The organism is Streptomyces sp. 3N207 (assembly GCF_052246355.1).
Taxonomy (GTDB): Bacteria; Actinomycetota; Actinomycetes; order Streptomycetales; family Streptomycetaceae; genus Streptomyces.
In genome coordinates this window covers 166,847-222,029 of sequence record NZ_JBQQBV010000006.1, presented here as the reverse complement: position 1 = coordinate 222,029, position 55,183 = coordinate 166,847, and the positions used below count along the sequence as shown (strand labels likewise).

49 protein-coding genes, 3 tRNA genes and 1 pseudogene (2 of these 53 cut by a window edge) are annotated in these 55,183 nt (G+C 71.2%); 31 read left to right on the top strand and 22 right to left on the bottom strand.

Annotated elements, in window-relative coordinates; genetic code table 11:
• From ACTWP9_RS12460 to ACTWP9_RS12450, 3 genes are all read left to right on the top strand, one after another.
• Positions 1-1,037, top strand: the 3' portion of a protein-coding gene (locus ACTWP9_RS12460; RefSeq protein WP_443246135.1) for a hydroxymethylglutaryl-CoA lyase. The gene continues 133 nt to the left of window position 1, outside the view; only the last 1,037 of its 1,170 coding nucleotides appear in the window; the start codon falls outside the window, past its left edge; its stop codon occupies positions 1,035-1,037.
• Positions 1,038-1,039: 2 nt separating this feature from the next.
• On the top strand, positions 1,040-2,212 hold the full coding sequence (locus tag ACTWP9_RS12455; protein ID WP_443246134.1) for an acyl-CoA dehydrogenase family protein: 1,173 nt from the start codon (positions 1,040-1,042) through the stop codon (positions 2,210-2,212).
• Between the two features lie 75 nt (positions 2,213-2,287).
• Positions 2,288-3,247 (top strand): DUF4429 domain-containing protein, encoded by a 960-nt coding sequence (locus ACTWP9_RS12450; RefSeq protein WP_443246133.1) that lies wholly within the window; start codon positions 2,288-2,290, stop codon positions 3,245-3,247.
• Between the two features lie 247 nt (positions 3,248-3,494).
• On the opposite strand, the gene ACTWP9_RS12445 is transcribed toward ACTWP9_RS12450, so the two are convergent.
• Positions 3,495-5,144, bottom strand: coding sequence for a beta-N-acetylhexosaminidase (locus ACTWP9_RS12445; RefSeq protein ID WP_443246132.1), 1,650 nt, complete (start codon positions 5,142-5,144; stop codon positions 3,495-3,497).
• Positions 5,145-5,377: 233 nt separating this feature from the next.
• On the opposite strand from ACTWP9_RS12445, the gene ACTWP9_RS12440 reads away from it, so the two are divergent.
• Both ACTWP9_RS12440 and glmS read left to right on the top strand, forming a co-directional pair.
• On the top strand, positions 5,378-5,656 hold the full coding sequence (locus tag ACTWP9_RS12440; protein WP_443246131.1) for a hypothetical protein: 279 nt from the start codon (positions 5,378-5,380) through the stop codon (positions 5,654-5,656).
• Positions 5,657-5,883: 227 nt separating this feature from the next.
• Complete coding sequence (gene glmS, locus ACTWP9_RS12435) at positions 5,884-7,710, top strand: glutamine--fructose-6-phosphate transaminase (isomerizing) (RefSeq protein WP_443246130.1); 1,827 nt, start codon at positions 5,884-5,886, stop codon at positions 7,708-7,710.
• 315 nt (positions 7,711-8,025) lie between these two features.
• On the opposite strand, the gene ACTWP9_RS12430 is transcribed toward glmS, so the two are convergent.
• Positions 8,026-8,547: a universal stress protein gene (locus tag ACTWP9_RS12430; protein ID WP_443246129.1), complete on the bottom strand. Its 522-nt coding sequence runs from the start codon at positions 8,545-8,547 to the stop codon at positions 8,026-8,028.
• A gap of 978 nt (positions 8,548-9,525) precedes the next feature.
• On the opposite strand from ACTWP9_RS12430, the gene ACTWP9_RS12425 reads away from it, so the two are divergent.
• From ACTWP9_RS12425 to ACTWP9_RS12415, 3 genes are all read left to right on the top strand, one after another.
• Positions 9,526-10,968, top strand: a complete 1,443-nt coding sequence (locus tag ACTWP9_RS12425) for a helix-turn-helix domain-containing protein (RefSeq protein WP_443246128.1) — start codon at positions 9,526-9,528, stop codon at positions 10,966-10,968.
• Between the two features lie 28 nt (positions 10,969-10,996).
• Positions 10,997-11,602: an oligoribonuclease gene (gene orn / locus ACTWP9_RS12420; protein ID WP_443246127.1), complete on the top strand. Its 606-nt coding sequence runs from the start codon at positions 10,997-10,999 to the stop codon at positions 11,600-11,602.
• Between the two features lie 110 nt (positions 11,603-11,712).
• A tRNA-His gene (locus ACTWP9_RS12415) sits at positions 11,713-11,785 on the top strand.
• Between the two features lie 246 nt (positions 11,786-12,031).
• Here ACTWP9_RS12415 and ACTWP9_RS12410 read toward each other — a convergent pair.
• Positions 12,032-12,253, bottom strand: coding sequence for a hypothetical protein (locus tag ACTWP9_RS12410; RefSeq protein ID WP_443246126.1), 222 nt, complete (start codon positions 12,251-12,253; stop codon positions 12,032-12,034).
• 135 nt (positions 12,254-12,388) lie between these two features.
• On the opposite strand from ACTWP9_RS12410, the gene ACTWP9_RS12405 reads away from it, so the two are divergent.
• The gene (locus ACTWP9_RS12405; protein ID WP_443246125.1) at positions 12,389-12,871 is read left to right on the top strand and encodes a DUF6233 domain-containing protein; all 483 of its coding nucleotides are present in this window, start codon (positions 12,389-12,391) and stop codon (positions 12,869-12,871) included.
• Positions 12,872-12,934: 63 nt separating this feature from the next.
• Here the strand turns inward: ACTWP9_RS12405 and ACTWP9_RS12400 are convergent, their stop codons facing one another.
• From ACTWP9_RS12400 to ACTWP9_RS12390, 3 genes are all read right to left on the bottom strand, one after another.
• On the bottom strand, positions 12,935-13,606 hold the full coding sequence (locus ACTWP9_RS12400) for a M23 family metallopeptidase (protein ID WP_443246124.1): 672 nt from the start codon (positions 13,604-13,606) through the stop codon (positions 12,935-12,937).
• Positions 13,607-13,678: 72 nt separating this feature from the next.
• Positions 13,679-14,776: a LacI family DNA-binding transcriptional regulator gene (locus ACTWP9_RS12395; RefSeq protein WP_443246123.1), complete on the bottom strand. Its 1,098-nt coding sequence runs from the start codon at positions 14,774-14,776 to the stop codon at positions 13,679-13,681.
• A gap of 219 nt (positions 14,777-14,995) precedes the next feature.
• Positions 14,996-16,033: a chitinase gene (locus ACTWP9_RS12390; protein WP_443246122.1), complete on the bottom strand. Its 1,038-nt coding sequence runs from the start codon at positions 16,031-16,033 to the stop codon at positions 14,996-14,998.
• 335 nt (positions 16,034-16,368) lie between these two features.
• Here ACTWP9_RS12390 and ACTWP9_RS12385 point away from each other — a divergent pair, with 335 nt between their 5' ends.
• Entirely contained in the window at positions 16,369-16,599 is a 231-nt protein-coding gene (locus ACTWP9_RS12385) for a chaplin (protein ID WP_443246121.1), read from the top strand.
• 110 nt (positions 16,600-16,709) lie between these two features.
• Here the strand turns inward: ACTWP9_RS12385 and ACTWP9_RS12380 are convergent, their stop codons facing one another.
• From ACTWP9_RS12380 to ACTWP9_RS12370, 3 genes are all read right to left on the bottom strand, one after another.
• Entirely contained in the window at positions 16,710-17,159 is a 450-nt protein-coding gene (locus ACTWP9_RS12380) for a nuclear transport factor 2 family protein (RefSeq protein WP_443246120.1), read from the bottom strand.
• Positions 17,160-17,329: 170 nt separating this feature from the next.
• On the bottom strand, positions 17,330-18,763 hold the full coding sequence (locus ACTWP9_RS12375) for a sensor histidine kinase (protein WP_443246119.1): 1,434 nt from the start codon (positions 18,761-18,763) through the stop codon (positions 17,330-17,332).
• Between the two features lie 30 nt (positions 18,764-18,793).
• On the bottom strand, positions 18,794-19,516 hold the full coding sequence (locus tag ACTWP9_RS12370; RefSeq protein ID WP_443246118.1) for a response regulator transcription factor: 723 nt from the start codon (positions 19,514-19,516) through the stop codon (positions 18,794-18,796).
• 44 nt (positions 19,517-19,560) lie between these two features.
• Between ACTWP9_RS12370 and ACTWP9_RS12365 the strand changes: the two genes are divergently transcribed.
• Positions 19,561-20,100, top strand: coding sequence for a hypothetical protein (locus ACTWP9_RS12365; RefSeq protein WP_443246117.1), 540 nt, complete (start codon positions 19,561-19,563; stop codon positions 20,098-20,100).
• 35 nt (positions 20,101-20,135) lie between these two features.
• Here ACTWP9_RS12365 and ACTWP9_RS12360 read toward each other — a convergent pair whose 3' ends face one another.
• On the bottom strand, positions 20,136-21,017 hold the full coding sequence (locus ACTWP9_RS12360; RefSeq protein ID WP_443246116.1) for a spermidine synthase: 882 nt from the start codon (positions 21,015-21,017) through the stop codon (positions 20,136-20,138).
• A gap of 85 nt (positions 21,018-21,102) precedes the next feature.
• Here ACTWP9_RS12360 and ACTWP9_RS12355 point away from each other — a divergent pair, with 85 nt between their 5' ends.
• Complete coding sequence (locus ACTWP9_RS12355; protein WP_443246115.1) at positions 21,103-21,690, top strand: hypothetical protein; 588 nt, start codon at positions 21,103-21,105, stop codon at positions 21,688-21,690.
• Positions 21,691-21,795: 105 nt separating this feature from the next.
• On the opposite strand, the gene ACTWP9_RS12350 is transcribed toward ACTWP9_RS12355, so the two are convergent.
• Positions 21,796-22,215 carry a hypothetical protein gene (locus tag ACTWP9_RS12350; RefSeq protein WP_443246114.1) on the bottom strand — a complete coding sequence of 140 codons (420 nt, stop codon included), beginning with the start codon at positions 22,213-22,215 and terminating at the stop codon, positions 21,796-21,798.
• 140 nt (positions 22,216-22,355) lie between these two features.
• Between ACTWP9_RS12350 and ACTWP9_RS12345 the strand changes: the two genes are divergently transcribed.
• Positions 22,356-23,822 (top strand): tetratricopeptide repeat protein, encoded by a 1,467-nt coding sequence (locus tag ACTWP9_RS12345; RefSeq protein ID WP_443246113.1) that lies wholly within the window; start codon positions 22,356-22,358, stop codon positions 23,820-23,822.
• 36 nt (positions 23,823-23,858) lie between these two features.
• Here ACTWP9_RS12345 and ACTWP9_RS12340 read toward each other — a convergent pair whose 3' ends face one another.
• A complete protein-coding gene (locus ACTWP9_RS12340) occupies positions 23,859-24,452 on the bottom strand; it encodes a histidine phosphatase family protein (RefSeq protein WP_443246112.1) in 594 nt (197 codons plus the stop codon).
• Between the two features lie 159 nt (positions 24,453-24,611).
• Between ACTWP9_RS12340 and ACTWP9_RS12335 the strand changes: the two genes are divergently transcribed.
• The 5 genes from ACTWP9_RS12335 to ACTWP9_RS12315 all read left to right on the top strand — a co-directional run bounded on the left by ACTWP9_RS12335 (position 24,612) and on the right by ACTWP9_RS12315 (position 29,375).
• Entirely contained in the window at positions 24,612-25,814 is a 1,203-nt protein-coding gene (locus ACTWP9_RS12335) for a nuclease-related domain-containing protein (protein ID WP_443246111.1), read from the top strand.
• Positions 25,814-27,349 carry a hypothetical protein gene (locus tag ACTWP9_RS12330; RefSeq protein ID WP_443246110.1) on the top strand — a complete coding sequence of 512 codons (1,536 nt, stop codon included), beginning with the start codon at positions 25,814-25,816 and terminating at the stop codon, positions 27,347-27,349. The genes ACTWP9_RS12335 and ACTWP9_RS12330 overlap by 1 nt, the downstream gene beginning before the upstream one ends.
• A complete protein-coding gene (locus ACTWP9_RS12325) occupies positions 27,346-28,734 on the top strand; it encodes an AAA family ATPase (protein ID WP_443246109.1) in 1,389 nt (462 codons plus the stop codon). The genes ACTWP9_RS12330 and ACTWP9_RS12325 overlap by 4 nt, the downstream gene beginning before the upstream one ends.
• Positions 28,735-28,811: 77 nt before the next feature.
• Positions 28,812-29,219: a hypothetical protein gene (locus ACTWP9_RS12320; protein WP_443246108.1), complete on the top strand. Its 408-nt coding sequence runs from the start codon at positions 28,812-28,814 to the stop codon at positions 29,217-29,219.
• An 82-nt stretch (positions 29,220-29,301) separates the two neighbouring features.
• Positions 29,302-29,375 (top strand) — tRNA-Lys (locus ACTWP9_RS12315).
• A 57-nt stretch (positions 29,376-29,432) separates the two neighbouring features.
• Here ACTWP9_RS12315 and ACTWP9_RS12310 read toward each other — a convergent pair.
• Positions 29,433-30,098, bottom strand: a complete 666-nt coding sequence (locus ACTWP9_RS12310; protein WP_443246107.1) for a class I SAM-dependent methyltransferase — start codon at positions 30,096-30,098, stop codon at positions 29,433-29,435.
• On the bottom strand, positions 30,095-32,311 hold the full coding sequence (locus tag ACTWP9_RS12305) for an MMPL family transporter (protein WP_443246106.1): 2,217 nt from the start codon (positions 32,309-32,311) through the stop codon (positions 30,095-30,097). The genes ACTWP9_RS12310 and ACTWP9_RS12305 overlap by 4 nt, the downstream gene beginning before the upstream one ends.
• 111 nt (positions 32,312-32,422) lie before the next feature.
• On the opposite strand from ACTWP9_RS12305, the gene ACTWP9_RS12300 reads away from it, so the two are divergent.
• Complete coding sequence (locus tag ACTWP9_RS12300) at positions 32,423-33,052, top strand: MerR family transcriptional regulator (protein ID WP_443246105.1); 630 nt, start codon at positions 32,423-32,425, stop codon at positions 33,050-33,052.
• A 173-nt stretch (positions 33,053-33,225) separates the two neighbouring features.
• Here the strand turns inward: ACTWP9_RS12300 and ACTWP9_RS12295 are convergent, their stop codons facing one another.
• On the bottom strand, positions 33,226-34,584 hold the full coding sequence (locus tag ACTWP9_RS12295) for a M6 family metalloprotease domain-containing protein (RefSeq protein ID WP_443246104.1): 1,359 nt from the start codon (positions 34,582-34,584) through the stop codon (positions 33,226-33,228).
• Between the two features lie 350 nt (positions 34,585-34,934).
• Between ACTWP9_RS12295 and ACTWP9_RS12290 the strand changes: the two genes are divergently transcribed.
• Positions 34,935-36,737 carry a putative bifunctional diguanylate cyclase/phosphodiesterase gene (locus tag ACTWP9_RS12290; RefSeq protein WP_443246103.1) on the top strand — a complete coding sequence of 601 codons (1,803 nt, stop codon included), beginning with the start codon at positions 34,935-34,937 and terminating at the stop codon, positions 36,735-36,737.
• Positions 36,738-36,851: 114 nt separating this feature from the next.
• On the opposite strand, the gene ACTWP9_RS12285 is transcribed toward ACTWP9_RS12290, so the two are convergent.
• Together ACTWP9_RS12285 and ACTWP9_RS12280 are read right to left on the bottom strand one after the other, a co-directional pair.
• On the bottom strand, positions 36,852-37,979 hold the full coding sequence (locus tag ACTWP9_RS12285) for an LLM class flavin-dependent oxidoreductase (RefSeq protein WP_443246102.1): 1,128 nt from the start codon (positions 37,977-37,979) through the stop codon (positions 36,852-36,854).
• Positions 37,980-38,106: 127 nt separating this feature from the next.
• Positions 38,107-38,505 (bottom strand): winged helix-turn-helix transcriptional regulator, encoded by a 399-nt coding sequence (locus tag ACTWP9_RS12280; protein WP_443246101.1) that lies wholly within the window; start codon positions 38,503-38,505, stop codon positions 38,107-38,109.
• A 143-nt stretch (positions 38,506-38,648) separates the two neighbouring features.
• Here ACTWP9_RS12280 and ACTWP9_RS12275 point away from each other — a divergent pair, with 143 nt between their 5' ends.
• On the top strand, positions 38,649-39,830 hold the full coding sequence (locus ACTWP9_RS12275) for an MFS transporter (protein ID WP_443246100.1): 1,182 nt from the start codon (positions 38,649-38,651) through the stop codon (positions 39,828-39,830).
• A 27-nt stretch (positions 39,831-39,857) separates the two neighbouring features.
• Here the strand turns inward: ACTWP9_RS12275 and ACTWP9_RS12270 are convergent, their stop codons facing one another.
• Both ACTWP9_RS12270 and ACTWP9_RS12265 read right to left on the bottom strand, forming a co-directional pair.
• A complete protein-coding gene (locus tag ACTWP9_RS12270) occupies positions 39,858-40,595 on the bottom strand; it encodes a maleate cis-trans isomerase family protein (RefSeq protein ID WP_443246099.1) in 738 nt (245 codons plus the stop codon).
• A gap of 190 nt (positions 40,596-40,785) precedes the next feature.
• A complete protein-coding gene (locus ACTWP9_RS12265) occupies positions 40,786-41,745 on the bottom strand; it encodes a maleate cis-trans isomerase family protein (RefSeq protein ID WP_443246098.1) in 960 nt (319 codons plus the stop codon).
• A gap of 237 nt (positions 41,746-41,982) precedes the next feature.
• Between ACTWP9_RS12265 and ACTWP9_RS12260 the strand changes: the two genes are divergently transcribed.
• Complete coding sequence (locus ACTWP9_RS12260; RefSeq protein WP_443246097.1) at positions 41,983-42,981, top strand: D-2-hydroxyacid dehydrogenase; 999 nt, start codon at positions 41,983-41,985, stop codon at positions 42,979-42,981.
• A 622-nt stretch (positions 42,982-43,603) separates the two neighbouring features.
• Positions 43,604-45,016: an amidase gene (locus ACTWP9_RS12255; RefSeq protein WP_443246096.1), complete on the top strand. Its 1,413-nt coding sequence runs from the start codon at positions 43,604-43,606 to the stop codon at positions 45,014-45,016.
• Between the two features lie 63 nt (positions 45,017-45,079).
• Here ACTWP9_RS12255 and ACTWP9_RS12250 read toward each other — a convergent pair whose 3' ends face one another.
• Positions 45,080-45,601: a DUF3830 family protein gene (locus ACTWP9_RS12250; protein WP_443246095.1), complete on the bottom strand. Its 522-nt coding sequence runs from the start codon at positions 45,599-45,601 to the stop codon at positions 45,080-45,082.
• 124 nt (positions 45,602-45,725) lie between these two features.
• On the opposite strand from ACTWP9_RS12250, the gene ehuB reads away from it, so the two are divergent.
• From ehuB to ACTWP9_RS12225, 5 genes and pseudogenes are all read left to right on the top strand, one after another.
• Positions 45,726-46,652, top strand: coding sequence for an ectoine/hydroxyectoine ABC transporter substrate-binding protein EhuB (gene ehuB, locus ACTWP9_RS12245; protein ID WP_443246094.1), 927 nt, complete (start codon positions 45,726-45,728; stop codon positions 46,650-46,652).
• Complete coding sequence (gene ehuC / locus ACTWP9_RS12240; RefSeq protein WP_443246093.1) at positions 46,649-47,395, top strand: ectoine/hydroxyectoine ABC transporter permease subunit EhuC; 747 nt, start codon at positions 46,649-46,651, stop codon at positions 47,393-47,395. The genes ehuB and ehuC overlap by 4 nt, the downstream gene beginning before the upstream one ends.
• Positions 47,395-48,045, top strand: coding sequence for an ectoine/hydroxyectoine ABC transporter permease subunit EhuD (gene ehuD, locus ACTWP9_RS12235; protein ID WP_443246092.1), 651 nt, complete (start codon positions 47,395-47,397; stop codon positions 48,043-48,045). Before ehuC ends, ehuD begins: the two co-directional genes overlap by 1 nt.
• A complete protein-coding gene (gene ehuA, locus ACTWP9_RS12230; protein WP_443246091.1) occupies positions 48,035-48,859 on the top strand; it encodes an ectoine/hydroxyectoine ABC transporter ATP-binding protein EhuA in 825 nt (274 codons plus the stop codon). Before ehuD ends, ehuA begins: the two co-directional genes overlap by 11 nt.
• A 282-nt stretch (positions 48,860-49,141) precedes the next feature.
• Positions 49,142-49,931, top strand: a pseudogene (locus tag ACTWP9_RS12225) (IclR family transcriptional regulator).
• A gap of 110 nt (positions 49,932-50,041) precedes the next feature.
• Here ACTWP9_RS12225 and ACTWP9_RS12220 read toward each other — a convergent pair.
• Positions 50,042-50,115 (bottom strand) — tRNA-Lys (locus tag ACTWP9_RS12220).
• Between the two features lie 291 nt (positions 50,116-50,406).
• The gene (locus ACTWP9_RS12215; protein ID WP_443246241.1) at positions 50,407-51,417 is read right to left on the bottom strand and encodes a DUF3533 domain-containing protein; all 1,011 of its coding nucleotides are present in this window, start codon (positions 51,415-51,417) and stop codon (positions 50,407-50,409) included.
• A gap of 62 nt (positions 51,418-51,479) precedes the next feature.
• Here ACTWP9_RS12215 and ACTWP9_RS12210 point away from each other — a divergent pair, with 62 nt between their 5' ends.
• The 3 genes from ACTWP9_RS12210 to ACTWP9_RS12200 form a co-directional block, all read left to right on the top strand.
• Positions 51,480-52,697, top strand: a complete 1,218-nt coding sequence (locus ACTWP9_RS12210) for a winged helix DNA-binding domain-containing protein (protein ID WP_443246090.1) — start codon at positions 51,480-51,482, stop codon at positions 52,695-52,697.
• Between the two features lie 86 nt (positions 52,698-52,783).
• Positions 52,784-53,545, top strand: a complete 762-nt coding sequence (locus ACTWP9_RS12205) for a FadR/GntR family transcriptional regulator (protein ID WP_443246089.1) — start codon at positions 52,784-52,786, stop codon at positions 53,543-53,545.
• 179 nt (positions 53,546-53,724) lie between these two features.
• Positions 53,725-55,183, top strand: the 5' portion of a protein-coding gene (locus tag ACTWP9_RS12200; protein ID WP_443246088.1) for a glycosyltransferase family 2 protein. Its footprint extends 560 nt past the window's final position; only the first 1,459 of its 2,019 coding nucleotides appear in the window; it begins with the start codon at positions 53,725-53,727; its stop codon lies beyond the right edge, outside the window.

Genomic DNA, 55,183 nt, shown 5'->3' with positions numbered 1-55,183 from the left:
GGGACGGACTGCAGAACGAGTCGGCGATCGTCCCGGTCGAGGTGAAGGCGGAATTCATCGAACGGCTGGCGGCGGCGGGGCTGAGCACCGTGGAGGCCACCAGCTTCGTGCACCCCAAGTGGGTCCCCCAACTCGCCGACGCGGAGGAGCTGTTTCTGCGGCTGAGCGGTCTGGCGGAGGTGCGGCTGCCGGTGCTGGTGCCCAACGCGCGCGGGCTGGAGCGGGCGCTGACGCTGGGGGCGCGTGAGGTGGCTGTGTTCGCCAGCGCCACCGAGTCGTTCGCCAAGGCCAATCTGAACCGCACGGTCGACGGTGCACTGGAGATGTTCGAGCCCGTGGTGACCCGCGCCAAGCACGAGGGCCTTCGGGTGCGCGGCTATCTGTCGATGTGCTTCGGCGACCCATGGGAGGGCCCCGTCCCCGTCGAGCAGGTGGTCCGGGTGTGCCAGGCACTGGCCGGCATGGGCTGCGACGAGCTGAGCCTGGGCGACACCATCGGCGTCGCCACCCCCGGCCATGTCCACGCCCTCCTCACGGCGCTAGGCACCGCGGGGCTGCCCACGACGGCCGAAACCGGCGCTTCCAGCACTCCCCGTACTCCTGACGCTCCCGGTACTTCCAGCACTCCCGACGCTCCCAGCGCTCCCCGCCCTCCCGGCACTCCTGGCACTCCCAACGTTCCCAGCGCTCCCCGCCCTCCCGGCTCCACGCCACCGGCCCGCCCCGTACTCGCCGTGCACTTCCACGACACCTACGGCCAGGCCCTCGCCAACACCCTCGCGGCGCTTCAGCACGGGGTGGCCACGGTGGACGCCTCGGCCGGCGGGCTGGGCGGCTGCCCGTACGCCAAGAGCGCCACCGGAAACCTCGCCACCGAAGACCTCGTCTGGATGCTGCACGGCCTCGGCATCGAAACGGGAGTCGACCTGGCCCGGCTCAGCGCCACCAGCCACTGGATGGCCGAGCAACTGGGCCGACCAAGCCCGTCCCGTACGGTCCGCGCCCTCACCGGCACGGCCTCCCCCAAGGAGCAGTGACCATGGCACTCGACCACCGCCTCTCCCCCGAGCACGAGGAACTGCGCCGCACCGTCGAGGAGTTCGCCCACGATGTGGTCGCACCCAAGATCGGCGAGTTCTACGAACAGCATGAGTTCCCGTACGAAATCGTCCGGCAGATGGGCTCCATGGGCCTGTTCGGCCTGCCCTTCCCCGAGGAGTACGGCGGAATGGGCGGCGACTACCTGGCGCTGTGCATCGCCCTGGAGGAGCTGGCCCGGGTGGACTCCTCCGTCGCCATCACGCTGGAAGCGGGGGTGTCGCTGGGCGCGATGCCGCTGTACCTCTTCGGTACGAAGGAGCAGAAGCGCGAGTGGCTGCCGCGGCTGTGCACCGGCGAGATCCTGGGCGCCTTCGGGCTGACCGAGCCGGAGTGCGGTTCGGACGCGGGCGGCACCCGCACCACTGCCGTGCTGGACGAGGACACCGGCGAGTGGGTGATCAACGGCACCAAGTCCTTCATCACCAACTCCGGTACGGAGATAACGGGGCTGGTCACCGTCACCGCCGTCACCGGGCGGAAGGACGATGGCGCGCCGCGCATCTCCACCATCATCGTCCCGTCCGGCACCCCCGGGTTCACCGTCGCACCGGCGTATTCCAAGGTCGGCTGGAACGCCTCGGACACCCATGAGCTGTCCTTCGCCGATGTCCGCGTCCCGAAGGCCAACCTGCTGGGCGAACCGGGCCGCGGCTTCGCCCAGTTCCTGCGGATTCTGGACGAGGGCCGGATCGCGATCTCCGCGCTGGCCACCGGCCTCGCCCAGGGCTGTGTGGACGAGTCGGTGCGCTACGCCAACACCCGTACCGCCTTCGGCAAGCCCATCGGCGCCAACCAGGCGATCCAGTTCAAGATCGCGGACATGGAGATGCGCGCCCACACCGCGCGGCTGGCCTGGCGGGATGCGGCCACCCGGCTGCTGGCGGGCGAGCCGTTCAAGAAGCAGGCGGCGCTGGCCAAGCTGTACTCCAGCGAGATCGCCGTCACCAACGCCCGTGAAGCCACTCAGATCCACGGTGGCTACGGCTTCATGAACGAGTATCCGGTGGCGCGTATGTGGCGGGACGCGAAGATCCTGGAGATCGGCGAGGGCACCAGCGAGGTGCAGCGCATGCTGGTGGCCCGGGAGTTGGGGGTGGGCGACGGGGCGTGAGGCCGCTGCCCCGGGAGCCGGACGGGGCGGGCCGGGCGGGGTGACCCCCGCACCCCGAGGCTAAATAATCGGGGTATGGCGGAAATCCTCCAGCGGGCCGGGGCATGGACCTTCGACGGGGAGACCGTCAGGATCGTGCCCGGCACCGAGCGTCAGGTACACCAACTGCGCAAGGTCCTGGGAGAGGTGGCCGTGCCGCTGCGCGCGGTGGCGGGGATCGCCTACGAGCCCGGCGGGCGCAAGGGCGGCAGACTCCGCCTGCGGCTGCGCGACGGCGCCGACCCGCTCTCCCAGGTGGCCGGCGGACGGCTGCCGGACGCCGCGGACCCGTATCAGCTGGCGGTGGAGAGGGACCGCACGGGCGTGGCCGAGTACTTCGTCGAGGAGGTACGCAACGCCCTGCTGCTGGAGGAGGTCCCCGACACCCCGTGCGACCGCTATCTGCTGCCGGGGCCTCCCGTACCGCTGACCGCCACCGGCACGGACGGCACCGTCGCCTTCGACGGTGAACACATCCAGCTGGAGTGGAACTGGATGGCCGAGCAGAGCAAGTCCTCGGCCGGACCGCGCCGACTGCTGCTGCAGGAGCTGGAGGGCGTGGAGTGGATCCCGGCGCTCGGCTGGGAGAACGGCAGCCTCCGCTTCCGCCCCAGGGGCACCTACCCGGCCCTCAAGCCCCAGCACGATCCCAACTGCCTGCTGCTGTGGGGCGTACGGCAGACGAGGGAGACGGGCGGCGCGGTGCTGCTGGCCGCCGCGGTGGTCGCCCGGCTCCCGCACCCGCTGGCGGGGCCCCCGGCGGACACGACGGCCGGGACACCAGAGACAGCCGGGACACCAGGGACCGAGGCCGGGGCCCAGGCCGGGGCCGGGTCGAGGGCCCCGGAGTTGAGCGCTCCCGCCCCCTCCCCAGCCACGGCGGACCACGACGGCCTGCTGCGCCGGCTGCGCGAGCTGGGTGAGCTGCACAGCACAGGCGTGCTCACGGACGACGAGTTCGCCCTCGCCAAGAAGGCCATCCTCGACCGCTTCTAGCACGCTGCCTCTACCGGCGGCAGCCGGCACCTACCCACAGCAGCCACCCGCCACCGGCAGCAACCGCACCCACCCACAGCAGCCAGCCCCCACCGGCAGCAAGCTGCACCCACCCACAGCAACCGGCACCCACACGCAGCAACCGCACCCACCCGCAGCAGCCACCCGCCACCGGCAGCAAGCTGCACCCACCCACACCAGCCAGCACCCACCCGCACCAGCCAGCACCCACCAGCAACCGGAAACCTCACCGGGGCCAGGGCACCTGTGGCGACCGGTAGTAGTTCACACCCATCAGCTCCCAGCGCGGCCCCTGCTGGGCCAGCCGCTTCCGGTAGCCGTCCCAGTTGTGGGTGGCGGCGGGCGACCAGCCCAGTTCGGCCACACCGGGCAGCCGCGGGAAGGCCAGGTACTCGAGCTGTGCGCTGGTCGCGATGGTCTCCGACCACAGCGGCGCCTCCACCCCGAGCACGGCCCGCTCGGGCACCCCCTCCAGATAGCCGCCCGGGTCCCAGTCGTAGGAGCGCCGGGTGGACACGTAGCCGGCCCAGGAGAGACCCAGCGGGGTGTCCTTGTCGTACTTCATGTCGAGGTAGGCACGGTCGGCCGGGGAGAGCACCAGCTTGGTGCCCCGCCGCGCGGCCTCGGCCACCCGGGCCCGCTCCTCGGCGCCGGTCCGGTCGTAGCCCCAGTACTGGGCGACGGTGCCGCGGTCCGGCGCGGCCGTGATCTGGTGCCAGCCGATGGCCTTCTTCCCGTACTTGGCGACGACGGGCTGCACGCGCCGCATGAAGGTGACGTAGTCCTCATGGCTGGTGGCGTGTGCCTCGTCCCCGCCGATGTGGAGATAGGGACCGGGCGTCAGGGCCGCCAGTTCGCGGAGCACGTCGTCGACGAAGTCGTACGTACGCTCCAGCGGCACACACAGCGAGCTGAAGCCGACCTCGATACCGGTGTAGCGGGGCGGTGCGACGCCGTCGCAGTTGAGCTCCGCGTAGGAGGCCAGTGCCGCGTTGGTGTGTCCGGGCATGTCGATCTCGGGGACGACGGTCAGGTGCCGCGCCGAGGCGTAGCGCACGATTTCGCGGTAGTCGGCCTTGGTGTAGTAGCCGCCGGGGCCGCCGCCGACCTCGCTGCCACCGCCGTATGCGGCCAGCCGGGGCCAGGAGTCGACGGCGATGCGCCAGCCCTGGTCGTCGGAGAGGTGCAGATGGAGAGTGTTGACCTTGTAGAGGGCGAGCTGGTCGATGTAGCGCTTGACCGCTCCGACGGGGAAGAAGTGGCGGGCGACGTCCAGCATGGCGCCCCGGTAGGCGTAGCGCGGCGTGTCGGTGATGGTGCCGCCCGCGATGGGCCAGGGCCCGGGTTGCACGCTGCGGGCCTCGACGGCGGCGGGCAGCAGCTGCCGGAGGGTCTGCACCCCGTGGAAGAGCCCGGCGGGCTCCCGTGCGCTGAGCTTGACGGCGCGCTCCCCCACATCGAGCCGGTAGCCCTCGGCACCCAGCGTCCGGTGCCCGCCGAGCCGCAGCTGGATGCCGTCGCGTCCGGGGCTGGTGGTGACGGGCAGCCGGTAGCCGGTGGCCGGCCGCAGCAGCTCGGCGAGATGTTCGGCCACCTGCCGTACGTCTTTCGAGGCCCCGCGCCGGTGGTTGCTCCGCCGGTCCTGGCCCTGCCCGCCGTACACCCGGATCACCGTCCGCGGGTTGATCGCGTACGGCCTGCCTTTCTCCCGTACCGAGGCGGGCGCGGGTATCACCTGGTCGAGCGGCCGGGGCGAGCGGGCGGTGGCCGCGTCCTTCGCACCGGTGCCGGCGGCGGTCGCCGGCGTGGCGGGCGAGGCGGTGGCGGCGAGAAGTGAGGCGCAGAGGACCAGTAACGGTCCGATTCGTCGTCCCATCAGCGATCCCTCCGGGATCCGCAGAGGATCCCTTCGAACGATTGTTCACCGGGATGGCGCACTCTCAACGAAAGCCGTGTTCAGGACACTTCGCCATAATGACCGCCCCGACCAGCGCCGTGAAGACATCGGAGAGCACCTTTTCCCGCCCCTTCCGCGCCGTTTTCGCCACGCGGTGCCCGCTATCGGGCAGATTTCTTGCGATCGAGGCGTTGAGACCGCAGTATCGACGGGTGCTCGACGCCCAGACGCCGGTCCACGAGGACCTCATCGACCACCTGGTCCGTACGACGCCGCTCCAGCGCGGCGAAGCGGCCCGGGTGGTGCTGGATGTCCTGTCGTACTTCGACGAGACGACCTCCGAATTCGTCCGCCGTCGGCACCGCGAGCTCCAGGCCAAGGGCCTGACGAACTCCGAGATCTTCGAACGTATCGAGGCCGAACTGCCACATCGCGCCGTGGCACCGCCCCAGCTGTCCCTCAGACAGCTCCGCCGCATCGTGTACGGCTGATCACGAAGCGGCACGGCCCATCAGCGACAGCGCCAGCGGCCGACGCCAGAGGGAAACGCCAAAGAAAACGGCAGAGGCAAACGGCAGAGGCAAACGGGCGAGACAGCAGCAGAAACAGCGGCAGCCAGCAGCAGAGCAGCAGAAACAGCAGCAAGAACAGCAGCTGGAAGCAGCAGAAACAGCAGAAAGAAACAGCAGAGCACGACGGAGAGGCAGGCATCAGCTGTATGTGCGGAATTGTCGGTTATATCGGTAAGCGCGACACCGCCCCGCTCCTGCTGGAGGGTCTCCAGCGGCTGGAGTACCGCGGCTACGACTCGGCGGGCATCGCCATCCAGGCCGGTACGGGCGGCAAGCCGGGCGGGCTGAAGACCGCCAAGACCAAGGGCCGGGTCCGCGATCTGGAGGAGCGCATCCCGAAGCGTTTCACCGGCACCGCCGGCATCGCCCACACCCGCTGGGCCACCCACGGCGTACCCAACGACGTCAACGCGCACCCGCACCTCGACGCGGCCGAGAAGGTCGCCGTCGTCCACAACGGCATCATCGACAACGCCGCCGAGCTGCGCGCCAAGCTGACCGCGGACGGCATCACCTTCGCCTCCGACACCGACACCGAGGTACTGGCCCATCTGATCGCCGGTGCCCAGGCCGAGCGCCTGGAGACCCGCGTCCAGGAGGCGCTGCGGCATGTCGAGGGCACCTACGGCATCGCCGTGCTGCACGCCGACTTCCCCGACCGCATCGTGGTGGCCCGCAACGGCTCGCCCGTCGTGCTGGGCATCGGCGAGAACGAGATGTTCGTCGCCTCGGACGTCGCCGCCCTGGTCTCGCACACCCGCCAGGTCGTCACCCTGGACGACGGCGAGATGGCCACCATCAAGGCCGGCGACTACCGCACCTACACCACCGAGGGCTCCCGCACCTCCTCCTCGCCCGAGACGGTGGAGTACGCCGCCGAGTCCTACGACCTGGGCGGTCACGACACCTATATGCACAAGGAGATCGCCGAGCAGGCGGACGCGGTGGACCGGGTGCTGGCCGGACGCATCGACGACCGGTTCGCCACCGTTCACCTCGGCGGCCTCAACCTGGACCCGCGCGAGGCACGCGCCGTGCGCCGGGTGAAGATCCTCGGCTGCGGCACCTCGTACCACGCGGGCCTCATCGGCGCCCAGATGATCGAGGAGCTGGCCCGTATCCCCGCCGACGCCGAGCCCGCCAGCGAGTTCCGCTACCGCAACGCGGTCGTCGACCCGGACACGCTCTACATCGCCGTCTCGCAGTCCGGCGAGACCTACGATGCGCTCGCCGCTGTCCAGGAGCTCAAGCGCAAGGGCGCCCGGGTGCTGGGCGTGATCAACGTCGTCGGGTCGGCCATCGCCCGCGAGGCGGACGGCGGGGTCTATGTGCACGCCGGGCCCGAGGTCTGTGTCGTCTCCACCAAGTGCTTCACCAACACGGTGGTCGCCTTCGGTCTGCTGGCCCTGCACCTGGGCCGGATCCGCGACCTGTCGGTCAAGGACGGCAAGCGCATCATCGAGGGGCTGCGCCGGCTGCCGGGCCAGATCGCCGAGATCCTCAAGCAGGAGCCGGAGATCGAGAAGCTGGCGAAGCTGTACGCGGAATCGCGTTCGATGCTCTTCATCGGCCGGGTACGCGGCTACCCCGTCGCGCTGGAGGCGTCCCTGAAGCTGAAGGAGGTCTCCTACATCCACGCCGAGGCGTACCCGGCCTCCGAGCTCAAGCACGGGCCGCTGGCACTGATCGAGCCCGCGATGCCGACGGTCGCGATCGTGCCGGAGGACGATCTGCTGGAGAAGAACCGGGCCGCGATGGAGGAGATCAAGGCCCGCAGCGGCCGCATCCTGGCCGTGGCGCACCAGGAGCAGGAGAAGGCCGACCACACCATCGTCGTGCCGAAGAACGAGGACGAGCTGGACCCGATCCTGATGGGCATCCCGCTCCAGCTGCTGGCCTACCACACGGCGCTCGCCCTGGGCCGGGACATCGACAAGCCCCGCAACCTGGCCAAGTCGGTCACCGTGGAGTAAGAGAGGCTTCAGCGCCGTGAGGCGCGCGAATGGGCGGAATCCCGCGCGGGCCACCAACCGCGCGGGATTCCGCCTCCCCTGTGCCGGCGTCGCCCATTACGCCGGCGGGTGGGCTGCCGTCGGGACCGTCACCTCCCGTTCAGCAGCACGCCCTCGGGTCACGGCCACCCGTGTGTTGTCTGTATGCCCCTCACAAGCGCACAACCCACCTCTACGGGTGGGTAGATTTGTCGATGCACGGCAATCCGCCACCGCCGAACTCACGGCACAGGCAAGGGAGTCGGCGTCCCGTACCGGGACATCGGGAGCGGCGGGTCAGGGTACGACGATGACCGGGCGATGGGCGCGCCGGGCGAGCCGGCCGGCCACGGAACCGAAGATCCGCCCCACCAGCCCGTGCGTCGAGCCGACCACGATGGCGTCGGCCGCGTACTCGCTGCCGACCTCCTCCAGCTCGTGGCAGATGTCGCCGCCCCGCTCCACCAGGATCCAGGGCACCTCCGCCAGATGATCGGCGCAGGCGAGTTCGAGCCCGAGCACCTCGGTGCGGTGATCGGGGACATCGACGAAGACGGGCGGCTCGCACCCCGCCCATACGGTGGTGGGCAGCCGGTTGGCGACGTGGACAATGATCAGTCCGGAGCCGGAGCGGTGGGCCATACCGATGGCGTATGCCAGCGCACGCTCACTGGAGACCGAGCCGTCGAAGCCCACGACGACGCCGTGCTGGAAGGCCGGGTCGCAGGAGTGGCGCGTCTCGTCCGCCGCTTCGGGGATCGCCGTCGAGTCGGCGACCTGCCTGCGGTCTGCTGGGTCAGGGATCTCGTGTCCTGCCATGAGTTGTCTCGGCGAAGTGAGTCCTCTGTGCAGAGGGACGACGGACGGCTTGCGCTCTCTCGGATCTGCTCGGTCGACCTCGCGGTCGAAGACTGCTGGTGCCTGTACGGCCTGCTCGATGAAGACCGGGAATCGTCTTCCCAAGTCCCTTACCCACAGGGTACGGCCGCACTCACCTCTTGCCCAGGTAAAGAATGACGACCGACCGAGGCAGTTGACCCCGGAGCATGCCTCAGCCCGGGCCGCAGCGCAATGCCGCGTTACGCCCCTTACGCGCCTCCTTGACAGGCGTAAGGGGCTGCCATGGCCGGAAGAAGCGCCGAACAGCCCGGTCAGCCGACTCGTGCACCCCTCGTGCCGCGCTGGTCACGCATCGTGGGAGCGCTTCCCGTCCACCAGGGGCCGACCGGTGCGGTTTCGAGGGAAGCGGCGGAGTCGACCTGACCCGATCGTTGCGTTGGCGCGAGACGACCCTTCAGGGCGCACACCGGGACACACCGGCGCGCACAGCCTCACAAAAAGTCACGCACCGTCGCGAGCCGCGTACGCCGGGCGTACATCATGCGTCACACGTACCTCACACACCTCTTACGTCACCGGCGTGCGCCTCATGAGTGACTGAATCGCACGTCCGACCCCCCTCGAATTTCAGCCAACTTGCTACCTCCTTGCAGTCCTTGCAGCCCGCTTCCCCAACCCCCCTGCCACCAGGGGCGAAAGGAGCGCCGCGCGGGTGTGCACCCTACGTTGATGGGGCAGAGAGGGCATGCGTACTTCCCTGAAGCGCCGTTGAGTGAAACGCTTCGTGATCGAATGCTTCACGCCAAGTTGCCATGTCGACATAGCGCCGGATGCCGAACTTGCACCGCCCACCTCATCCGACGCAGTAGATTCGATCTTGGCTTTCGCTGCGGGGGAGAGCGGGGGAGATGTGCATGGACCGAGAGGAACACAACGATTGAGGGGGGCTTAGTTCCAATGAGCCAGGACTCCACGAACGGCCCAGTCGAGACCCGTAAGCTGGCCGCGCGCCGCCGGCGCGAGATCGTGGCGGTGTTGCTCTTCAGCGGTGGTCCCATCTTCGAGAGTTCCATCCCGCTCTCCGTCTTCGGAATCGACCGCCAAGACGCCGGAGTTCCGCGCTACAGGCTGTTGGTCTGCGCGGGCGAGGACGGGCCGCTGCGCACCACCGGCGGGCTCCAGTTGAGCGCGCCGTTCGGGCTGGAGGCGATCTCCCGCGCGGGCACCGTCGTCGTGCCTGCCTGGCGCTCCATCACCCAGCCACCACCACAGGCCGCACTGGATGCGCTGCGCCGCGCACACGAGGAGGGAGCCCGTGTCATAGGGCTGTGCACCGGCGCCTTCGTCCTCGCGGCAGCCGGGCTGCTCGACGGCCGCCCGGCCACCACCCACTGGATGTACGCGCCGACGCTCGCCAAGCGCTACCCGGCCGTCCACGTCGATCCGCGCGAACTGTTCGTGGACGACGGCGACATCCTCACCTCGGCCGGTACGGCTGCGGGCATAGACCTGTGCCTGCACGTCGTACGCACCGACCACGGTGCCGAGGCGGCCGGAGCGCTTGCCCGCCGCCTGGTCGTGCCGCCGCGCCGCGGCAACGGCCAGGAGACCGGGGGGCACCCACGCCACCTGGACCGCTCCTTACCAGAGGAGATCGGCGCCGATCCGCTCGCCGAGGTCGTCGCCTGGGCGCTGGAACACCTCCACGAGCAGTTCGACGTGGAGACGCTCGCCGCGCGCGCGTACATGAGCCGTCGCACCTTCGACCGGCGCTTCCGGTCTCTCACTGGGAGCGCTCCACTGCAGTGGCTCATCACCCAGCGCGTGCTCCAGGCGCAGCGCCTGCTGGAGACGTCGGACTACTCCGTGGACGAGGTGGCGGGCCGCTGCGGCTTCCGCTCGCCCGTCGCGCTGCGCGGCCACTTCCGCCGCCAGCTCGGCGCTTCCCCGGCCGCCTACCGGGCCGCGTACCGTGCGCGCCGGCCGGACGGGGAGCACGGCCACGAGGGGTCCGGCGGGGCGGGCGCCCCCGGGGCAGCCCCCGGCCCCGGCGGCGGCGGCCCGGGACCGGACAGCCCGCTGCGGCTGCCGCACCAGTCCCAGCCGGGGCACCCGGGGCACCCGGGGCACTCAGGACCGACCGGACAAACCGGGCACCCGGGGCAGGCCGGGCACCCGGGGCACTCCGGAGGCGGCCATGAGCCCGGGGTGCCCGGAGGGCCTTCGGCGTACGGCACCAGGCAGGAGACCCGCCACGAGACCCGACACGAGACCCGACACGAGCTGAGGGAGCACAGAAACGCCCAGCAGAACCGCTCCGAGCGCCTTGAACAGGGCAAACCGGAGTCGGACGCGTTCGCGCCGCGGGTGCCGGGGCAGCGCGGCCGGGGAGCGGGCTGAGCGGGCCGCGTCACGTAGTGTGAAGAACATGAACGATCGCATGGTGTGGATCGACTGCGAGATGACCGGCCTCTCGCTGTCCGATGACGCGCTCATCGAGGTGGCCGCGCTGGTGACCGACTCGGAGCTGAACGTACTCGGCGACGGCGTGGACATCGTGATCCGCCCGCCCGCACACGCCCTGGAGGCGATGCCGGAGGTGGTGCGCCAGATGCACACCACCTCCGGCCTGCTGGAGGAACTGGACGCGGGCACGACACTGGCCGATGCCGAGGCCCGTGTCCTGGCGTACGTACGCGAGTGGGTCCCGGAGGCCGGCAAGGCGCCACTGTGCGGCAACTCCATCAGCACCGACCGCGGTTTCCTCGCCCGGGACATGTCCGCGCTCGACAGTCATCTGCACTACCGCATCGTGGACGTCTCCTCGGTCAAGGAGCTGGCGCGCCGCTGGTACCCGCGCGCCTACTTCAACAGCCCGGAGAAGAGCGGCAACCACCGGGCGCTGGCCGACATCCGCGAGTCCATCGCCGAGCTGCGCTACTACCGCGAGGCGGTGTTCGTGCCGCAGCCCGGGCCCGACTCGGAGACGGCGAAGAAGATCGCAGCCCGGCACGTGCTGCCCCCGGCCGACTGACCCGGGGCGGCGGGGCCCGGCCCCCGTAAACCGGGGCGCGAGCACGGCTCCGGACCCTGTACACTCGTAGCGGCCGGTCAGGGAAGATCTTCTCTCCCCCGCCGGACATGGTGGTCGTAGCTCAGTTGGTAGAGCACCTGGTTGTGGTCCAGGATGTCGCGGGTTCAAGTCCCGTCGATCACCCTTCACTCAGAGGCCCTGTGGTCGGCGGAGACGCCGACCACAGGGCCTCTTCAGTGTGGTAAGGGCCGCTGGTCCTCCGGGCCGGAATTCGCGTACGGCGCGGGGGCGTTCACGCTCGTCGCAGCAAACCCGGACGGGAAGTCCGGGCATGAAAAGCACCGCGTTCCCGGCCTCCCAGCCGGGAGACGGGAACGCAGTGCTGACGGGCAGGCAGAGCTGGACGTCTGCCACGGGGAAGCGCTCGGCTCAGTCCAGCACCTGCGGGCCGAAGACGAAGAAGACCGAGTCGGCGATGTTGGTGTCGTCGTCGGAGACGTAGACCTTCTTGTCCTCCTTGTGGACCGATTCGTGCACCCAGTTGTACTGGTGGCCCTTCGGCCAGGCGGCGGCCGAGCCCGCGGCGGCGCCGGCAAGGCCCAGGACGGCGAAGCCGACAGCGACGGAACGCGCGAGCATACGCATGCGCATGTGAACCTCCAAGGGTTGGTTGGACGAGCACCACGATGACGGGCGAAGTGTCACTTTTTGGTACAACACGACAACGCCGCCGTGAATGAACCCGGACGGCGCACCTGCTCTCCAATTCGAACTAATATTCGGTACGTGAGTGAGTGGCGCGACCGTGCGGGACCGTGGGCGCGGGCCCGGATGCCGGACGGACAGGAGTTGGACGTGATCGTCACCGGCCGCTCCCGTACGCCCGACGGCCACTGGTGGTACGAGTGCGAGGCGATCCTGCCGAGCCGCTACGAACACCCCGACGGGCGCGCCGAACCCAAGAGCGCCCCGACCGCGATCAGCGTCGCGGCCGAGAACATCACCCCCATCCCCGGCGAGAGCTACCACGCTGTGCCGACAGTCGGCGCCGTGGCCGGCCGGCAGTGGGTGGCCGTCCGGGTGCGGGGGGTCGGCGAGGCGGGCCCGTGGTGGTGCGTACACCGCAGGGACTGCTGGCAGGCCCGCGACGGCTGGCTCACCCGGCGTATCACCGCCCGGGAAGCGGTGGAGCTGCTGGCGCGGACCGAGGAGGCACGGGTGTGCGACGTCTGCCGCCCGGACCGGGTGCTGGGCCGGCCCGGCCGCTGACGGGCGGGGGCGGACGCTGCCGTCGGCCGTGCGGGCGCGGGTGACGGGAGGCGCGGGCCCGCGTCATACGAGGCGTACGCCGTGCCGGGCGAGGTAGCGGACCGGGTCGATGTCCGTGCCGTAGCCGCGCTGGGCCCGCACCTCGAAGTGGAGGTGCGGGCCGGTCGAGCGGCCGGTGTTTCCGGAGCGGCCGAGCCAGGTGCCGGGGCGCACCGTGCTGCCGACCCGGACGAAGACCCGGGACAGATGGGCGAAGAGGGTGTACTTGCCGTCGGTCATCCGTACCGTCACGGCGTTGCCGTAGGCACCGGCCCACCCCGCGTGGACGACGGTCCCCGGACCGACGGACCGCACCGGAGTGCCCTCGCGGACGGCGAGATCGATCCCGGTGTGGTAGCCCGCCGCCCAGCTGCCCGGGACGCCGTACGGCTGCGAGACGCGGACCCGCGAGAGAGCCAGCGGTCGCACCCACGCCCTTCTGGCCCCGCCCCCCGCCTCCCCCGCGCTCTCCCCCGCCGACCCGCCCGGCCAGGGGGAGGAGAGGGAAGGGCTGGGCGTTCCGGGGACGGGTGTGACGGTCTTGGGGATCGAGGGCTCCGGCAGGGAATCGGCCTGGGCGGGGGTCGGGGTGGGGAGGGCGAGGAGGGCGGCGGTCAGCGTGATGCCGGCCAGGGGACGGGCACGGCGCTGTGCTGTGCCCGTCCGCGGTTTGCTGCTGGTCACGGTAGATGTCATGTCTGCGATACAACGGCCGATGGCAGGTCCTCCGCGCCCGGCGCGCGGTTCAAGGGATGCAGTGATCCCCCGTCAGGACGAATCGCGGGAGACCAGCTCGGTGGGCAGTATGCGGTGCCGGCTGTCGTCCTCTCCCCGCACCGGGCGGGAGCCCGAGCCTGCGGGCGGGGCCGCGCCCGGTGTCCACTTGCCCAGCAGTTCCAGCAGCACCCGGGCCATCTCCCGTCCCATGGCGGTGATCGGCTGCCGGACCGTGGTCAGCGGCGGGTCCATATGGCGGGCCACGACCGAGTCGTCGAACCCGACGAGCGCGATGTCGTCCGGTACCGAGCGGCCCGCCTCGCGCAGCACGCGCCGGGCGCCGGCGGCCATCACGTCCGAGGCACAGAAGACGGCGTCGAGCCCCGGCGTACGGTCCAACAGCTGCCGCATCGCACGGTTCCCGCCCTCCTCGGTGAAGTCGCCGCACGCCAGCAGGGCCTCGTCCAAGGGCCGGTCCGCCTCGCGCAGCGCCTCGCGATAGCCCTCGACGCGGCAGCGGGCTGCGTACACATCCTCGGGGCCGGTGACCGTCGCGATCGTCTCGCGACCGCGTGCCAGCAGATGGCCGACGGCGGAGCGCGCGCCGCCGGTGTTGTCGCAGTCGACGTACGGCACCGGTTCGGCGGCGCGGCGCCTGCCGCCCAGCACGGCGGGGATGTCGGACCTGGCCAGCAGGTCCGGCAGGGTGTGGTCGGCGTGTACGGAGACCAGCAGCACTCCGTCGATACGGTGCGCTGCCGCGTACTGCGCGAAGCGGTCCCGGTCCTCCTGGCCGTGCAGCAGCGTCAGGAGCAACTGCATGTCGGCGTCGGCAAGCTCGGCACCGATGCCCTGCACGATGGCGGGGAAGTACGGCTCGGTGAAGAACCGGGACTCCGGTTCGGGCACCACCAGCGCGACGGTGTCCGCGCTGCCCGCGGCCAGCGCGCGGGCCACCCGGTTGGGGACGTATCCCAGCTCGGCGACGGCGTCCTCGACGGCGGCGCGGGTGCGGTCGCTGACGCGGGGCGAGCCGTTGATGACGCGGGAGACGGTGCCGCGGCCCACCCCCGCGCGGCGCGCGACCTCCTCCAGGGTCGGCCCGGTCTGTGCTGCTCTGCGGACCCGCCCGCCGCGCACTGCTGCCATGGTGCCCTCCCCGTGCTGCGGGCCCGGACCCCGTGGAGCCCGGGCGAGGGGGCTATTCAACTACAACAGGCCCCGGCGCAAGGAGGGATGACGGAGGAAGAGGGAGCAGGAAGGGGGAGAAGAAGGGGAAGCGCAAGCAGGAGTGCGGGGCGCGACGGCAGTGTGGGGGGTGGGTACCGTCGCGCCCCGCGTGTGGGGGGTGGCTGGGGGTGGTTCGGGTCAGCCGGCGAACGCCTTGCTGAAGTCGTAGGGCTGCTGGTCGATGCTGGAGCAGGTCGGGTCCGCCTGGTCCTTGGGCCCGCCGGGGCAGGGCTTGTCACGGGTGCCGGACCACATGGACAGCCAGCCCATGCCGTGCTTGTCGGCGAACGCGCGGACCTCCTTGGCGTCCTCGGGCTTGAAGATCTCGACGTTGACGTCGTTGACGCCGATCATCGGGGTGATGGCCAGCGCCTTCCAGGCTGCGGCGTCGTCGAGGCCGAGCGCTGTCGCGACCTGCTTGTGGGACGCGGTGGCGGCCTTGGTGGCGTACTCGCCCATGTCCCCGTCGTAGGAGGGGCCGTAGTCCATCGCCATGATGTTGACGGCCGAGACCTTCACCCCGTTCTCCTTGGCGTTCTTCAGCAGGGCGACGCCGGGCTCGGTGAGGCCCTCGGGCATCACCGGCAGGGTGTAGGAGACGTCCAGGTCCGAGTGGCTCTTCTGGAGCGATGCGATGGCCTTGGCGCGCCGCTCGTTGGCCTCGGTGTCGGGCAGCGCCGCGCCCTCGATGTCCAGGTCGATCTTCTTCAGGTCGAAGGCGTCGATGACCTTTCCGTACGCCTTGGCCAGTTCCTCCGCCGAGTTGCAGGCCAGCCCGAGCTCGGAGCCGTTCGCGCCGCCGAAGGAGACTCGTACGTCGCCGCCCTTGGCCCGCAGATCGGGTATCTGCTTGGCGACCGGGTTGTCCTTCAGCTCCTGGCTGCCGCCCCACTTGGGCTCGCATCCGCCGCCGCTGGTGACGAAGGCGAGGTTGTACTCCTTCACACCGGTCTTCCCGGCGCTCTCCACCAGGTCGTAGGAGGGCTGGAGCGAGGTGTCGACGTACGGCGCGAAGGGTGTGCCGCCGGCTTCCGGGGCCGGCGCCGACTCCTCGCCCGCCGTCGCGTTGCCCGCGAGTAAAAAACCGCCACCGGTCACGAGGGCCGCTGCGGCAGCGCCCATGGCGGCCTTGGCGGTGCGGCTGGTTCGGCGGCGGTGGCCTGCTGAATTCGTCATCGCGTTGCTACCTCGTTCTGTGGGGGGTGGGAACGAGGCAGCACATTACTGACGGTGAATCGGGCAAACGCCGTGTTGCGGACTTCGGCCGGTGTCCTTAGGGCGCTCTTAAGGCAGCGGAAAGGGCCTGCTTAAGGGGGCGGCCTTCGCCGGGGAGTTCGGCACGACGGGGGCGGGGGCGTGGAGGCGGGGGTGCTCCGTTACTCCGTTCGCCGCACACCCGTGCCACCCGGAGGAGTGAGGATGCGACGGTCGTCGGAAAGTCACAACGTCGGGGACCGGGGCACTGTGCCTGGATAGTGCCCAAGTTGTCTGTCTCCTGGAGGAAGAACACCATGCTTCGTCAGCTGACCTCGGTCGCCCTCACCGCCACCTTCGTTCTCGGCGGTGCCTCCGTTGCCGCCGCCGACGCCGGCACCAAGGGCAGTGCCGCCAAGTCGCCGGGTGTACTCAGCGGCAACGCCGTGCAGGTTCCGATCCACCTGCCGGTTCAGGTGTGCGGCAACACCGTCGACATCGTCGGCCTGCTGAACCCGGCCATCGGCAAGGAGTGCAAGGCTAAGTAAGCGGTAGCGCACCGCTTCTGCGCCGCCGGGTCCGGTCCGTTCCACGGTCCGGACCCGGCGGCGTTTTCCGTGCCCGCACCCAGGTCCCGTCGGTGGGAACTGAAACACAGTCAGGGGAGCAGCCCCAGTGTGGGGTCGCCGGTGTAGGCGCGGGCGAGCGTGAGCGAGTCCTCGTAGATCCGGTACGAGGTGATCCGGCCGTCCGCGACCGTGAACCGCATGACGAACTCGTCCTCCAGCACCTCGGCCGAGGGGCGGAACCGATAGGTGAAACGGCCGTTGACGAAGACCGCGCCCGCCGACGCGTGGGTGTGCAGGATGTCGAACGCCAGCAGTTGGGTCGCCTCGAACAACGGGCCGAAGTACCCGTACCGCAGGGTCTCCCGGCCATGGTGCGTGCCCGCCCACGGCACGATCTCCGGGTCGCCCGGAACGCTCCAGGCCGCCTCCTCGGCCACCAGCTCCAGCAGCCGGTCCACATCGCGGTCGGCGAAGGCGGCGAGGTAGGCGTTGACGGTGGGGTCGGTTGTGGGGCCCTCGACGGTGGCATCGCTGGTCATGGACTCCGGCTCTCCTTCCGACGGCTGCGGTGACGGCACCCCCACTCTCACCCCCACCCACCGCCCTCACCCGACGGCACACAGCCCCACCCATCACACACCACCCACCCACCACACCACTCCCGGCCCGTGCAGCCGTCGGCAGCAGGTCCGCGGGGTCGGAAACGGTCTCAGCCCACGCGTGGGGCCCGCCTGCCCCGGCGCCCCCGGCGGCCGGTGGCCGGACGGCGGCCGGCGCTGTTCCGTAGCGCGAGCCACACCCGCACCTCCGTACCGCCGAGCACCGAGCGCCCCAGCCGTACGTCGCCACCGGTGGACTCCGCGACGCGGCGCACGATGTCCAGGCCCAGCCCCGTCGAGCCGGGACCACCGGCGCCGTGGCCACGGCGCAGCGCCGCCCGGGGGTCGGCGATGCCGGGTCCCGCGTCGGAGACCAGCACGATGACGGCCTCGCTGCCGGGTCCGCCGCTGTGCAGGTCGACGGAGAAGGCGGTGCCCTCGGGGGTGTGCCGGAAGACGTTGCCGAGCAGCGCATCGACGGCGGCGGCGAGTTCGCCCCGGGCGACCGGAACCCGCACCGGCCGCTCCACCCCGGCGACCCGCGCCTCCCGCCCCTCGTCCTCGGCCAGCGCCGACCAGAAGGCCATCCGCTCCCGGATCACCTCGGCCGCGTCGGAGGCGGCGGAGTGCGCCGCGCCCGGCGACTGGGCGCGCTGCTCGCGGACCGCGCTGATGATCCGGTCCACCTCGCCCTCCAACTGCGCGACGGCGGCCCGGGTCTGGTCCGCGGCGTCCCCCTCCCCCAGCGAGGCCGCGTTGAGCCGCAGCACGGTCAGCGGCGTACGCAGCCGGTGCGAGAGATCGGCGGCCAGCTCGCGCTCGTTGGCCAGCAGCTGGACGACCTGGTCGGCCATGGAGTTGAAGGCGACGGCGGCCGACCGCAGCTCGGTCGGCCCCTCCTCGGGCACCCGGACATCCAGTTCGCCCTCGCCCAGGTCGTGTGCCGCGCCCGCGAGCCGTTCGGCGGGCCGCACCATCCGGGTGCCGAGCCGGTCGGCGACCGCGACCGAGCCGATGATCAGCGCGATGCCGACCCCGGCGAGCACCATCCAGGAGGTGGCCACGCCGTGGGTGACCTCCTCGTCGGGTACGAACACCTCCACGACCGCGACCTTCCCGCCCGCGACGGCGGTGGGCCGCAGCAGCGCGTAACCGCCGTCGACAGCCACCGTCGAGGCCCGTCCGAGCCGCTGCGCCGCGGCCAGCCGGTCGTCCGGCGCGCGGGTGTGCCCGACGCGCAGTTCACCGCGGTTGCCGTTGACGTCACCGGTTTGACCGGTGCCGCCTGAGTCGACCGTCCCGGCCGGTACGTGGACCGCGATCCGGCCCTCGGCGCCGGCCTGGGTGATGGCGACGGCGCGCTGGAGTTCGCGGCGGTCGCGGGTGATGGCCAGGGCCGGGCCGACGGCGGACGCCTGCCGTTCGGCGCCCGCGAAGGCCCGGTCGCGGGCCGTCTCCCTGACGACCAGCGCCAACGGCACGGCGAAGGCCACCACCACCATCACCGTCACGGCGAGGCAGACCTTCACCAGCGCCCACCTCACGCCGGACCGCCTCTCACACCGAGCCCCCTCTCATGCCGGGCTACCCTCGTCCTGTGGCGGCTCCAGCTTGACGCCGACGCCCCGCAGGGTGTGCAGATAGCGGGGCCGGGCTGCCGTCTCCCCCAACTTCCGCCGCAGCCATGACAAATGCACGTCGATGGTCTGGTCGTCCCCGTAGGAGAGCTGCCACACCTCGGCCAGCAGCTCCTTGCGCGGTACGACGACGCCCGGCCGCCCCGCCAGGTAGGCGAGCAGGTCGAACTCCCGGCGGGTCAGTTCGAGTACCACCCCGTCCAGCTGGGCCATCCGGCGCAGCGGGTCGACGACGAGCCCGCCCACCCGCAGCACGCCGTCCCCGGCCTGATCCCCGCTCCCGCCGCCGAACTCCCCTGTACGCGTACGGCGTAGCACCGCCGCCATCCGGGCCGACAGGTGCGCCACCGAGAACGGCTTGACCAAGTAGTCGTCCGCGCCCGCGTTGAGCAGCCGGACGATCTCGGCCTCGTCGTCCCGCGCGGTGGCGATGATCACAGGGACGTCCGTGATGCCGCGCAGCATCTTCAGCGCCTCCGCACCGTCCAGATCCGGCAGCCCGAGATCCAGGATGACCACGTCGAATCCCACCTGTGCGACCTCGCGCAGGGCTTCCAGCGCCGTGCCCACGCTGCGGACCGTGTGGGCGGCCTCGGTCAGGTGCCGGATGAGGGCGGAGCGCACGAACTGGTCGTCCTCGACCACGAGCACACTTGCCATGGGCGGAACCGTACGACATGCCGACTGGCCCTAGGCTGACGGGGATGCAGCGCCTGAGACGACTTCCCGGTCACCGCTGGCTGAACGCCGGCGCGTGGACCCTGGCCACCGGCGCCGCCACCACGCTCTCCTGGTTCGGCGTGCACACAGCGCTGAACGACACCACCCACGACTCACCCCGCGCGCTGCCCGTCTCGGGCGGTACCTCCGGCCGGGCCGAGCCCCGCGCCTCCTCGACCCACCGGCCCAAGCCGCGCCCCTCCTCCCCCTCGCCCACCCCCTCGGACACCCCCACGCGGAAACCCTCGACCGGGACCACCGACGGCCCCGGCACGGACGGGCCCGGTCCCGACGAGCACACCGGGCACATCGAGGGCGCGACCGTACGCGGCGGCAGAGCCGTCTTCGACCTCGGCGGCGACACCGGGACGCTGGTGTCCGCGACGCCCGATTCCGGCTGGCAGATGAAGGTCTGGAACGCCCCCGGCTACATCCGGGTGACCTTCACCGACGGCACCGTTTCCTCGTCCGTCTTCTGCCGCTGGGACAACGCGGCACCACGCATCGAGACGTACGACGGATAGCGCGGCCGGGCCGTCGGCGGGCCGGCAGCGCCCTGCTAGTCGAACGTCCCGTCGGGCGGCGCCGGGGAGGCGGTCGCCGTGGCGTCCGTCACGGGCCCGGCGCCGGCCGTGAACGCGTCCAGGGAGCGCCCCGCCTCCACCCGCCCGGGATGCGGGTCACCCGCCGTACGCCGGGTCAGTTCGGCGACGGGCAGCTCCCCCTCGGCCGCCAGCAGCACACTGTTGCCGAACCTGCGGCCACGCAGCACCGCGGGATCGGCGAGCACACAGCGCTCGGGGAAGACCGCCCCCGCAGTGGCGATCTGGGCCCGCAGATGGCGCAGCGGCGCGCCGTCCGCGATGTTCGCCGCGTACCACCCGCCGGGGCGCAGCACCCGGCGTACCTCGTGCAGGAACTCCACGCTGGTGAGGTGCGCCGGAGTACGGGCACCGCTGAAGACGTCGGCGATGACGAGATCCGCCCACCCCTCGGGCAGCCGCCCCAGCCCTTCGCGTGCGTCACCGCTCCGCACCCGGATGCGCCAGCCACGCTCCAACGGGAGGTGCTCACGCACCAGTCGGGTCAGCTCCTCGTCGACCTCGATCACCTGCTGTGTGGAGCGCGGCCGGGTGGCGGCGACGTACCGCGCCAGCGTCAGCGCCCCGCCGCCCAGATGGACGACCTGCGCCGGACGGCCCGGCGGCGCGAGGAGATCCACCAGGTGGCCGAGGCGGCGCTGGTACTCGAAGCCGAGACGGGTGGGATCGGCGAGGTCGACATGCGACTGCGGGGCTTCGTCCAGCAGCAGCGACCAGGCGTGCGGCCGGTCGGGATCCGGCACCAACGAGGCGGTGCCGCTGCCGACTTGGGCGACGACGGCAGCCCTGTCGCGCTCCCTGCCGCGCTGCTTGTCGCGCCGCTTGCCACCCCGTGCCATACGCCCATTGTCCGGCACTCTTTCCCGGTAACCCACACGAGCGGTTCTCCCGCCGGCGCCGCGCGTCTGCCGGACCGATTCCCCCATGTCCGGTACGGTCCGGCAGCTTCTTCCAGGTTCCATGCAGAAAATACGGAAACTGCTGAATTCTTGCTTTCGCTGTTGTCTGCCATTGATTCTCTTTTTTGTCGCCCCGGGAATCGGGCGACCGGCTCTGTCGGCCGTGCGACTGAGGAAAAGAGAAAAAGGAATGAAAGTTCGGAATTCCCTGGCTGCGTTGGGCATGAGCGCGGTGCTCGCGCTCGGGGTCGGCGGGGCGGTGGCTCCCGCGGCCCACGCGGTCACACCCACCACCACGGCAGCCGGTGTGGCGGCAAACGCCGACTATTCGGCCAAGGACCTCAAGAGCGGCGGCAAGGAAAGCGGTAAGGCGTCACCGGCAGGAAAGGCGGGAGAGGAAGAACCGCCGGCGCGGTCGACGCTGCGCTGCTGGAACCCTCATCTTTCGGGGCGGGTCTTCGCGCTTTCCTGTTCCGGCCGGGCATTCCGGGTCTTCGTGGACTGCTCGAACCGGGTCCGGTACATCACGCCCGTACTGTCCGGCAGCAAGCGCGTGACCATGGTGTGCCCGGCGGGCACCCGGGCGCTGCGCGGTGGCGCGTTCGGCCGCTGACGCGCTGCTGAGCGGATCGCCGAGGCGACCCGCCGAGACGACTCATAGGTTGGGCTGCCGAGCGTCCTTGCAGGCCGGGCGCTGGGCAGCCCTTCGGCGTGTCTGCTACACCCGGCCGGCGGCGGCAATGGTGCGGGCCGCCTCGCCGAGCGCGGCGCGGAGTTCGGCGGGCTCGGTGGCGTGCGCGTAGGCACCCTCCGGCGACACCAGCCATCCGGTGCCGGCCACCGGCGGCTCACTCGACGCGCTGCGGGCCCCGTGCCCGTACGTCTGCGTACAGGCGCTGCCGGGCAGGTCCCAGCAGTCCGCGGTGCCGGGCGGGACGAGGAAGCCGAGGGTGTCACCCGCGCGGTCGTGCAGCACAGGGCCGACGCCGTCGCGGAGCCGGAGGATGTCCACGGCCTCCAGCCCGTGCCGCGCCGGCACGGTCACCAGATCACAGGGGCCGGGGACGCGCCCGGCCGGAGTGCCGTTGCCTACGCCAGTGTCCAACAACTCAGACCCCTCCTCGCGGTTGCTGTGCATCGTTCAACGGCTGTCCTTGTCAACGGCTACGGCGGCGAACCAGCGCATTGGATGGCACTTCATGGCAGAACCAGGGTGAGATATCCGGTTTGTAGCCAAACCCTGGGTGTGGCCACCGTCACAGCCGGTACGTTTCCGCCATGGCGTCGTCACCCTCAACGTCACCAGCACCGCAGCACCGCCCCAACACGGCTTTCCGGGCACTGAGGGGGCATCTCTCTCCGGGAGAGTTCGCGGCGAACGTGCGCCGTTCGGCTCGCGAGATCGGCGAACAGGTCTCGTGCGACGCGCGCTATATCGGCCGCGTCGAGTCCGGGGAGATCAGGTGCCCCAACTACGCCTACGAGCGGGTGTTTCTGCACATGTTCCCGGGCTACTCGCTCACGGACATGGGCTTCGCACCCCGAGAGTCCGTACGTGGTCGTGCGGCGCGCACTCGTGGGGCGCGCGCCGGTGGGCAAGCGCCCCAGCAGACCACGACGCGCTGCGATGACCCGACGCACCCCCAACTGCCCCCGTTCACCGACCATCCCGACAGCCCCGGTCTCACCGAATTCCCCAACTGTCCCGAGTACGACGAGGAGAGCGACGTGCTACGTCGCGCTTTCATGACGGGCGGTCCCGCCGCCCTTGCCGCCGCCTCGTTCGGCGGTACCGCGCCCAGCGCCTGGGCAGCCCGCCCGGCGCCGCCGATGTCCGCTGCCCGCGCGCACGTGGGCGACGCGGAGGCCAGTGCCGTCGAGAACGCCGTACGCCGGATCCGGCTGCTCGACGACCGGCACGGCGGGGCGGGGCTCTACCGCCAGGCCACCGGCTCGCTGCGCGCCGCCTACGGCATGCTGGACGCCGGTACCCACCGCCAGTCGGTCACCGAAAGACTGCACGCCGGTGCGGGCGAACTCGCCATCTCGGTGGGCTGGCTGGCCCACGACTCGGGCCGCTACAGCGACGCACGTTCGCACTACGCGGAGGCGCTGGCCACCGCGCGGGTCGCCCAGGACCCGGCCCTGGAGGCGCACGCCTTCTGCAACACCGCCTTCCTCGCCCGGGACGCGGGCCGCCCCCACGAGGCAGTACGCGCCGCGCAGGCGGGCCAGCACGCCGCGAAGAATCTGGGCTCCAGCCACCTGCTGTCGCTGCTCGCGCTGCGCGAGGCCGGCGGCTGGGCGGGACTCGGCGACCGGGCGGGCTGCCGGCAGGCGCTGGCGCGGGCCCAACACCTGTTCGCGAAGGGGCCGTCGGACAACGACCCCGAGTGGATGAGCTTCTTCGGCGAGGCCGAACTGGAGGGCCTGGAAGCACAGTGCTGGTCGGCGCTGGGGATGTGGGACCGCGCCGCGGACCACGCGGAGCGGGCCGTACGGCTGCAGAACCCGCACTTCACCCGCAACCGGGCGCTGTTCACCGCGGAGCTCGCGAGTGACCTCGCGGCACAGGGCGAGGCCGCGCAGGCCGCCAGCGCGGGGTCGCGGGCGCTGGACTTCCTCGGGCCCGTCCAGTCGACCCGGATCAGCGCCATGCTGGGGGCCGCGGCGGAACGCTTGCGCGCCCGCCGGAGGGAGCCCGGGGTCGCTGCCTTCCTCAACCGCTACGCGGCAACGGCCTGACCCGGCAGCCGGCCGCAGCGCTCGCGTTCGGCGCCCTCAGTCCAGGTGCCCCGTGTCGTTCCAGCGCTCGACGGCGGGGTCGCCGTAGGCCCAGCCGAGGATGGAGAGCGAGGCCGGGTCCAGCCGGAGGCGGGCCGCGAAGGACGGGTCGTAGCCGAGCCAGCGGGCGCCCAGCACCCGCAGGATGTGGCCATGGGCGAAGACCAGGACGTCCCGGTCGGCGGACCTCGCCCAGCGCACCACCTCATCGGCGCGGGCGCCGACCTCGGCCAGGCTCTCGCCGCCGGTCACGCCGTCCCGCCAGATGAACCAGTCGTCCCCGGCGCGCTCGCGGATCGCCTCCGGGGTGAGGCCCTCGTAGTCGCCGTAGTCCCACTCCACGAGCGCGTCCCACTGCTCGGCGCCCGCGTAGCCCGCCAACTCGCAGGTCTCCCGGGCGCGGGAGAGCGGACTGGTGCGCACCTCGGCGCCGGGCAGCCCGTTCCAGGGCGCGCGGTGCAGCCGCTCACCCAGCAGCTTCGCCGCCCGGCGGCCCTCGTCGAGCAGCGGTACGTCCGTGCGGCCGGTGTGCTGCCCGGTCACCGACCACTCGGTCTGACCGTGCCGGACGAGAAGGATGCGCGCTGCCATGAGGGACCTCTCGGACGTGCTCTTGGTGCTCCGGTCTGTCCGGAAACCACCGCTCCATCTTCGCGCAGCTCGCGCGGATACGACCGGGCGGGGGGCGCGTTGTCAGCAGAGGATGCGAGACTTCGGCGGGTACCGCACCCTCCCCTGAGGCCACAGCCGATGACTTGCTCCTCGCTACCGCAGCAGCCCCCGCAGGGCACCGCACCGGCCACCGGGCCGGACGGCCCGCAGGCCACGGTGCAGCGGCTCGCCGAACTGCGCGGCGGGCCCGGCGTACCGCAGCGCCCCCTCGACGCGCGGGCGCTGGCCGCCCTCGCCGCCAACCCGGGCTGCCGGCGCCGCGCGCTGCTGGACGGCGCGGGCGTCGACAAGGGCGCGGTGGCCCAGGCCCTGGGCTCGCCCGCGCCGTTCGGGCAGTCGCAGTTCGCCCTCGTCCGTGGCAACGTCTTCGAGGCGCGGGTCAAGGCGGACGGCGGCGAAGTGCTGCTCGCGCTGCTGTGCGAGCACACCGGCGCGGCCCGTCCGGATCCGGCCGAGGTCACCGTGCCGCAGCTGACCGCCGACGGCCCGGCAGGACGTGCCTACCGCACCCGGCAGGCGCTGGCCGAGGCGGACGGCTGGACACTGCTGGACCACCCGCTGCTGTCGCTGGAGGTGGCCGGATCGACGGCGTATCTGGAACCGGATGCGCTGGCCGTCCACCCGGACGGCACCGTGACGATCATCGAGATCAAGTCCTTCCCGATCCTGGACGGTTCGGCCGAACCCGTGAAGGTCGGCGCCGCAGCCCGGCAGTCGGCGGTGTACGCACTGGCGCTGGAGGGGCTGCGTACGGTGCGGGAGAGCGCGCTGCTGGTGTGTCCGAAGGACTTCTCCAACCTGCCTGCTGCCGGTCTGCTCCCGCTGCGCAAGCAGATCGCGGCGACCCGGCGTCAGCTGCGGCGGCTGACCCGGCTGGAGGAGATCGCCGCCGAGCTGCCCGAGGGCGTCCATTTCGCTCCGGACCAGGAGCCCGCGGCGCTGACCGCTGCGGTCGAGTCGGTGCCCGCCGCGTACGCGCCCGAGTGCCTGTCCACCTGTGAGCTGGCCTTCCACTGCCGCGACCGGGCCCGCGGCGCAGGCGATGTGGTGGCGCTGGGCCGCGCGGTGCGGGGCGAGCTGGGCGGGCTGGGGACGGTGGGGGACGTGCTCTCGGCGGCCTCCGGCGACCCGGAGAGCACGGCCGCGCAGGACCCGGCTGCCGCGGTGCTGCGCCGGGCGGCGGCACTGCGCGCCGAGGCGCTGGAGACCGCGGGCATGCCCCGCGCTCGGGCGGCTGTGGAGATGCCGGGTGCCGCGGCGCCGGGCACGGAGGCGCGCTGATGTCGCTGCTGAACGCGCTGGCCCGGATGGAGGCCGCCGCGTGCGGGCACGCGCGGCCGGTGGCAACCGTACGCCACCGGCAGCTGGCCGAACGCCCGCTCGTCCTCGTCCCGTTGACGACGGCCGGTGAGAACGGCGCTCCGCTGGGAGTGATGCTGGGGACCGACCGGTCGGTACCCGAGGTGTTCACCGTGCCGCAGCCGCGCGACCGTGATCTGCGGTTCGCGTTCCTGGGGCGGCTGGCCGAGGCGATGCTGCCGCACCTGGAGTCCTGCCAGGACGAGGTGGAGCTGGTCGAGCGCAAGGAGACCGACCCGGAGACCGGAAAACGCGTCACCGTCGAGGCGGAGCTGTGCGCCGACGCGCCGCAGGTGCTGGTGCCCACCGGGCCCGGCGTGGAGTTCGTACGGCTGCTGGGGCGCTCGATGCGGTTCCGGCGCACCGCGGAGGAGGACCCGGATGCGGAGCACCCGGTGCCACCCCGGGTGCCGCTGCTGGGCCGCTGGCTGACGCACTACGGGGAGCGCGCCAGGGTGCCGGGCTCCTCGCTGCTGCTGGCGATGACGGGGCTGCTGTCCCGGCACTGGGCCACCGGGCAGAGCCAGCTGGAGGACCAGCACCTGGGCGCGCTGCTGGCGTGGCTCGCGCCGCCGGACGGACTCAGCGGGGCCGAGGCGGCGCTCCGCGCCGAGCTGGGCCGGGACGAGCGCGGACAGCTCCTGGTGCCACCGGCCGGACCGGCGACCGACCCGGCGTTCGACAACGACCTGCTGGCCCCCGCCATCGCGCGGTACGACAAGGGGGCGCCGGGCGCCGCGCAGGAGGTGCACGAGCTGGTGGCCTCCCAGCTGCGCCCCACCTGGGAGGCGATGTGGCAGGGCGTCGAGCTGCTACGCGCCCTGCCCGAGGCCGCGCATGTGCCCGACAGATGGCGGCGCGACCGCCAGTCCTACACCCACCACCGGGACCGGCTGCGCGCTGCCGAGCCGCCCCAGCCGCGCCGGGACGACGCGGTGACGGCAGCGCGCAAGCTCGCCATGCGCGAGCAGCGGCAGGCGGAGCTGGACGCGCAGGAGGCGCTGGACGACCCGCTGGTGATGGCCGTACGGCGGCTGGCGGGCGAGGCGTTCCTGGCGGAGGTGCTGGAGGTGGAGATGGCGTATTCGAACGGCAAGCGGCCCTCGCCCCGCCCGCTGGTGACGGTGCACACCCAGGACGTACCGCTGCTGTCCGACGGGGACAAGCTGCACCGGCAGCTGCCCACGGGCGCGCAGCAGCGGGCCGAGCTGGTGGAGATGGCGGGGCCGGGTGAGTACGTGCTGCGGCTGGTCAGCGGGATGGGCCGGGGCAAGGAGCCCGCTGAGGGGACGGTGCCGGAGAAGGGCGACCTGGTGTGCTGGACGCTGTTCGAGCACGCGCCGCGGGGCGGGCCGGGACTGCCCGAGCCGGAGGAGACGCCCTGGACGCACGGCGGCCCGCCCGGTGAGCCGAGCGCGGAGCTGCCCGACCCGGTGACCGCGGAGGACGTGCTGTGACGACGATCGTGGAACCGGCGGAGCAGCCGGCCACCCCCGGCCAGGCCGCCGCCGCGGCCACCGAGGCGATCCTGGCCGACGCGCTGGACGGCGCGCACCGGGGCGTGGTGGTGGACTCGCCGCCCGGCGCCGGCAAGTCCACCCTCGTGGTGCGGGCGGCGCGCGAGCTGGCTGCCGCCGGGCATCCGCTGATGGTCATCGCGCAGACGAACGCGCAGGTGGACGACCTGGTGGACCGGCTGGCGACGGCCGATCCCGAGCTGCCGGTGGGGCGGCTGCACAGCAGCGAGCCCAGGCCGTACGACCCGATGCTGGAGCGGCACCCGTCGGTGCGGACCTCCGCGAAACCCGCCGACCTGGCGGGACTGGACATCGTCGTCTCCACGGCGGCGAAGTGGGCCTGGGTGACCCCGGACGAGCCCTGGCGGCACGCGATCGTCGACGAGGCGTACCAGATGCGCTCGGACGCGCTGCTGGCCGTGGCCGGGCTGTTCGAGCGGGCGCTGTTCGTGGGCGACCCCGGCCAGCTCGACCCGTTCAGCCAGGTGGGGGTCCAGCAGTGGGCGGGCCAGGCGCACGATCCCTCGGCCAGCGCGGTCAGCACCCTGCTGGCGCACAATCCCGGGCTGCCGCAGCACCGGCTGCCGGTCTCCTGGCGGCTGCCAGCGTCGGCGGCCGAGCTGGTGTCGGACGCGTTCTACCCCTACACCCCGTTCCGCAGCGGCACCGGACCGGGTGAGCGGCGGCTGACCTTCACCGCGGCAGCCGACGGCTCGCCCGTCGACGCGGTGCTGGACGAGGCCGCCGACGCCGGCTGGGGCCTGCTGGAGCTGCCTGCGGCCCGTACGCCCCGTGCGGACCCGGAGGCCGTCGCGGCAATCGCGCAACTGGTGCACCGGATGCTGGAGCGGGAGGGACGTACGCGCAGCGAGCGGGACGGCAGCGGCGGCGCGGACAACGGCTCGGGTACGCCGCTGTCCGCCGACCGGATCGCGGTGGGCACGGCGCACCGCGACCAGGCGGCGGCGGTCCGGGCGGCGCTGGCCGACCTGGCCGGGCCCGAGGGCGCCGCGGCGCAGGTCACGGTCGACACCGCCAACCGGCTCCAGGGGCGGGAGTTCGACGTCACCGTCGTACTGCACCCGCTGTCCGGGCGGCCGGACGCGACCGAGTTCCATCTGGAGACCGGCCGACTGTGCGTACTGGCGTCGCGGCACCGGCATGCGTGCGTGGTGGTGTGCCGGGCGGGCGTCGCCGAACTGCTGGACGACCATCCGGCGACCGAGCCCGTACAGCTCGGTGCCGTCTCGCCCGCGCCGGACGGCTGGGAGGCCCACCAGGCGGTGCTGTCCCACCTGGCACGGCACCGGGTGCTGGTGGGGTGAGCTCCTGCGGGCCGTGCGGGTGAGGGGGTGCGGAGCGCACAATGGGGGGCGGCCCACGATGTTGGAGGTATGTACACATGGCTGAGCCGCACTCGGCTCCGGACCCCTCGCGCTCCTCCGCCGGGGGGAGCGGTGCCGGTGGCCCGCACTACCGCCGCCCCGCGCCGCTGCTGTTCGAGCCGACCGAGGCGGCCCCCGACGACGAGCACTTCTTCGGCCTGGAGTCGCTCACCGACCCGAAAGAGCTGCTGGACCGCGCCACGGAACTGGTGCACGCGTTCCGGGCCGCCGCCGACCGGGCGCAGGAGTACCAGGCAGCGGCGGCAGCGCAGCTCGCCGACCCCAAGAGCTTCGACAAGCTGCCGGACGCCGCGATCGCGGACCGCGGCGGCTGGACCGAGGAGTACGCCCGCAAGATGATCGAGTTCGGCCGGGATCTGCTGAAGGACCGGGTGCCGGGCACCCAGCCACCGCCTCAGCACTGACGGTGCAGGTCGGGAGGGTGCCGTGCGGAATATCGATTTTCGCTTCACCGGATCGTGGTGTTAAGGTCTACGACGTCAGCAGGCGCCGCTAGCTCAGTTGGTTAGAGCAGCTGACTCTTAATCAGCGGGTCCGGGGTTCGAGTCCCTGGCGGCGCACAGACAGCCGAAGGCCCCTCGCGGAAGCGAGGGGCCTTCGGCGTGTCCGGCCGGGCGCTATGTGGGCAGCGACGCCGAAGCCCCGGCGGCCCCCACCGTGGCGGGCGCCCCCAGGTGGTGCACCCGGGCCGGTGGCAGGTTGGACAGGATCAGCCGCTCCTCCAGCAGCCAGGGCGCGATGGCGGCCCGGACAGCGCGGCGGGCCGCGGTCCTGCGCGGGTCGGCGCCCTGGAGCGCCCGTCCGCCCGCGTAGCTGAAGAACGACAGTGTGCCGCCCGGGCGCAGCGCGCTCAGCAGCCGGGCGAAGACGGCCGTCACCGCCTCCGGCGTGAAGTTCGCGAACGGCAGACCGCACACGATCGTGTCGTACGCATGCTCTCCGAGCTCCTGCTCCTCGATGAGCCCCGGCAGCAGTCGGGTGCGGGGGGCGACGGGGGTCAGGGCCGGATCGCTGCGCAGTGCCGTGCCGAGCCGGGCGACGAACTCGGGGCTGGACTCGACCAGATCCAGTGCGTCGCCCGGGCCCAGGCGGCGGGCCAGGTGCCGGGTGACGGCCCCGGTGCCGGGGCCGACCTCCAGTGCGGATCGCGGCTGGTCGGGACCGCCGGCGCGGACGTGCCGGGTGAGTGCTCGGGAGAGGGCCGCGCTGCTCGGGGCAATCGCTCCTGTGGTGCGATTCGCTGTGATGAAGGCGCGGACGAAAGTGAGGGTGTCGCGTGTCATTGGCGGGGCTCCGTACCCAGCGCGGCCGCACGCAAACGGCCGACGGACGGTGCGGATGACGCGGGTGAGGAGAGCGGTTCCGGCGGCCGGCGGTCATCGGGGCGGGCCGGCTGCCAGGCCCGCCGGCCCAGCAGCGCGAGCACCGCCGGGAGCAGGAGGGCTCGTACGAGCAGGACGTCCAGGGCTATCGCGAGGACCAGACCGATGCCGATCATCTTCAGAAAGGTCACGGAGGAGGCGGCGAAGCCGCCGACGACGACGGCCAGCAGGAGCCTGGCGCCGGTGATCGTGCCGGCGGTGCGCTGCAGGGCCGTGGCGACAGCGCTCTGTGCGTCGCCGGTCGCCTGCCACCGGTCGCGTACCCGGGAGAGCAGGAAGACCTGGTAGTCCATGGCCAGGCCGAAGGCGATGGCGACGATCAGCACCGGGAAGTTGGCGTCCACGGCGCCCACCGGGTCGAAGCCGAGCAGCCCCGCGCCGTAGCCGTGCTGGAAGATCAGGGTGATCATGCCGAAGGCGGCCAGCAGGGAGAGGGCGCTGAGTGCGACCGTGACCAGCGAGAGGGCGACGGAGCGGAAGGCGAGGAAGAGCACCAGCGCGGAGACCGCGGCCACGAACAGGCCCATCCACCCGGCGCGCCCGCCGATCATGCCGACGATGTCCACCCGGGAGACCGGCATACCGGTGAAGCGGGTCTCGGCGCCTTCGGGCGGGGAGACGGCGCGCAGGCCGTCGACCATGGCGGCGGCCTCCCGGGACATCGGGTCGGGGGCGTAGCGCAGGGTGAGGCGGGCCAGGTCGCCGTGGGTGGCGGTGACGGCGGCGTGCTCGATGCCGCTCACGCGTGCGAGCCGGTCCGCGTAGGACGCCGTCCGCGACCGCGCGGTGCCGGTGTCCGCCGGACCGGGCAGGTCCACGACGGCCGCGACGGTCCTGGTGGGGTCGGTCCGGAAGTCGTCCTGAAGGGCCAGGCCGACCTGCCGCGCTTCGGCGGCGGAGGGCAGCACCCAGTCGGCGGGCCGCGCCCAGTTCACGTCCAGCGCCGGGGCCGCCATCCCGAGCAGCGCCGCCGTCAGTACGACGGTGGTCAGCGCGGGGCGCCGCATCACCCGTCGGGCCGTCCGGTACCACCGTCCGCGCCGAGGCCCCGCCCCGGAGCGCCGGCCGAGCCGCAGCCGTCCCGCGCCGATCCGGTGCCCGGCGAACCGCAGCAGTGCGGGCAGCAGGGTGAGCGAGCCGAGGACGGCGAAGACGACCACGGAGACGGCCGCGTACCCCATGGAGCTCAGGAAACGGGACGGGAAGAGGGCGAGCCCGGCGAAGGAGATGGCGACGGCGAGTCCGGAGAAGGCGACGGTGCGCCCGGCGGTCGCCGTGGTGCGGACAACTGCGTCTTCCACGTCGGCTCCGGCGGCAAGCTCCTCGCGGAACCTGCCGACCATGAAGAGGGCGTAGTCGATGGCGAGTCCGAGGCCCAGGATGGTGATCACGTTGATCACGGAGCTGGACAGTTCGGTGACCGCCGACAGGGTCCGCAGCACGACGAGTGAGCCGAGCGCGACCAGCGTGCCCACGGCGAGCGGCAGCGCGGCGGCGGTGACGCCGCCGAAGACGACGAGCAGCAACAGCAGCAGGACGGGCATCGAGAGCAGTTCGGCGCGTGCGATGTCGCTGCCGGTGTGCTCGTTGACCTGCTTGGTCATGGCGGCGGTACCGCCGAACCGGACGGTGATCCCGGCCTGTCCGGACGGCTTCCGGAAGCTGTCCTCGATCCGCTCCAGGGCTTTGACCTGTGCCTGGTCGTCGTCGGCCGTGAACCGTACGGCGACGTACGCGGAGTGCCGGTCGCGGGAGAGGAAGCGGGACGCCCGGTCCGGTTCCTTGCTCGTCCAGTACGAGTGCACCGCTTCGACGCCCTTACGGGGCACGTCGCGCAGCGCCGCGCGGACCGGCCAGGCGAAGGCCGCCTGGTCCGCGGTGTGTTCCTCGCTGGAGTACAGGACGACCAGGTCGGCCGAGTCCCGTCCCAGCGGCCCGGCCAGTGTGCGGTCCGCGCTGACGGACTCGCTGCCGGGGTCGTCGAAGCCGGCTCCGCCGGTCAGCGTGCCGAAGGTACCCGTTCCCCAGACTCCGCCCAGCAGCGTCAGCAGCAGGGCCGCGACGACGACCCACCAGCGCTGCCGCGCGGCGAACCGTCCCAGTGACGCGAGCATGTGCCCCCCCAAGAAGGAATAGATAGTGGATAGTGCTACTCCCGATAGTTGGACTATCTATCATGGTTGGGGGAAGGTGCAAGTGCCGTCCTGCAAGCGGAAGGGGAGCCGATGCGCATCGCGGAGCTGAGCCGACTCAGCGGAGTGCCCGCACCGACGATCAAGTACTACGTACGGGAGTCGCTGCTGCCGCCCGGCGAGCGCACCAGCCGGAACCAGGCGCAGTACGACGAGCGGCACGTGACCAGGCTCCGTCTCATCCGCGCCCTGCTGGAAGTGGGCGGGCTCTCGGTCGCCGCCGTACGCGATGTCGTCGCCGCCCTCGACAGCCCCGAGACGGGCACCCACAAGGTGCTGGGCGCGGCCCAGCAGACCGTCACCGCTGTCCGGGTGGGCGGCAACCACGACGGGCCGGCGCACCAGGAGGCGGTCGCCGAGGTCCGGGCCCTGGTCGAGCGCCAGGGCTGGAAGGTCTCCGAGCACAGCCCTGCGCTGACGGCCGCCGCCGAGGTGCTGAGCGCCCTCCGGCGGCTGGGGCAGGACGACTTCGCGGACCGACTGGACGCCTACGCGCGCGCGGCGGACGCCGTGGCCGCCACCGATCTGGAGATCGTCCGCGAGCGGCAGGGCGCCGATGCCATGGCCGAGGCGGTGATACTCGGCAACATCCTGGGCGACGCACTGCTCGCCGCGCTCCGCCGCCTCGCGCAGGTCCACCGCTCCGCGGAGCTCTTCGAGTGAGCCCGCCGAATGCGAGGGGGCCCCGCTGACTTCGAGGGAGCCCCGCTGAGTTCGTGGGAGCCCCGCTGAGTTCGTGGGAGCCCCGCTGAGTTCGTGGGAGCCCCGCGTGCATTCGTGGGAGCCGCCGAACCGGCGGGCCCCTCTCGTCCCGCCGGGCGGTGCCACGAGGGCGGTCAGGTCCGAGTGAGCCGCAGTTCCCAGTCGCCCTCAACCGTGCGGCCGGTGACTTCCACGCGGAGCGCATCGCGGGGGTCGGACCAGCTCTCGCCGACGCCGAGGGGTGCGTCGGCGAGCTGGCTGTGTACGGAGGTCTCGCGGCAGCGGGAGGTCCCTGGGTGGCCGTCGACGACTTCGACCGGGCCCTGGGTGGAGGGCGTATCGCTGCTGACGCGGTAGATCAGCAGGCCCTGGGAGCACGAGTCGCGGTCGTTGCCGGAGCGCTCGCGGACCTCCATGGCCAGGGCCCGGTTTTCACCGGTACGCAGGACGAGGAGCCGGACCCCCGCCGGGCCCTCGGCCGGACCGGGGGCCGAGCGCCGCGGCCCGCGGCGGACCAGCATCTGGCGCGCGGGGGCCGCAAGAGGGCGCAGGGTGTAGTGGGTCCGCGACGAATCCTCCCGACCCCGCGGGCGGGCGGCGGCCCCGGGCGCCGGGACGCAGGCCACGTTGGACCGGTACAGCCAGCCCAGCTTCCACTTCTGCCAGCCCAGCGGCTCGGGGGCCAGTCCGAACTGGCTGCCCATCAGGTCCCAGTCCCCCACCCTGGTGTCCCAGTCGGCCTTGCCGTCGGAGGGGCGCTCATAGAGGTCGGGCAGGTCGAAAAGATGTCCGGTCTCGTGCGCGAGGACGTTGCGGTCGGGTGGGCTCTGTTCGAACACGGTGACCATGCGGCTGAGTTCGGTCCCGTCCGCGCCCAGCGGCTCCTCGAGGTTGACGACTTTTGTGGCGTCGGGATCCACACCGGGAGCATCCGGGTCCGCGACGAGGTAGACCACGTCGTAGCGGCTGAAGTCCACCTTCGGGTCGGCGGCGGCCACGGCGTCCCGCAGATAGGAATTGCGCAGGTCGGAGTCCCAGTCGCGCTGTACGCCGTAGTCCGTGGCGGGCCGGGGGAGCTGGATCCAGCGGTCGACCGGGCGCGGCCGCAACCGGAACTTTCCGTAACTTGCCCGCTCGAAAAAGTCGGACGTCGCAGGGAAATGGTCGTTCACAAGCTCGCGAGGGGTGGCCATGGGGGTCGCATCGGGGAAAGAGAGAAAGAGAAGGGCGGCATCGAGCGTCCCCTCGGGGCGCGGATAGGAGGCGTTCCAGGTGTCCAAACCGAGCGAGTGGTGCGCGTCGGTGCGCGGCAGAGCGCACGGCATGTCCGCTGCAACGGATTGCACGGGGCCGGCCACGAGACCGACGCCCATGAAGGCGGTCAGCGCCATGACGACCGCCCCCACCCGGTGCCGGGTACGGGGGCCTAGGGGAGTCGCGCCGCACCCGGGGCGGCGCGGGGCCACTCCGTCGGGTACAGAAGCACGCGCCACGCGAAGACCTCACCGGAAGAGGACAGATGGACCCTCTCCAGGCTCGCGCCGTATATCCGGCTATGCCCCGTTTCGATAGACCGGATGAGTCAACCGCAGTATGACTACTCTTCGTAACTGTCGGTCGTTAGTGGTCAGGGCGCTCTCAGCACCGGTGCAGAAACGGTCACCCGCGCGCCCATGGCCGCCCCTCGACCGCCTGAGCGACCGGCAACCGCAGCGGAGACACTGGCTCCGCTCGGGCGTCAACCTCTATGATCGGCACATTTCCAGCGCGGATCCTCCCCTGGGCGGCCTACGGGCAGCCGGCCGACCGATCCGCACGAGACGAGCCCCCCGCGGAGCGATCGGTGAACGGACCCCTCGAAGGACCGGGCAAAGACTCCGGCGAAGCCCTCGTAACCCAACCCCAGACCATCACGGAAAGTAGCCACAAGCGCTGGCGACGGCGCGCACACCACGGGCACAACGAGAGCGACTTCCGGGCCGCCTTCCACGCGGCGCAGCTGCCGATGGCCATCGTCGACCCCAACGGCCGGGTGCTGACGGCCAACCGCGCGCTGGGCACCCTGCTCGGCGCCGAACCGCACCGACTGACCGCACGGCCCATCGCCGAGCTGGCCGGACTCGGCCTGGACGGTCGGGTGCGCAGCGCCTACCACGAGGCGCTCCAGGGCCGTACCGACCGGATGTCCTGCACCCGAAGGCTCAAACACGCCGACGGCCACACTCTCTGGGCAGAGATCACCGTGACCCCCACCTCGCGCGGCGGCGAGGCGCTGTTGTCCATCGCGGACATCAGCGAGCGCCGCGATCTCCAGGAGCGGCTGCGGCACCTCCAGATGCACGACCCGGTCACCAGGCTGCCCAACCGCACGCTGTTCTTCGAACGGCTGGCCGGTGCGCTGGCCGAGTCGGCGACCGGCAGGACCGGGCTGTGCTACATCGACCTGGACGGCTTCAAGGCCGTCAACGACACCCTCGGCCACCGCATCGGCGACAGCCTGCTGGACGCGGTCGCCCAGCGGCTGACGCAGTGCGCCGAGGCCGGCGGCGCGGAATGCGGCGGCCATCTGGTGGCCCGGCTCGGCGGCGACGAGTTCGCGCTGCTGGTCGAGTCGTCCACCGGCACCGAGCAGCTGACCCAGCTCGCCCAGTCCGTACTCGCCGCGCTCCAGCGGCCGTTCGACCTGGCCGGGCAGCGGCTGGCGGTCTCGGCCAGCATCGGCGTCGTCGAACGCGAGACGGCGGGCACCACGCCCACCGAGCTGATGCAGGCGGCCGACACCACGCTGTACTGGGCCAAGGCCGACGGCAAGGCCCGCTGGACCCTCTTCGATCCGGAGCGCAATGCGCACCGGATGACCCGGCAGGCCCTCTCCTCCACGCTGCGCCGGGCCGTGGAGCGCGGCGAGTTCGTGCTGGAGTACCAGCCGATCGTGGGCTTCGCCGACGACATGCTGCGCGGTGTCGAGGCGCTGGTGCGCTGGCGGCATCCGCAGTTCGGCACGCTCGGCCCGGACCGGTTCATCGGCCTCGCGGAGGAGAACGGCGCCATCGTGCCGCTGGGCCGCTGGGTGCTGGAGGAGTCCTGCCGCCAGGCGCGGCGCTGGATGCGGCAGCACCCCGGGCCGCCGCTCTACGTCAGCGTCAATGTGGCGGTGCGGCAGGTGTGGGACTCCGACCTGGTGCAGGACGTGGCCGACATCCTGGAGGAGACCGGTCTGCCCGCCGGGCTGCTTCAACTGGAGCTGACCGAGTCCGCGGTGATGGGCTCGGCCGGACGCCCCCTCCAGGCGCTCCAGGCGCTGTCGGAGATGGGCGTCCGGATCGCCATCGACGATTTCGGCACCGGCTACTCCAACCTCGCCTATCTCAGCCGCCTCCCGGTGCGCGCGCTCAAGCTGGACGGCACCTTCGTCCGCGGCTTCCGTACGGCCCGGCATCAGAACCCCGCGGACGAGACGATCGTGACGGCCCTGGTCCAGCTCGCCCACAAGCTGGGCCTGACCGTCACCGCCGAGTGCGTGGAGGGCCCGGCACAGGCGGAGCGGCTGCGCCGTATCGGCTGCGACACGGGCCAGGGCTGGCACTACGCCAAGCCGATGGAGGCCGACCGGATCGCGGAGCTGCTGGGGCGCGTGGCGGTGTGAGTCGGACGTTGTGGTTGCGGGGTTCTTGGAGGCCCCGGACCCTCGCCATGGTGGTTGCTCGCCGTGGCGGCGGACATGGGTACTGGGGGCTTCGCCCCCAGTACCCAGTAGCTCTCACAAACCGTAGGCGTCGGCTATCAGTTCCAGTGAGCGGATGCGGGCTTCGGGGGTGTGGGCGTTGGCGGTGAGCATCAGTTCGTCGGCGTCGGTGCGCTTGACCAGGGCGTCGAGCCCCTCACGTACGGCATCAGGGGTGCCGTACGTCACATTGGCGAGCCAGCTGTCCACGAAGTCGCGCTCCACAGGGCTGAAGGGATACGCCTCGGCCTCCTCCGGGGTGGGGATCAGCCCCGGCCGACCGGTACGCAGCCGCACCATCGAGAGGGCCCCCGTCAGCACCTGGCGGTGGGCCTCCTTCTCGTCCTCGGCGGCCAGCGCGGCGGCGCCGATCAGGGCGTACGGCTCGGCCAGCACCGCCGAGGGGCGGAAGCTCTCGCGGTAGAGCTCCAGCGCGGGCAGCGTATTGGCGGCCGAGAAGTGGTGGGCGAAGGCGAACGGGAGGCCCAGTTGCCCGGCGAGCTGGGCGCTGAACCCGGAGGAGCCCAGCAGCCAGACCGGCGGCCGGTGCGCGGCGGCCTTCGCCGCGGTGCCTCGTGCCTGTACTGGACCTGGCACGGCGTGGATACGGGCGTAGCGGTGGCCGTCGGGGAAGTCGTCGTCCAGGAACCGGACCAGCTCGGCGAGCTGCTGCGGAAAGTCGTCCGCGCCCTCACGCAGCTTCTCGGTGCGGCGCAGTGCCGCCGCCGTCGCCCCGTCGGTGCCCGGCGCCCGGCCCAGCCCGAGGTCGATCCGGCCCGGCGCCAACGCCTCCAGTGTGCCGAACTGTTCGGCGATGACCAGCGGCGCGTGGTTGGGCAGCATCACCCCGCCGGAGCCGAGCCGGACGCGGCGGGTGTGCGAGACCAGATGGGCCAGGATGACGGCGGGCGAGGAGCTGGCGACGCCCGGCATGGAGTGGTGCTCGGCCACCCAGTAGCGGGTGAAGCCGCGGGCATCGGCGAACTCGGCCATCCGGGTGGAGGCCGCCAGCGCGTCCCCCGCCGTGTATCCCTCGCCTACGTTCACCAGGTCGAGGACGGAGAGGGGTACGGGGGCCTCGCCCCGCGCCTCGCCCCGGATGCTCTCGACCGGGTCCCCGTGCTGTGCGTCCTCGCCCGCTGCGTCCTCGCCTGCCTGGCTCACGATGGCTTCGCCTTCCTCCTGCGTTCCGATGCGCGGTCCCGCTTCCCCCGAAGGGCTACGGACCACGAGCCGGTACAACGCGCGAGGGGGCCGGTGTCTTCCCGGCGGCCGGCTTCCGGGCTGTCGGCTACCCGGCCGGTGTCGCGCCCGGGGCTGCCGCGGCGGTGCTCCGCGCGTTCGTCGCGGTGCGGACCCCCTCCAGCCGGCTGAGGTGTTCGGTCCCCCACTCCCCCAGCGGGCGCAGCGCTTCGACGAGGGTGGTGCCGAAGCCGGTGAGGGAGTACTCGACCCTGGGCGGTACGGCCTGGTGCACCTCGCGGTGGACCACCTCGTCGCGCTCCAGCTCCCGCAGATGCTGGATGAGCATCTTCTCGCTCACCCCGGACAGACAGCGGCGCAGCTGACCGAAGCGCTTGGGGCCGTCGCTCAGCGCCCAGAGGATCAGCCCCTTCCACTTGCCCCCGGCCACATCGAGGGCCACGTCCAGCCCGGAGACGAACGTCGTCCGGCACTCGCGTACCGCCATGGCAGCCACCCTGCTCTCACCTCGGGCACTCACTTCTTGGTAAGTACCCCACTTCGAAGTCGGTACTTGTTGGGCAGAAAGCGTAGAACGAGGATCGGCGCATCCGCACCCCGTCTCCGTCTCTCCGAAGGAATGCGTGCGCCATGCCCCTTTCCGTCTTCTCGCTGATGCTTGTCGTCTTCAGCTTCACCACCGGCGAGTTCGTGACCGCCGGGATCCTGCAGGAGGTGGCCGCCGATCTGTCGGTCTCCGTCCCGGCAGCAGGCCGGCTGGTCACCGCGTATGCGCTCGGCATGATCGTCGGCGGCCCTGTGGTCACCACCGCGACCGCACGGCTGGCCCGCAAGCCGCTGATCGTCGGCCTGGTGACCGTCTCCGTGCTGGGCAACGTCGCCTCGGCGCTCGCCCCCGGCTACGGCACGCTGTTGGCGGCGCGGTTCGTCGCGGGGCTGGTCGTGGCCACGTTCTTCGCCGTCGCGATCACCACCGCCGTCTCGCTGGCGCCGGACGGCAAGCAGGCGTCCACGGTCGCCAAGCTCACCCTCGGTATGAACCTCGGCATCATCCTGGGCACGCCGATCGGCACCTTCGTCGGGCAGCGGCTCGGCTGGCAGGCGACCTTCGCAACGGTGGCGGCCTGCACCGTGCTGGCGCTGGCACTGGTGCTGCCCTCGGTACCGGCCCGGCCGGCCACCGCCACCGGCTCCGTCCTGGGCGAGCTGCGCGTCTTCGCCCGGCGGGACCTCCAACTGGCCCTCGCCCTCACGGTGCTGGGCAATATCGGCGTCGTCACCGTCTTCACCTTCATCGCGCCGCTGCTCACCGAGGTCAGCGGCTTCGGCGCGGGCGCACTGCCCGTGCTGCTGCTGGTCTACGGCGTCGGCGCCTTCGCCGGGAACTTCCTCGGCGGATGGCTCGCGGACCGCACGCTGCTGCCCTCGCTGATCGGGCTGCTTGGCGTGCTGGCGGGGGTGCTGGTGCTGTTCTGGCTCGCCGGTGAGGTACGGGCGCTCGCGGCGGTGCTGACCTTCGTGCTCGGGGTGCTGGCCTTCGCGATCATTCCGGGGATGCAGACCCGGGTGCTGGCCACGGCAGGTTCGGCACCGACGCTGGCGATCGCGGTCAACGCCTCGGGCTTCCAGATCGCCGCCGCGGGCGCCGCCTGGCTGGGCGGACGGGTCATCGAGGGGCCCGGGATACGCGCCCTCCATCTGGTCGCCGCCGCCACGACCCTCGCCGGGCTGGGCATCGCGGCCTACTCGCTGCGCCGCGAGCGGAACGCCCCCGCGGGAGAGCCCGAGCCGGCGCTTGGCGGCAGCCGATAGCCGGCCACCGCCAAGCGCACGGGCCCGTCAGGAGAAGAGCGCGCCCAGTGCGGGGCAGTGGACCTTGAGGTCCAGCAGCCGCAGCCCCTCCTTGGCCGTGACCTGGTTCGCCGTCAGTACGGGCTTGCCCAGCTCGGCCTCCAGGGCCGGGATATAGGCCGCGGTGTGCAGTGCGGTGTCCGGCAGCAGCACCGCCTGCGCGTCGGGGTGGTCGCCGCCGCGGGCCAGGGCCAGCACCTCCTCCTCGCCCCAGGTGCCCACCTCGGCCGCGGTGATGATGCCGCTGCCGCGCATGGCGACCACCTCGGCGCCCGCGGCCTTGAGGAAGCCGGTGAACAGTTCGGCGACGTCCTCCGGGTACGTCGCGGCAATGCTGACCCGCTCGAGAGCGAGGTCGCGGACGGCGTGGGCGAACGCGAAGGACGTGCTGGAGGCCGGCAGCCCGGCCGTCTCCCCCAGCTCCCGCACCTGCTCGTGCGCGCCTTCCCAGCCGAAGACGAAGCTGGCGCTGGTGCAGGCCCACACCACGGCCTGGATGTCGTGGCCCTTGACCTCCTCGACCTTCGCGGCGAGCCGCGCGGCCGAGCCCATCTCCAGCAGCGCGTCCACCCGGTGGGCGTCCTCGCCGATGTCGGTGTGCACGAGCGGCAGCCGTACCTCGGCGCCCGCCTCGGCGAGGATTCGCTCCAGCCTCGGGTAGTCGTCCTCGGCCGAGTAGCCGGGGTAGAGGAATCCGACCGCCGGTGCCGATGCCGCCTGTGCCATCTACGCCTCCTGTGCGTGCTCAGTGCTGTGGGTGAAGTGAGGACTTGGGGGTGTGGTGGGGGTGTGGGGGATGGGGCTGAGGGTGTACGCGGATACCGGGCGTACGCGCGTACTTGGACCGCCGTACTGCCGGTAGCGGTACGGCGGTTGGGTCGAACGGGGTCGAGGGGTCGTACGGAGCGGGAGCGGGTCAGGCCGGGGGCTGGGGGTTGCCGCCCCACTCCTCCGGATGGCCGGACTGCCCGTAACCGAGATCGGAGGTACCCTCCAGCGGCTCGGCGGACTCGGTGCCCGCCCCCGCCAGCGCTGCCTCCGGCTCGTGCTTCTGCTGCTCCTCCGGCTCGACCAGCCCGTCCGTCTCGTGGGCCACCGGCTGGGTGCCGGTGGTGGACGTCATGGCGGCCGGGCCGCGCCGGGCGACCGGGTCGAGCAGCGCCTGGTAGGGGCCGACTGCCTGTTTGCCGACCGCGCGCAGCGCGGCCCACATCGTGACCTGGTTCGCCGAGAGCACCGGCATCCGCAGCTCGGCCTCCAACTGCGGGATCACGTCGTACGTCGGGAGGTTGGTGCAGGAAATGAACAGCGCGTCCGGCGCGTCCACCACCGCTTCCCGCGCCATGTCGACCACGTCCCGGTAGGCCACTCGCCAGATCTCCCTGGTGAGTCCCATGTAGCAGCGCCCGGTGATGCCGATACCGGCCTCGTCCAGGTACTCCTCCAGGGAATCGGTGACCGACTTGGTGTACGGGGTGACGATGGCGATCCGCCGGGCGTCGATCTCACGGAGTGCGTCCAGCATTGCACCCGAGGTGGTGAGGGCGGGCATCTCACCGGCTTCGGCCATGGCAGCCGCCATGGCCCGCTCGCCGGCCGTACCGCCCACGAAACTGCCCGACGTGCAGGCGTAGGCCACCACTTCGGGGGCCACGGCGCACAGCGCCCGTACCGCATCGCGCAGCGTCTCATGCTCGCTGACCAGGCGGGCCAGGTCCAGGCTGACCTCCACAGGAACGAAGGGAGTTCGGGTCAGATGCAAGGACACGTCGTCCGGCACCCAGCGCCAGAGCTCACGGTCCAGTGCGAAGTCGAAGGGAGCGACGATTCCTACGCCGCGCTGCGGCAGTGGTCCGCCGAGGAAGGAGACGTCCATTTCGGGCCCCAAAAGAACGGAGGGGAAGGCTCATGGCCAGAAGGCCCCTGAGTCAAGGGAAGTCAGAGGAAAAGCAAAGCCGGTCAGAAGCCGGGACGCCGGGACAGATGTCTTTGTTGACGAAGGTAGTTTCTGCTCCCTACCGTGGTCAATCCCGCCAATGAGGCTGGTTCCCGTCCCTCCCCCGGCTCACTCGTTCAGCCAACCGTCCCTGCGTTTCGAAACGGTTTCCTGCCTATGTCCGAAACCTGCGTTCTTGTCCTCGACGCCGAGCCGCTTCCGCGGCTCGACCGACTCGCGGGACGCGCACGCGTCATGCATGCCGACGAGAAGACTCTCGCGGACCAACTACCCGAGGCCGACGTGCTGTTGGTCTGGGATTTTCTCTCCGACGCGGTGCGCGATGCATGGCCGGGCGACGGGCCGAGGCCGCGCTGGGTGCACACGCCCAGCGCCGGTGTCGACCGGCTGCTGCCGGAGCTCGCCGACGGACGTGAGACCGTCATCACAAATGCACGAGGCGTCTTCGACCGGCCGATTGCCGAATACGTCCTCGGGCTCGTGCTGGCCATGGCCAAGGACTTCCGTGGCACATGGGAATTGCAACGGCAGCGGCGCTGGCGGCACCGGGAGACATTCCGGCTCGGCGGAAGTCGCGCAACGGTCGTGGGTTCGGGCCCGATCGGCCGGGAAATCGGGCGCGCACTGCTGGCACTCGGTGTCAAAGTGGACCTCGTCGGCCGGACGGCACGGGACACGGACCCCGAATTCGGGCGGGTACACAACATCGCCTCGCTTCCCGGCCTGGTCGGCGAGTCCGACTGGGTCGTATGTGTGGCGCCGCTGACCCAGGAGTCGACGGGCATGTTCGACGCCGCGATGTTTGCGCGGATGAAGCCCGAAGCGCACTTCGTGAATGTGGGCCGGGGCGCGCACGTGGTCGAGGACGACCTGGTGGACGCGCTGCTGAAGCACGACATCAAGGGCGCCGCGCTGGATGTGTTCGCCGAGGAACCGCTGCCCGCCGACAGCAGGCTCTGGGACGTGCCCGGGCTGCTCATCTCGCCGCACATGAGCGGCGACACGGTCGGCTGGCGCGACGACCTGGCGGAGCAGTTCCTGGACAACTTCGACCGCTGGGAGGCGGGCGAGCCGCTGCTCAACGTCGTCGACAAGAACCTGGGCTACGTTCCGACGGCACCCCCGACGCCTACAGCCCCCGACCCGGCTCCCTGAGCCGAACCCGCCTGCGCGGCCTCCGGCCCGGCCACGGGACGGGCGCGGGGACCGGACCGGTATCGGGACTGGGACCGGCCATGGGACCGGCTCCGGCCGCCTCCGGCTGGGGTTCCTGCTCCCGAGTCCGGCCCCGTCCGACCTCGGCTCCCGCCCATCCGGGGCCTCGGCTCCGGGCCTGGCTCCGAACCTGGAGCCTGGGCTGTACGGCCTCGGATTCGGGCGACCCCGTCCCGGATTCGAGCCTCGGCCACACCATGGCCGAGGCCGGAAGGGGCCGGGCCGGAAGGCCGGGCTCCGGGGCGGGTAGGCCGGGCACCCGGGCCCGCCGGACGAGTGTCCGGCGATGCCTTGCCAGGTGTTCAGCCGGTCGGCCGGCCGGGGCGATCCCGTTCAGCCGGTTGGCTTACCTGGTTTGTTTATCCGGTTCGTTTATCCGGTTCGTTTTACCGGTTAACTTTGCCGATTTGCTTTACCCGTTTGCTTTCCCGGTTCGTTTATCCGGTTCGCTTTGCCGAGCCGTTCGGCCGGGGTGCCTCTTGTCCGCCTGTGTGCGGGCCGGGGCTCGTCGTCCTGCGGCACCCCGCGTTGCGAGGTGCCCGGTCTCTCGGGAGGTTTCGTCATGTCCGATCTCAACGCCCTGACCGCGACCCAGCTCGTGGCGGGCTACGAAACGGGGGACTTCACCCCCGTGGAGGTCACCCGGGCGGCGCTGGAGCGCGCAGCACAGACCCAGGAGCGCGTGAACGCGTTCGTCCGTATCGACAGCGAGGACGCGCTGCAGCAGGCCGAGGAGTCGGCGGGGCGCTGGCAGCGCGGCGAGCCGGCGGGCCCGGTCGACGGGGTGCCGGTGACCGTGAAGGACATCCTGCTCCAGCGCGGCGGCCCCACCTACAAGGGCTCCTGGGCCGCGGGCGGGCCCGGGCCCTGGGACGAGGACGCGCCGTCGGTCGCCCGGCTGCGGGAGAGCGGCGCCGTCTTCCTGGGCAAGACGACGACGCCCGAGTTCGGGTGGAAGGGCGTCACCGACAGCCCCCGGCACGGCGTGACCGGCAACCCGTACGCGCCCGACCGCACCGCCGGCGGCTCCAGCGGCGGCAGTGCCGCGGCCGTCGCGACGGGTGCCGGACCGCTGTCGCTGGGCACGGATGGCGGCGGCTCGGTGCGGATCCCCGCCTCGTTCTGCGGGATCTTCGCGCTGAAGCCCACCTACGGGCGGGTGCCCATCTACCCGGCGAGTGCCTTCGGGACGCTCGCGCACGTCGGCCCGATGACGCGGGATGCGGAGGACGCGGCGCTGCTGATGGACGTCATCACCGCGCCCGACCCTCGCGACTGGTCGCATCTGGGCCCGGTGCCGCACAGCTTCCGCGGGGCACTGGCCGCCGGTGCGGAAGGGGTACGGGGACTGCGGGTGGCGTTCTCCCCCGATTTCGGGGGCCGGGTGCGGGTGGACCCGGCGGTGGCGGCGGCGGTACGAAGCGCCGTCGCGCTGCTGGAGGAGCTGGGCGCGGTCGTGGAGGAGGCCGATCCGGGGTTCGCCGATCCGGTCGATTCCTTCCACGCCCTGTGGTTCAGCGGTGCGGCGCGGGTCACACAAGGTTTCAGCCAAGATCAGCGAGAGAGTCTGGATCCCGGCTTGCAGGAGATCTGCGCGGACGGTGCGGCGCGCAGCGCGCTGGACTATCTCGCGGCCGTGGACGAGCGGATGGAGCTGGGCCGGCTGATGGGCGCCTTCCACGAGCGGTACGACCTGCTGGTGACGCCGACCATGCCGATCACCGCCTTCGAGGCGGGGGTGGAGGTGCCGGAGGGGTCCGGGCTGACGCGCTGGACCGGGTGGACGCCGTTCTCCTACCCGTTCAACATGACGCAGCAGCCTGCCGCCTCGGTGCCGTGCGGCACCGACGGGGCGGGACTGCCGGTGGGGGTGCAGCTCGTCGGCCCGCGGCATGCGGATGCCCTCGTACTGAGCGCCTCGCACGCGCTGTACGAGGCCGGGGTCGCGGCCGGGGTGCCCTCGGTACTGAACTGAGCGTGTGGTGCCGGTGAGTTGATCGTGGACCCGTTGGGGGCAGGCCCCCAACGGGTCATTTCGTCAGGCTCGGCGGAAGTTGAGGGTTTCGCCGATGGCGCCGGAACGCCAGAGGTCCTGGCAGGCTTCCGCCATCTCGTCGAGACCCTCGACGATCTGGCCCCAGACGATGCCGGGCACCCACCCTGCATCGCCGTTGATCAGGAGATTGTTGCGCTCGTAGAACAGCGCGAGGTCGATGACGGTGGCCTGGTTGGAGTGGGCCGCCTGAGTTCCCTGCTGCTCCGCAGCGGCCTCATAGCCGTACCCCGGAGTCGCCAGCTGCGTGTTGGAGAAGGTGAAATAGCAGAGGTCACCTGGAATGGGGGTAATGGTCGGATTCTCCAGCGGTGGCTCCTGGGGGGCGAAGGGGGGAATAAGGGCGTAGATCTCGTTACGCGCATATTTCGCGTGGTAGACATCGCCGCCCAGCGGCAGTGCGTCCCACACTGCCGCGCAAGTGATCGGTGCGCGGTCGTCGAGCAGCTTTGCCGTGCAGCTCACTCCCCGCTTGTCCAACGACACTTCAATGAAGCGCTCAGCCATCGTGCCTCCGCACAGGGGTGGTCATTTACCTGCTAATGGTGACGCAGATGTCGCCCTCAGCGCGACCCCATAACGGCTTGAAATTAACTGCATATCTTCGGCACTGCTGGGTATACGCGCGCCCATGGCTCCACCACAGAGGAACAACACGGCAGGTGCCGGTAGACGTTTGAGCCGTCGGTCGCTGCTCGCAGGAGCGGCGTCCTTGAGTGCGGTGGGTGCACTCGGTGCAACAACCGCATGTAGCCGGGTGTCCAGTGCGGACACCGAGAACGGGGGAGATCTTCTGGAGCGGCTGAAGGCCCAGGGAACAGTGAAGCTGGGCCTCGCCGGTGAACAGCCCTACAGCTACATCGACAAGGACGGCGAGCTGACGGGGAGCTCGCCTGCCATCGCACGTGTCATCTTCCAGAGGCTGGGAGTCCCGAATGTCCAGCCGTTCCCGACCGAGTTCAACTCGCTGATCCCGGGCCTCAACTCGCAGCAGTTCGACGTGGTCGCAGCCGGTATGTACATCACGCCCGACCGGTGCAAGCAGGTCGTCTTCGCCGACCCCGAGTACGAGATGCGCGACGCGTTCATCGTCCGCAAGGGGAATCCGAAGAACCTGCACAACTACGCGGACATCAAGAAGGCCGGCGCCAAGATGGCCACCGGCACCGGGTACGCGGAAATCGCCTACGCGGCCGAGGTGGGCATCAAGGAATCGGAAATCCTTCTGCTGCCCGACCAGCTGGCCGGACTCCTTGCCGTGGAACAGGGCCGGGCCGACGTATTCGCCGGTACGGCCGTCACCGTTCGCAACGTGGTCGAGCAGACCAAGAGCCGGAAAGCCGAGTACACCAAGGCGTTCACCCCGAAGTTGGAGGGAAAGCCCGATTTGGGTACCGGCGCATTCGCATTCCGTCAGACGGAAACGAAACTCCGGGACGCGTTCAACCGCGAGCTTCGCAAGATGAAGAAGAGCGGTGAACTCTTCCGCGTCATGAAGCCCTTCGGCTTCCTGCCGGAGGAGATGACCAAAATGACCGCGAAGGAGCGTTGCGCATGACGGACCTCACCGCGGGCTTGTGGGAGCTGCTCTTCAAGGGCGTCTGGGTCACTGTCCAGCTGACCGTCTTCAGCGCGGCGCTGGGTGCGTTCGTCGCTTTTGTGGTCGGCGTCGCCAGGACCCACCGACTGTGGATAGTCAGGTTCCTCTCCGGCCTGTACATGGAGATTTTCCGGGGCACCTCGGCACTGGTGCTCATGTTCTGGATGTTCTTCGTGCTGCCGATGGCGTTCGGCTGGCAGCTGGTGCCGATGTGGGCCGCGGTGCTGGCGCTCGGCCTGTCGTACGGCGCCTACGGCTCGGAGATCGTGCGCGGCTCGCTGGCCGCCGTGGCTCCGGCCCAGCAGGAGGCGGGCATCGCGCTCAGCTTCTCGCCCTGGCAGCGGCTGACGAAGATCCTGCTGCCGCAGGCATGGCCGGAGATGATCCCGCCCGCCAACAACCTGCTGATCGAGCTGCTCAAGGGCACCGCGCTGGTGTCCGTGCTGGGCGTCGGCGACATCACCTTCGGGGCCGCGCTGGTGCGCAACGCGCTCGGTGAGAGCGCCCCCGTCTACACGATCATCCTGGTCATGTACTTCGTCCTGGCCTTCCTGCTGACGCGTGTGATGCGCGCCGTGGAGCGGAAGGCGAAGGCGGGGATCGGCCAGGCCCCGGAGAAGGGCGTAGGAGTGCTGCGTAAGCTCAACATCCGGCAGCAGACGGAGACTTCTCGCGACTTCTCCAGCGCGGGAGGTGCCTGATGAGTTGGGACTGGTCCGCTGTCGCTGACTTCATGCCGCGCTTCTGGGACGGCGTGCTGGTCACGCTCCAGGCGCTGGTGCTCGGTTCGCTGATCGCCTTCGCGCTCGGCCTGGCCTGGGCGATGGCCCAGCGGTCGCCCCTGAAGGCGGTCCGCTGGCCGGTGATGGTCGTCACCGAGTTCATCCGTAACACGCCGCTGCTGGTGCAGCTGTTCTTCCTGTTCTACGTACTGCCGGAGTGGAACGTCACGTTCTCCGCACTCACCACCGGCGTCATCGCTCTGGGGCTGCACTACTCGACGTACACCGCCGAGGTCTACCGCGCCGGTATCGACGGCGTGCCGGCGGGGCAGTGGGAAGCGTGCACCGCGCTGAGCCTGCCGCGTGGCCGTACGTGGGGCGCCGTGATCCTGCCGCAGGCGATCCGCCGTGTGGTGCCCGCGCTGGGCAACTACGTGATCGCGATGCTGAAGGACTCCCCGATGATCGCGGTGATCGGCGCGCTCGAAATGCTCGGCCAGGCACGGCAGTTCACCGCGACCACCTTCCAGCCGACCGAACCGATCACCGTGGTCGGCATCGCCTTCATCCTCATCGCCTACCCGGCATCCCTGCTGATGCGAGCCCTGGAGCGTCGTCTTGTCCGCTGAGAAGAACGCAAGCACATCCGCGAACGGCGGTACGAACCCGGCCGTCGACGGCAGTGAACTGATCAAGTTCGACAACGTCACCAAGCGCTACGGCAGCAACGTGGTGCTGGACAACCTCTGTTTCAACGTGTCCTCCGGCAAGCACGTCACCCTCATCGGCCCCTCGGGATCGGGCAAGACCACGATCCTGCGGCTGCTGATGACCCTGGTGAAGCCCGACGAGGGCACCATCAAGGTGGGAGGCGAGTACCTGTCCCACGAGGAGAAGAACGGCAAGCTGGTGCCGGCGGGCGAAAGACACTCGCGCGAGGTCCGCAAGAACATCGGCATGGTCTTCCAGCAGTTCAACCTCTTCCCCAACATGAAGGTGCTGCGCAACATCACCGAGGCGCCGGTGCACGTGCTGGGCCTGGGCAAGGACGAGGCCGAGCAGCGGGCCCGCGAGCTGCTGGAGATGGTGGGCCTGACCGAGCACATCAACAAGTACCCCACTCAGCTCTCCGGCGGTCAGCAGCAGCGGGTGGCCATCGCCCGTGCGCTCGCCATGCGCCCGCAGGTGCTGCTGCTGGACGAGGTCACCTCGGCGCTCGACCCGGAGCTGGTGGCCGGGGTGCTGGACGTGCTGCGGGACATCGCCCACTCCACGGACATCACCATGCTCTGCGTCACACACGAGATGAACTTCGCGCGGGACATCTCCGACGACGTGCTGATGTTCGACGCAGGCCGGGTCATCGAGTCCGGTGCGCCGGAGAAGATCTTCACCGACCCGGAGCACGAGCGGACCAGGGAGTTCCTCAGCGCAGTCCTGTGACGGCGTGGGCCGGCGGTCCGTACGGCCGCCGGACCTCCCCGATCCCCTACCGAGCCCGCGCCGCCCCCGGCGCGGGCTCGGTTGTATGTGCTGGCGTAAGGGGAGAGCACTCCCAGAGGGGCGCACCAGGGGGCGCACCAAGGGGCGCATTCAGCCGCCTGGCATATGCCGATCGCGGCAACAGCCCCGTACTCGGCCGGGGTTGAACGCTATCGTGAGATATGAAGCCGTGACCGCACGAAGCGGTAACGGTACAACCGGTCACAACCCCAGGGGGACACCGTGACGCTACTCCAACCACCCGGAGGCTCGTCCGAGGAGCCGGGACGGGAGCCGATCACGCCCTTCGGCTCGGTGCGGCATGCCCTGCGGGTGCTGGAGACCGTCGCCCGGTTCCGGGACGGCGCCAACGAGGAGGCGATCGCCCGCCGCGCCCAGGCCCGCGAGCCAGCTGGACCAGCTGCTGCGGATGCTGTGCCGCGAGGGCTATCTGGCCCGGCTGGAGGACGGCTCGTACGTCGTCGGCGAGGCACTGGTGCTGCTGGGCTCCGGCGTGGACCGGGCCCGTGCGCTCCGCGAACGCCTCCAGGTCACCCTGGACGAGCTGCGGGACACGGTGGGCGCCGCCGTCTACTTCGGCCGGTACCAGGACGGAGAGGTGGAGAACGCCCAGGTCGCCGACGGCCCCACGATGCCGGCGGTCAACCAGTGGGTGGACTTCCGCTCGGCCGCGCACGCAACTGCGATCGGCAAGTGCCTGCTCAGCCAGCTCGACCACGACCGGCGCCTCGACCATCTCTCCCGCCACAAGACACCACGGCTCACCTCGCGGACGATCACCGATGAGCAGCTGCTGCTGACCGCGCTCGACCGGCAGCCGCCGACCGTACCGGTGCTCGACCTCCAGGAGTACGCCGTGGGCACGGTCTGCGCCGCGGTTCCGGTGACGGCGGGCTCCGCGGTCAGCTGTCTTGCCCTCTCGCTCCCCGTCGCCCAGGCGCACCGGCTGCGCCGAGCCGCCGAGGTGCTGAGCCAGCGGGCCGCACCGGTGATGCTGTCGCTGGCGATCTGAGGCGTCCCGTACGAAAGCGAGGGCGTCCCGCACGGAACCCGCGAAAACGCACGGAACCCAAGAAAACGACGGTGGCCCCCTTGGAAACCAAGGGAGCCACCGTCTCTGTGTACGCCGCCAGGGACTCGAACCCCGGACCCGCTGATTAAGAGTCAGCTGCTCTAACCAACTGAGCTAGCGGCGCCCGTCGCCGTTTCCGGCCGACGCCAGAAATAATACCCCCTCCGGGAGGGTGCTGATGACCGCCAGCCCGGCGGGGTGAGGCCCGCCACGAGCCCCGCCCGGCCGTGCACCTCGTACCGCGCCGCCAGCTCGATGAGGCCCGGCCCGGTCACAGGCGGTAGCCGGCGCCCGGGCCGCCGCGACGGCCTCCCCGGACGCGTCGTATGGCGTCCACCACACCGGCTCCGGGCAGCGGAAGCGGTACGGCGCAGGGCCGCGCACGACAGGGAGGTGCTGAGGGCTCCCGGGCCCTTCAGATGGGGAGGGTGAGTCCGGGCTCCCTGCGTCGGAGCGAGCCCGCCATCAGCAGCACCGCGCCGGCCAGCGCCCAGAGGGCCAGCACCAGCAGCGGGGTGCCGAGGGCGTTGCCGGAGAAGTAGACGATGTTGCGTACGGCGGTCGTTCCGGCGCCGGTCGGGATCCAGTCGCCGATGGCCCGCCAGAACGACGGGATCAGATGCTTCTGGAAGGCGCCGCCCGCGCTCGGGTTGCCGAGCACGACGAAGATCAGCACAGCGACGCCGATCCCGACGACGCCCAGGAACGCCTCCAGGGCCAGCGTGCACGCCGCCGTACCGAAGACCAGCAGCGCACCCACCCACCACAGCTCCACGAAGTGCCCCGGCAGCGCGTGCAGCACCGGGTCGACGATGATCGCCCCGCCGAGCCCGGAGAGGATCGCGTACGCCGCAGTGCCCGCCAGCCGCAGCGCACCGAGCTCCGGCCGGGCCGGGCGTGTACCGGCCAGCACGCCCATCAACGAGGCCAGCAGATAGCCGCCGACGAGCCAGCCGACGATGAGATAGAAGGCCGTCAGGCTCTCGTAGTCCTGCTGCCCCGACGGCGCGATGTCGACCACCTTCAGCTGCCGGTGCTGCTCGCCGGCCACCCGCTCGCCGACGTTGCGCAGCGCCTGGGCCTGTGGGCCGCCCGCGGCGGAGGCGACCAGCAGGGTGTCGCGGCTGCCGCGCGGGTTCAGCAGATAGCCGCCCTCGGCCTTCCGTTGCCGGATGCGTTCGCGCGCCGTCTGCTCGTCCTCGACCACGGTGACGGCCAGCGGGTCGCCCGGCAGCCGGTCGAGCCGTTCGGCGGCCTGCCCGGGTGCGACGACGGCGACCGGAATGCCCTGCGGATCGGGGTTGTGGAAGGAGCCGATGTAGGAGAGCAGGAAGCTCAGTTGGACAAGGAGCACGCCGAGGACGAGCGCGAGCGTGCCGGGAGTGAGCGCGCTGCGGGCGCCGGCGCCGGGGGTGGCATTGTGCATGGACGGCATGAAGGCGTTCCCTTATCGGTGCCCTTGTTGGTAAGAGTGTCCATCCATACCGCATGGCCCGGTTCATCCCCCGGCGTTGGGATTCCGGGCGCGCCGTGCTGCGCCATCGCGTGGCGCGGCGCGGTGCCATCGGCGAGACTCTCACCATGCCCGCACCCCTGACGCGGCCGGCCCTGAGCCGCGCCCTCCTCGCACGTCAACTCCTCGTCGAACGCGCCAAGATGCCGGTACGGGACGCGGTCGAGCACCTCGTCGGCATCCAGGCCCAGGCGCCGAAACCGCCGTACTTCGCGCTGTGGAGCAGGCTGACGGACTTCGATCCGCTGGAGCTCTCGCTGCTGCTGGAGGGCCGCGAACTGGTCCGGCTCAGCGTCATGCGCGGCACCGTGCACCTGGTCAGCGACCGCGACGCGCTCCAACTGCGGGCACTGACCCAGCCGCTGCACGAGGCCGCGGTGCGCACCGCCCCCCTCGCCGGGCAGCTCGGCGGTGAGGACCCCTGGCAGATCGCCGAGGCGGCCCGTGAACTGCTCGCCGCGCAGCCGCTGACCGGCAACGAGCTCGGCCTCCGCCTCCAGGAGCGGTGGCCCCAGGTGGAGGCCCGCGCGCTGGCGATGACGGCGCGCTATCTGCTGCCGCTGGTGCAGTTGCCGCCACGCGGACTGTGGGGGCGCTCCGGACAGCCGGTGGTGGACACCGTCGAACGGTGGCTGGGACGGCCCCCGGCGGCCGAGCCGTCCGTGGAGGCGATGGTGCTGCGCTACCTCGGCGCCTTCGGCCCGGCATCCGTACGGGACGCACAGGCGTGGTCGGGGCTGACGAGGCTCGGCGAGGTGCTGGAACGGCTCCGGCCGCAGCTGCGGGTCTTCCAGGACGAGGCGGGCCGCGAGCTGTTCGACCTGCCCGACGCGCCCCGTCCCGACCCCGAACTCCCGCTGCCGGTCCGCTTCCTGGCCGAGTACGACAACATCATCCTCTCCCACGCGGACCGCTCCCGCCTGCTGGACGAGCCGATCCGCCGCGCCCTGGTGAGCAAGAACGGGCAGGTGCCCGGCACCTTCCTGGTGGACGGCCGGGTGCGCGGCACCTGGAAGGCGGACACCAGCCGCAAGACCGCCACCCTCACCCTCACCCCCTTCGGGCGGCTGGACGACGAGGCGGAGCGGGCGCTGGCCGAGGAGGGCGAGCGGCTGCTGGCGTTCGCGACCGACGGCCGCCCGGGGCCCCACCCGGTCACCTTCGCCGCCCCCCACCCGGAGAGGCCCGCGTAGGCTGACGGCCGAAGGGCGGGATGACGGAGCCCGAAGGGCGGGGTGACGCAGCCCGGTGACAGAGCCCGGGTGAAGGAGGCCACAGGGTGCGCAGCCGGGGAAGACTCGGGGAGATCCAGGAGCGGATCAAAAGGCTGATCATCGAGGAACGGCTGCCGCCCGGCGCCCCGATGCCCACGGAGACGGAGCTGATGGAGCGGCTGGAGGTGAGCCGCAACTCCGTACGCGAGGCGCTCAAGGCGCTCCAGGCGATGGGCATCGTGGAGATCCGGCACGGCTTCGGCACCTACGTGGGCGCCATGTCCATGGCCCCCATGACCGAGGGGCTCTCCTTCCGTACCGTCGCCGGGCACTACCGCGGCGAGGACAGCCTGCTGCAACTGCTGGAGCTGCGCGAGGCGGTGGAGACAGGGCTGATGGCGCGGCTGGTCGCCGGGCCGGAGCAGCTGGCCGAACTGGAGCGGCTGGTCGGCCGGATGCGCCGGGAGGCGGACGCGGGTCGGGTACGGGCCGAGACCGACCGCGCGTTCCATTCGGCGCTCTACGCCGGGCTGGGCAACTCGCTGCTGAGCGAGGTGCTGGACGCCTTCTGGGACGCGTTCCACCGGGTGCGCACGGATCTGGCCGAACTGCACCCGGACCCACGGGTGACCTGGCAGCAGCATGCCGCGATCCTCGACGCCGTCCGGGACGGTGACATGTGGCGCGCGGAGGAGGCCGTCCGTGCCCATTTCGGCAACATCCGTGAACGGCTCCGCTCGACCGCGCCGGACGCCACCACACGGCAGCCACGGTTTGATGACTCCTCGATCACATCTGCCGCTTCCATAACGCCGCAAGGGCGTTAAACCGCCCCATCCGCTCTTGCGTTCATGTGCCAAGTTGTAGAACCTGACGTGCGATCGGTCGAACAGTGTCGCGGGGACAGGGGGCACTGAGACCGAAGTTCGCCGCGCCCGAAGCGGGGGCCAGGACGCGGATTCGGCACGAGGGCACGCCACAGATGTGCGTGCGGGGGGACAGAAGCATGACCACGCCGCGCAGGGGCGGCCCGCAGTCGCAGGGGTACGACGACCAGGACCCGACGCAGACGACGCAGTTGCGCATACCCGCACCGCCCGTAGCGGGCGGACAGCAGCCCTCGCAGCGCTTACTCGCCGGCCACCGCTCCCGTTCCCGAAGACCGTCCCAGCACCCCTGGGAACGCGCCGCGCCCCGCTACGACTACGAGCACTACAGCCGGCTGGCGGGCCCGCTCACCCGGCCCGATCCCGGCAGGCCCTACCGGGTGCGGTACCGCAGTCTGCTGGCCGACGAGCCGCACCGGTTCCGCGCGGGCTTCCTGCTGTGTCTGGCCCCGCTGCTGTCGGCCGGGCTGCTGGTCTGGCTGATGCAGCCCGACCACTGGACACGCCGCGACGCGGGCGAGGTCTCCGACCTCGTACTCAAGCTGGACGTCGTCATGCTCGTCTCGATCGGGTTGATCGAGTTGTTCCGCACGCTCAATGTGCTCTCCAACGCGCACGCCACCCTGGTGGCCCGTGACCCGATACCCGTGGTGCCCGAGGCCGGCACCCGCGTCGCCTTCCTCACCTCGTTCGTGCCCGGTAAGGAACCGATCGAGATGGTCACCAGGACCCTGGAGGCGGCCGTACGGGTACGGCACCGCGGCACCATGCACGTATGGCTGCTCGACGAGGGTGACGACCCCGAGGTCAAGGAGGTCTGCCGGCGGCTGGGAGTGCACCACTTCTCCCGTAAGGGTGTCGCCGGGTGGAACACGGCCAAGGGCGCCTTCCGTGCCAAGACCAAGCACGGCAACTACAACGCCTGGCTGGACGCGCACGGTGACGACTACGACTTCTTCGCCGGCGTCGACACCGACCACGTACCGCTGGCGAACTATCTGGAGCGGATGCTCGGTTACTTCCGCGACCCGGATGTCGGCTTCGTCATCGGCCCGCAGGTCTACGGCAACTACGACAACTTCGTCACCAAGGCGGCCGAGAGCCAGCAGTTCCTCTTCCACGCCCTCATCCAGCGCGCAGGCAACCGCTACGACGCTCCGATGTTCGTCGGCACGAGCAACGCGGTGCGCATCAAGGCGCTGAAGGCCATCGGCGGCCTCTACGACTCCATCACGGAGGACATGGCCACCGGCTTCGAGATGCACCGGCACCGCAACCCGGTCACCGGCAACAAGTGGCGCTCCGTCTACACCCCCGACGTGCTGGCGGTCGGCGAGGGCCCCAACGCCTGGACGGACTTCTTCACCCAGCAGTTGCGCTGGTCCCGCGGCACGTACGAGACGATCCTCAAGCAGTACTGGCGCGGTCTGGGCAGCATGCCGCCCGGCAAGCTGTTCAACTACTCGCTGCTGATGCTCTTCTACCCGGCCTCGGCGCTCAACTGGATCCTGGCCGCACTCTCCTGCGCCCTCTTCCTCGGCATGGGCGCCTCCGGTGTGCAGATCGACCCGACCATCT

What these genes read in the sequence shown, in the direction of transcription:
- ACTWP9_RS12455 (WP_443246134.1), top strand. Translation starts at nt 1,040, where the DNA reads ATGGCACTCGACCACCGCCTCTCCCCCGAGCACGAGGAACTGCGCCGC.
- ACTWP9_RS12450 (WP_443246133.1), top strand. Translation starts at nt 2,288, where the DNA reads ATGGCGGAAATCCTCCAGCGGGCCGGGGCATGGACCTTCGACGGGGAG.
- ACTWP9_RS12445 (WP_443246132.1), bottom strand. Translation starts at nt 5,144, where the DNA reads ATGGGACGACGAATCGGACCGTTACTGGTCCTCTGCGCCTCACTTCTC.
- glmS (WP_443246130.1), top strand. Translation starts at nt 5,884, where the DNA reads ATGTGCGGAATTGTCGGTTATATCGGTAAGCGCGACACCGCCCCGCTC.
- ACTWP9_RS12430 (WP_443246129.1), bottom strand. Translation starts at nt 8,547, where the DNA reads ATGGCAGGACACGAGATCCCTGACCCAGCAGACCGCAGGCAGGTCGCC.
- ACTWP9_RS12425 (WP_443246128.1), top strand. Translation starts at nt 9,526, where the DNA reads ATGAGCCAGGACTCCACGAACGGCCCAGTCGAGACCCGTAAGCTGGCC.
- orn (WP_443246127.1), top strand. Translation starts at nt 10,997, where the DNA reads ATGAACGATCGCATGGTGTGGATCGACTGCGAGATGACCGGCCTCTCG.
- ACTWP9_RS12410 (WP_443246126.1), bottom strand. Translation starts at nt 12,253, where the DNA reads ATGCGCATGCGTATGCTCGCGCGTTCCGTCGCTGTCGGCTTCGCCGTC.
- ACTWP9_RS12400 (WP_443246124.1), bottom strand. Translation starts at nt 13,606, where the DNA reads ATGACATCTACCGTGACCAGCAGCAAACCGCGGACGGGCACAGCACAG.
- ACTWP9_RS12395 (WP_443246123.1), bottom strand. Translation starts at nt 14,776, where the DNA reads ATGGCAGCAGTGCGCGGCGGGCGGGTCCGCAGAGCAGCACAGACCGGG.
- ACTWP9_RS12390 (WP_443246122.1), bottom strand. Translation starts at nt 16,033, where the DNA reads ATGACGAATTCAGCAGGCCACCGCCGCCGAACCAGCCGCACCGCCAAG.
- ACTWP9_RS12385 (WP_443246121.1), top strand. Translation starts at nt 16,369, where the DNA reads ATGCTTCGTCAGCTGACCTCGGTCGCCCTCACCGCCACCTTCGTTCTC.
- ACTWP9_RS12380 (WP_443246120.1), bottom strand. Translation starts at nt 17,159, where the DNA reads ATGACCAGCGATGCCACCGTCGAGGGCCCCACAACCGACCCCACCGTC.
- ACTWP9_RS12370 (WP_443246118.1), bottom strand. Translation starts at nt 19,516, where the DNA reads ATGGCAAGTGTGCTCGTGGTCGAGGACGACCAGTTCGTGCGCTCCGCC.
- ACTWP9_RS12365 (WP_443246117.1), top strand. Translation starts at nt 19,561, where the DNA reads ATGCAGCGCCTGAGACGACTTCCCGGTCACCGCTGGCTGAACGCCGGC.
- ACTWP9_RS12360 (WP_443246116.1), bottom strand. Translation starts at nt 21,017, where the DNA reads ATGGCACGGGGTGGCAAGCGGCGCGACAAGCAGCGCGGCAGGGAGCGC.
- ACTWP9_RS12355 (WP_443246115.1), top strand. Translation starts at nt 21,103, where the DNA reads ATGTCCGGTACGGTCCGGCAGCTTCTTCCAGGTTCCATGCAGAAAATA.
- ACTWP9_RS12350 (WP_443246114.1), bottom strand. Translation starts at nt 22,215, where the DNA reads ATGCACAGCAACCGCGAGGAGGGGTCTGAGTTGTTGGACACTGGCGTA.
- ACTWP9_RS12345 (WP_443246113.1), top strand. Translation starts at nt 22,356, where the DNA reads ATGGCGTCGTCACCCTCAACGTCACCAGCACCGCAGCACCGCCCCAAC.
- ACTWP9_RS12340 (WP_443246112.1), bottom strand. Translation starts at nt 24,452, where the DNA reads ATGGCAGCGCGCATCCTTCTCGTCCGGCACGGTCAGACCGAGTGGTCG.
- ACTWP9_RS12335 (WP_443246111.1), top strand. Translation starts at nt 24,612, where the DNA reads ATGACTTGCTCCTCGCTACCGCAGCAGCCCCCGCAGGGCACCGCACCG.
- ACTWP9_RS12330 (WP_443246110.1), top strand. Translation starts at nt 25,814, where the DNA reads ATGTCGCTGCTGAACGCGCTGGCCCGGATGGAGGCCGCCGCGTGCGGG.
- ACTWP9_RS12320 (WP_443246108.1), top strand. Translation starts at nt 28,812, where the DNA reads ATGGCTGAGCCGCACTCGGCTCCGGACCCCTCGCGCTCCTCCGCCGGG.
- ACTWP9_RS12310 (WP_443246107.1), bottom strand. Translation starts at nt 30,098, where the DNA reads ATGACACGCGACACCCTCACTTTCGTCCGCGCCTTCATCACAGCGAAT.
- ACTWP9_RS12305 (WP_443246106.1), bottom strand. Translation starts at nt 32,311, where the DNA reads ATGCTCGCGTCACTGGGACGGTTCGCCGCGCGGCAGCGCTGGTGGGTC.
- ACTWP9_RS12300 (WP_443246105.1), top strand. Translation starts at nt 32,423, where the DNA reads ATGCGCATCGCGGAGCTGAGCCGACTCAGCGGAGTGCCCGCACCGACG.
- ACTWP9_RS12280 (WP_443246101.1), bottom strand. Translation starts at nt 38,505, where the DNA reads ATGGCGGTACGCGAGTGCCGGACGACGTTCGTCTCCGGGCTGGACGTG.
- ACTWP9_RS12275 (WP_443246100.1), top strand. Translation starts at nt 38,649, where the DNA reads ATGCCCCTTTCCGTCTTCTCGCTGATGCTTGTCGTCTTCAGCTTCACC.
- ACTWP9_RS12270 (WP_443246099.1), bottom strand. Translation starts at nt 40,595, where the DNA reads ATGGCACAGGCGGCATCGGCACCGGCGGTCGGATTCCTCTACCCCGGC.
- ACTWP9_RS12265 (WP_443246098.1), bottom strand. Translation starts at nt 41,745, where the DNA reads ATGGACGTCTCCTTCCTCGGCGGACCACTGCCGCAGCGCGGCGTAGGA.
- ACTWP9_RS12260 (WP_443246097.1), top strand. Translation starts at nt 41,983, where the DNA reads ATGTCCGAAACCTGCGTTCTTGTCCTCGACGCCGAGCCGCTTCCGCGG.
- ACTWP9_RS12255 (WP_443246096.1), top strand. Translation starts at nt 43,604, where the DNA reads ATGTCCGATCTCAACGCCCTGACCGCGACCCAGCTCGTGGCGGGCTAC.
- ACTWP9_RS12250 (WP_443246095.1), bottom strand. Translation starts at nt 45,601, where the DNA reads ATGGCTGAGCGCTTCATTGAAGTGTCGTTGGACAAGCGGGGAGTGAGC.
- ehuB (WP_443246094.1), top strand. Translation starts at nt 45,726, where the DNA reads ATGGCTCCACCACAGAGGAACAACACGGCAGGTGCCGGTAGACGTTTG.
- ehuC (WP_443246093.1), top strand. Translation starts at nt 46,649, where the DNA reads ATGACGGACCTCACCGCGGGCTTGTGGGAGCTGCTCTTCAAGGGCGTC.
- ehuD (WP_443246092.1), top strand. Translation starts at nt 47,395, where the DNA reads ATGAGTTGGGACTGGTCCGCTGTCGCTGACTTCATGCCGCGCTTCTGG.
- ACTWP9_RS12215 (WP_443246241.1), bottom strand. Translation starts at nt 51,417, where the DNA reads ATGCACAATGCCACCCCCGGCGCCGGCGCCCGCAGCGCGCTCACTCCC.
- ACTWP9_RS12210 (WP_443246090.1), top strand. Translation starts at nt 51,480, where the DNA reads ATGGCCCGGTTCATCCCCCGGCGTTGGGATTCCGGGCGCGCCGTGCTG.